At 64.6% G+C, this 57,671-nt stretch carries 45 protein-coding genes and 2 pseudogenes (1 of these 47 running past the window's edge); 24 read left to right on the top strand and 23 right to left on the bottom strand.

The features are described from left to right. Positions 1-694 precede the first annotated feature (694 nt). Entirely contained in the window at positions 695-1,237 is a 543-nt protein-coding gene (locus SB754_RS00005; RefSeq protein WP_410780301.1) for a GrpB family protein, read from the top strand. A 509-nt stretch (positions 1,238-1,746) separates the two neighbouring features. On the opposite strand, the gene SB754_RS00010 is transcribed toward SB754_RS00005, so the two are convergent. The 5 genes and pseudogenes from SB754_RS00010 to SB754_RS00030 all read right to left on the bottom strand — a co-directional run bounded on the left by SB754_RS00010 (position 1,747) and on the right by SB754_RS00030 (position 7,355). Next, the gene (locus SB754_RS00010; protein ID WP_410780302.1) at positions 1,747-1,944 is read right to left on the bottom strand and encodes a hypothetical protein; all 198 of its coding nucleotides are present in this window, start codon (positions 1,942-1,944) and stop codon (positions 1,747-1,749) included. Positions 1,945-2,000: 56 nt separating this feature from the next. After that, a pseudogene (locus SB754_RS00015) lies at positions 2,001-2,726 on the bottom strand (aldo/keto reductase). A gap of 27 nt (positions 2,727-2,753) precedes the next feature. Continuing rightward, positions 2,754-2,951 (bottom strand): hypothetical protein, encoded by a 198-nt coding sequence (locus SB754_RS00020; RefSeq protein WP_410780303.1) that lies wholly within the window; start codon positions 2,949-2,951, stop codon positions 2,754-2,756. A gap of 1 nt (position 2,952) precedes the next feature. After that, positions 2,953-6,000, bottom strand: a complete 3,048-nt coding sequence (locus SB754_RS00025) for a glycoside hydrolase family 2 TIM barrel-domain containing protein (RefSeq protein WP_410780304.1) — start codon at positions 5,998-6,000, stop codon at positions 2,953-2,955. A 707-nt stretch (positions 6,001-6,707) separates the two neighbouring features. Further along, complete coding sequence (locus SB754_RS00030; protein WP_410780305.1) at positions 6,708-7,355, bottom strand: TetR/AcrR family transcriptional regulator; 648 nt, start codon at positions 7,353-7,355, stop codon at positions 6,708-6,710. Between the two features lie 182 nt (positions 7,356-7,537). Here SB754_RS00030 and SB754_RS00035 point away from each other — a divergent pair, with 182 nt between their 5' ends. The 5 genes and pseudogenes from SB754_RS00035 (at position 7,538) to SB754_RS00055 (ending at position 11,351) form a co-directional block, all read left to right on the top strand. Then, positions 7,538-8,863 (top strand): ABC transporter substrate-binding protein, encoded by a 1,326-nt coding sequence (locus tag SB754_RS00035; RefSeq protein WP_410780306.1) that lies wholly within the window; start codon positions 7,538-7,540, stop codon positions 8,861-8,863. Continuing rightward, positions 8,860-9,801, top strand: coding sequence for a carbohydrate ABC transporter permease (locus tag SB754_RS00040; RefSeq protein WP_410780307.1), 942 nt, complete (start codon positions 8,860-8,862; stop codon positions 9,799-9,801). The genes SB754_RS00035 and SB754_RS00040 overlap by 4 nt, the downstream gene beginning before the upstream one ends. 18 nt (positions 9,802-9,819) lie before the next feature. Continuing rightward, entirely contained in the window at positions 9,820-10,716 is an 897-nt protein-coding gene (locus SB754_RS00045; RefSeq protein ID WP_410780308.1) for a carbohydrate ABC transporter permease, read from the top strand. An 85-nt stretch (positions 10,717-10,801) separates the two neighbouring features. Beyond that, positions 10,802-10,900 (top strand): annotated as a pseudogene (locus tag SB754_RS00050) (beta-galactosidase); the annotation flags it as partial. 43 nt (positions 10,901-10,943) lie between these two features. Next, positions 10,944-11,351: a beta-galactosidase trimerization domain-containing protein gene (locus SB754_RS00055; protein WP_410783232.1), complete on the top strand. Its 408-nt coding sequence runs from the start codon at positions 10,944-10,946 to the stop codon at positions 11,349-11,351. A gap of 245 nt (positions 11,352-11,596) precedes the next feature. On the opposite strand, the gene SB754_RS00060 is transcribed toward SB754_RS00055, so the two are convergent. Continuing rightward, positions 11,597-12,694 carry an ROK family protein gene (locus SB754_RS00060; RefSeq protein ID WP_410780309.1) on the bottom strand — a complete coding sequence of 366 codons (1,098 nt, stop codon included), beginning with the start codon at positions 12,692-12,694 and terminating at the stop codon, positions 11,597-11,599. Between the two features lie 277 nt (positions 12,695-12,971). On the opposite strand from SB754_RS00060, the gene SB754_RS00065 reads away from it, so the two are divergent. The 5 genes from SB754_RS00065 (at position 12,972) to SB754_RS00085 (ending at position 19,466) form a co-directional block, all read left to right on the top strand. Further along, positions 12,972-15,074: an alpha-galactosidase gene (locus SB754_RS00065; protein WP_410780310.1), complete on the top strand. Its 2,103-nt coding sequence runs from the start codon at positions 12,972-12,974 to the stop codon at positions 15,072-15,074. Positions 15,075-15,277: 203 nt separating this feature from the next. Then, positions 15,278-16,441, top strand: coding sequence for an ABC transporter substrate-binding protein (locus SB754_RS00070; protein ID WP_410780311.1), 1,164 nt, complete (start codon positions 15,278-15,280; stop codon positions 16,439-16,441). A gap of 189 nt (positions 16,442-16,630) precedes the next feature. Further along, positions 16,631-17,461 carry a carbohydrate ABC transporter permease gene (locus SB754_RS00075; RefSeq protein WP_410780312.1) on the top strand — a complete coding sequence of 277 codons (831 nt, stop codon included), beginning with the start codon at positions 16,631-16,633 and terminating at the stop codon, positions 17,459-17,461. Beyond that, positions 17,454-18,293, top strand: a complete 840-nt coding sequence (locus tag SB754_RS00080) for a carbohydrate ABC transporter permease (RefSeq protein WP_410780313.1) — start codon at positions 17,454-17,456, stop codon at positions 18,291-18,293. The genes SB754_RS00075 and SB754_RS00080 overlap by 8 nt, the downstream gene beginning before the upstream one ends. Beyond that, a complete protein-coding gene (locus SB754_RS00085) occupies positions 18,294-19,466 on the top strand; it encodes a serine hydrolase domain-containing protein (RefSeq protein WP_410780314.1) in 1,173 nt (390 codons plus the stop codon). It begins immediately after the preceding gene. Between the two features lie 215 nt (positions 19,467-19,681). On the opposite strand, the gene SB754_RS00090 is transcribed toward SB754_RS00085, so the two are convergent. Beyond that, positions 19,682-20,554, bottom strand: a complete 873-nt coding sequence (locus SB754_RS00090; RefSeq protein WP_410780315.1) for an ArdC-like ssDNA-binding domain-containing protein — start codon at positions 20,552-20,554, stop codon at positions 19,682-19,684. A 577-nt stretch (positions 20,555-21,131) separates the two neighbouring features. On the opposite strand from SB754_RS00090, the gene SB754_RS00095 reads away from it, so the two are divergent. Next, entirely contained in the window at positions 21,132-21,434 is a 303-nt protein-coding gene (locus SB754_RS00095) for a hypothetical protein (protein WP_410780316.1), read from the top strand. 164 nt (positions 21,435-21,598) lie between these two features. Here the strand turns inward: SB754_RS00095 and SB754_RS00100 are convergent, their stop codons facing one another. Beyond that, positions 21,599-22,252: a TetR/AcrR family transcriptional regulator gene (locus SB754_RS00100; RefSeq protein ID WP_410780317.1), complete on the bottom strand. Its 654-nt coding sequence runs from the start codon at positions 22,250-22,252 to the stop codon at positions 21,599-21,601. Between the two features lie 103 nt (positions 22,253-22,355). On the opposite strand from SB754_RS00100, the gene SB754_RS00105 reads away from it, so the two are divergent. The 3 genes from SB754_RS00105 (at position 22,356) to SB754_RS00115 (ending at position 27,255) form a co-directional block, all read left to right on the top strand. Next, positions 22,356-23,708: an MFS transporter gene (locus tag SB754_RS00105; protein ID WP_410780318.1), complete on the top strand. Its 1,353-nt coding sequence runs from the start codon at positions 22,356-22,358 to the stop codon at positions 23,706-23,708. Between the two features lie 201 nt (positions 23,709-23,909). Beyond that, on the top strand, positions 23,910-25,931 hold the full coding sequence (locus SB754_RS00110; RefSeq protein ID WP_410780319.1) for a glycoside hydrolase family 3 C-terminal domain-containing protein: 2,022 nt from the start codon (positions 23,910-23,912) through the stop codon (positions 25,929-25,931). Positions 25,932-26,025: 94 nt separating this feature from the next. After that, the gene (locus SB754_RS00115; protein WP_410780320.1) at positions 26,026-27,255 is read left to right on the top strand and encodes a glycoside hydrolase family 1 protein; all 1,230 of its coding nucleotides are present in this window, start codon (positions 26,026-26,028) and stop codon (positions 27,253-27,255) included. 240 nt (positions 27,256-27,495) lie between these two features. On the opposite strand, the gene SB754_RS00120 is transcribed toward SB754_RS00115, so the two are convergent. Together SB754_RS00120 and SB754_RS00125 are read right to left on the bottom strand one after the other, a co-directional pair. Further along, positions 27,496-28,428, bottom strand: coding sequence for an alpha/beta hydrolase (locus SB754_RS00120; protein ID WP_410780321.1), 933 nt, complete (start codon positions 28,426-28,428; stop codon positions 27,496-27,498). A gap of 99 nt (positions 28,429-28,527) precedes the next feature. Further along, positions 28,528-29,616: a helix-turn-helix domain-containing protein gene (locus SB754_RS00125; protein WP_410780322.1), complete on the bottom strand. Its 1,089-nt coding sequence runs from the start codon at positions 29,614-29,616 to the stop codon at positions 28,528-28,530. Positions 29,617-29,910: 294 nt separating this feature from the next. Between SB754_RS00125 and SB754_RS00130 the strand changes: the two genes are divergently transcribed. The 3 genes from SB754_RS00130 (at position 29,911) to SB754_RS00140 (ending at position 33,608) form a co-directional block, all read left to right on the top strand. Further along, the gene (locus SB754_RS00130) at positions 29,911-30,954 is read left to right on the top strand and encodes a substrate-binding domain-containing protein (protein ID WP_410780323.1); all 1,044 of its coding nucleotides are present in this window, start codon (positions 29,911-29,913) and stop codon (positions 30,952-30,954) included. Positions 30,955-31,015: 61 nt separating this feature from the next. Beyond that, complete coding sequence (locus tag SB754_RS00135) at positions 31,016-32,593, top strand: sugar ABC transporter ATP-binding protein (protein ID WP_410780324.1); 1,578 nt, start codon at positions 31,016-31,018, stop codon at positions 32,591-32,593. Continuing rightward, positions 32,586-33,608 carry an ABC transporter permease gene (locus tag SB754_RS00140; RefSeq protein WP_410780325.1) on the top strand — a complete coding sequence of 341 codons (1,023 nt, stop codon included), beginning with the start codon at positions 32,586-32,588 and terminating at the stop codon, positions 33,606-33,608. The genes SB754_RS00135 and SB754_RS00140 overlap by 8 nt, the downstream gene beginning before the upstream one ends. Before the next feature lie 139 nt (positions 33,609-33,747). Here the strand turns inward: SB754_RS00140 and SB754_RS00145 are convergent, their stop codons facing one another. The 6 genes from SB754_RS00145 to SB754_RS00170 are packed head-to-tail and all read right to left on the bottom strand — an operon-like array spanning position 33,748 to position 38,720. Further along, positions 33,748-34,422, bottom strand: a complete 675-nt coding sequence (locus SB754_RS00145) for an SDR family NAD(P)-dependent oxidoreductase (RefSeq protein ID WP_410780326.1) — start codon at positions 34,420-34,422, stop codon at positions 33,748-33,750. Further along, positions 34,419-35,168, bottom strand: coding sequence for an SDR family NAD(P)-dependent oxidoreductase (locus tag SB754_RS00150; protein ID WP_410780327.1), 750 nt, complete (start codon positions 35,166-35,168; stop codon positions 34,419-34,421). Before SB754_RS00150 ends, SB754_RS00145 begins: the two co-directional genes overlap by 4 nt. 2 nt (positions 35,169-35,170) lie before the next feature. Further along, a complete protein-coding gene (locus tag SB754_RS00155; RefSeq protein ID WP_410780328.1) occupies positions 35,171-36,187 on the bottom strand; it encodes a zinc-dependent alcohol dehydrogenase in 1,017 nt (338 codons plus the stop codon). Then, positions 36,184-37,044: a fumarylacetoacetate hydrolase family protein gene (locus SB754_RS00160; protein ID WP_410780329.1), complete on the bottom strand. Its 861-nt coding sequence runs from the start codon at positions 37,042-37,044 to the stop codon at positions 36,184-36,186. Before SB754_RS00160 ends, SB754_RS00155 begins: the two co-directional genes overlap by 4 nt. Positions 37,045-37,053: 9 nt before the next feature. Beyond that, positions 37,054-37,950: an SMP-30/gluconolactonase/LRE family protein gene (locus tag SB754_RS00165; protein ID WP_410780330.1), complete on the bottom strand. Its 897-nt coding sequence runs from the start codon at positions 37,948-37,950 to the stop codon at positions 37,054-37,056. After that, entirely contained in the window at positions 37,947-38,720 is a 774-nt protein-coding gene (locus SB754_RS00170) for an IclR family transcriptional regulator (RefSeq protein ID WP_410780331.1), read from the bottom strand. Before SB754_RS00170 ends, SB754_RS00165 begins: the two co-directional genes overlap by 4 nt. A gap of 104 nt (positions 38,721-38,824) precedes the next feature. Here SB754_RS00170 and SB754_RS00175 point away from each other — a divergent pair, with 104 nt between their 5' ends. From SB754_RS00175 to SB754_RS00190, 4 genes are all read left to right on the top strand, one after another. Further along, positions 38,825-40,540, top strand: coding sequence for an IlvD/Edd family dehydratase (locus SB754_RS00175; RefSeq protein ID WP_410780332.1), 1,716 nt, complete (start codon positions 38,825-38,827; stop codon positions 40,538-40,540). A gap of 1 nt (position 40,541) precedes the next feature. Further along, the gene (locus SB754_RS00180) at positions 40,542-43,367 is read left to right on the top strand and encodes an FAD-binding and (Fe-S)-binding domain-containing protein (protein WP_410783233.1); all 2,826 of its coding nucleotides are present in this window, start codon (positions 40,542-40,544) and stop codon (positions 43,365-43,367) included. A gap of 334 nt (positions 43,368-43,701) precedes the next feature. Continuing rightward, on the top strand, positions 43,702-45,315 hold the full coding sequence (locus tag SB754_RS00185) for a PKD domain-containing protein (protein ID WP_410780333.1): 1,614 nt from the start codon (positions 43,702-43,704) through the stop codon (positions 45,313-45,315). A 146-nt stretch (positions 45,316-45,461) separates the two neighbouring features. Then, positions 45,462-47,636, top strand: coding sequence for a family 78 glycoside hydrolase catalytic domain (locus tag SB754_RS00190; RefSeq protein ID WP_410780334.1), 2,175 nt, complete (start codon positions 45,462-45,464; stop codon positions 47,634-47,636). On the opposite strand, the gene SB754_RS00195 is transcribed toward SB754_RS00190, so the two are convergent. Further along, the gene (locus tag SB754_RS00195; protein ID WP_410783234.1) at positions 47,626-48,606 is read right to left on the bottom strand and encodes an aldo/keto reductase; all 981 of its coding nucleotides are present in this window, start codon (positions 48,604-48,606) and stop codon (positions 47,626-47,628) included. The two genes, SB754_RS00190 and SB754_RS00195, sit on opposite strands and share 11 nt — an antisense overlap. A gap of 237 nt (positions 48,607-48,843) precedes the next feature. On the opposite strand from SB754_RS00195, the gene SB754_RS00200 reads away from it, so the two are divergent. Both SB754_RS00200 and SB754_RS00205 read left to right on the top strand, forming a co-directional pair. Beyond that, positions 48,844-50,085: a multidrug effflux MFS transporter gene (locus tag SB754_RS00200; RefSeq protein ID WP_410783235.1), complete on the top strand. Its 1,242-nt coding sequence runs from the start codon at positions 48,844-48,846 to the stop codon at positions 50,083-50,085. Beyond that, positions 50,082-50,897 carry an SGNH/GDSL hydrolase family protein gene (locus tag SB754_RS00205; RefSeq protein WP_410780335.1) on the top strand — a complete coding sequence of 272 codons (816 nt, stop codon included), beginning with the start codon at positions 50,082-50,084 and terminating at the stop codon, positions 50,895-50,897. The genes SB754_RS00200 and SB754_RS00205 overlap by 4 nt, the downstream gene beginning before the upstream one ends. Here SB754_RS00205 and SB754_RS00210 read toward each other — a convergent pair. The 6 genes from SB754_RS00210 to SB754_RS00235 all read right to left on the bottom strand — a co-directional run. After that, positions 50,894-52,000, bottom strand: a complete 1,107-nt coding sequence (locus SB754_RS00210; RefSeq protein WP_410780336.1) for a Gfo/Idh/MocA family protein — start codon at positions 51,998-52,000, stop codon at positions 50,894-50,896. The two genes, SB754_RS00205 and SB754_RS00210, sit on opposite strands and share 4 nt — an antisense overlap. A gap of 5 nt (positions 52,001-52,005) precedes the next feature. After that, the gene (locus SB754_RS00215; protein WP_410780338.1) at positions 52,006-52,743 is read right to left on the bottom strand and encodes a sugar phosphate isomerase/epimerase family protein; all 738 of its coding nucleotides are present in this window, start codon (positions 52,741-52,743) and stop codon (positions 52,006-52,008) included. Further along, positions 52,740-54,380, bottom strand: a complete 1,641-nt coding sequence (locus SB754_RS00220; protein WP_410780339.1) for a DUF5597 domain-containing protein — start codon at positions 54,378-54,380, stop codon at positions 52,740-52,742. The genes SB754_RS00215 and SB754_RS00220 overlap by 4 nt, the downstream gene beginning before the upstream one ends. Positions 54,381-54,434: 54 nt before the next feature. Beyond that, a complete protein-coding gene (locus tag SB754_RS00225) occupies positions 54,435-55,625 on the bottom strand; it encodes a serine hydrolase domain-containing protein (RefSeq protein WP_410780340.1) in 1,191 nt (396 codons plus the stop codon). 51 nt (positions 55,626-55,676) lie between these two features. Beyond that, positions 55,677-57,200, bottom strand: coding sequence for a family 43 glycosylhydrolase (locus SB754_RS00230; RefSeq protein ID WP_410780341.1), 1,524 nt, complete (start codon positions 57,198-57,200; stop codon positions 55,677-55,679). Between the two features lie 106 nt (positions 57,201-57,306). Beyond that, positions 57,307-57,671, bottom strand: partial view of an ABC transporter substrate-binding protein gene (locus SB754_RS00235; RefSeq protein WP_410780342.1) — the end only. It continues 886 nt past the right edge of the window; 365 of the gene's 1,251 nt are visible here — the last part of the coding sequence; the start codon falls outside the window, past its right edge — the gene reads right to left on this strand; the stop codon is at positions 57,307-57,309.

Here is a 57,671-nt window from a genome sequence, read left to right on the forward strand (position 1 = left end):
AGTGTCACCACCAAAGACCGCTGAAGTGTTACCGATGTCCTGAGGCAGAATCGTCACCTATGTCCTGAGACATAACATTACTCCGCAAGAGTAGCGCGTACGTGCATTAGCCCCTTGATGTCGATTTGGCCTTTGGCCCTTCTACCGTTTCGCCTAATGGTGTTGGTTGATTTTCGCTCTCGTCTTCCCCCCCCTTGTTGGTCCTTACCGTTTTCTCGATGCCTTTTCCGCTTACCTCTCCGAGAGTTTCCTCCATCCGGCGGATCGCCCTCACGTTCGGTTTGGAAACATGGGCGGCGGGAGACCGGGTTGCAGGGCAAGCGGTCGGGCCGTTCTTCGACTGCTGACCCGTCCCGGATCAACCAGTGCATTGGATGTTTGTTTGCCGGGTCGTCGTCGGAATCATCGGGAGCCCGCTGGCGCGTCTTTCAGTTCCATCGAGCACACGATGCAATCGATGCTCTTTCTCGCCGCGTCTGCCTTGATTTCAGCAACCGTGGTTTGCGGGCGTTCCATGCCAGAGGAATGGTAGAGGCGCCGCTTGTTGATGCCGACGAACCAGCTGATCTTGTGAATTACCGTGGCCTCTTGACGCGGCGCACTAGAGCGGACGAGCAGAAGTAGGCGATCAGCGGTTGGGGCAGTGGGTAGCGAACCTCTTTGTTGCCGGATCAATGAGTGCGATGCTTGCCGGATGAGTGCCGAGGAGGACTGGGTCGAAATCACGCCTCATGACGACCGTTGGTTCGAGTTGTATCGGATCGAGGCGCTACGGATCGAATTAGTGCTCGGTGAATACGCACTTGGTATCGAGCACTTTGGAAGCACTGCCGTGCCGGGACTGCCTGCGAAGCCGATCGTCGACATTTTAGTCGGCGCCTGCGAAGGAAGCGGACCCGATGCAGCTATTAACGGCTTGGCACGTCTCGGATACGAGTATCTGGGTGAGGACGGTCGTCGCCCGGGACGATACTTCTGGCGCAAGCGAGGAGCAGACGCGTTCAATGTGAGCGTCGTTGAATATCGCGGACTGCTCTGGCAGACCAACATCGAGGTTCGCGATTTTCTGCGCATTCATCCGGAGTGGGCGACCCGCTATGGATTCGTCAAGCTCAGCGCCGTCGCCAAGTCGCGGGCGAGCATGCTTGGATATCAAGACCAGAAGCGTGAGTTCCTCGATTCCCTCCGGGCTGCCGCTGCTACTTGGGCCCGGGAGTACCGTCCCGACGCGCGATGACCGAAAGGCCCACCTCTTTTCGTTTCCGCTGACGTGGTACCAGGCCTTTCGTGCGATTGCTGAGGAGGAATGGGTTAGGTCCCGAACGCGGTAAGCCTCATGCGGTCCCTGACCCCATGCGGTCTAGCTGAAGTCCACGGATGTCGGGCGCGAGTTCAAACGGTCAAGCGAGGCGCAGCGCAGCTCAGCAATTTGCGTCACCGACCTCAGAGGCAGACTCGAGCGCGATACCGGCAATACGACTAGTTCGCCGAGCAGAGCTAAGCGCTTCTCAAGCGCAAGGCTGAAAAACTCCTTCTACATTTACGCGAAGCGCTAGGAACTGATTACGAAGGCCATGACGGTCGGATAACTCCTCGAGCCGCACCACTACCTCATGCATCTCCGTGTAGAAGCCCCAAGCACACGGTCGTTCCACGTGCAGTGGCAAAGGAAGTACGCCCTCGTCTGATTGAGTGGGACAAGGCCGCCCCGAAGAGTGGGGTGATCGAGGAAGCGCCGTAGTCGGATCAGCGTTGAAGAAAATGACCATCGCGCTTGCAAGCCGGGATAGCGGCTTCAGAGGCTGCGTATTCGCGCTTGCCAATCACTCGGCCGAACGCTTCGCGCTCAGCCTTGCTAGGCCTTACCATCTCCTCGATTGGTTTTCCAGCGGCCGAAATCTCGACATCACCTTCCTTCTTCTCGACGAGGTTGCAGGTGAGCACGTTGAGGGGGTGCGCGAAGCCGCAGGGGGCCTGCCCGGCGCTCGCGATTCATTTGCTCAATGGAGGATCCCGAGCTCGGTCGTGAGGTCGTCCAGTTCGGACCACACCTCTTCGGGTATCGGGATTGTCGCGTTGGTGATCAGTTGTCGTATCCTTCCAGAGCGCGATACACCCACCACGGTCGATGCGACGTGCGGATTCCGCGTTGAGAATTGAAGCGCTACTGCTGCAAGGTCCGTGTCGAAGCGGCGACATAGATTGCGTAGGCGCTCCGCGCTGGCTATAACCTCCGCGCCGGCACTGCGGTAACGGTATCGAGCTTGTCGCTAGCTAGACCCGGCAAGAATGCCGCTGGCGTACGGGGCGGCGTTGACGAATGCCATGCCCACATCCGCTGCCAGACCTATGAGGGGCTCGGCGGACCGATCGAGCAGGGTGTAGCGGTTGTGGTTCAGCACGACGTCGAAGGCGCCGGTGTCCAGGTAACGCCGCAGCTCAGCGACGTCTCCGCAGGCAACGCCAATGGAGTCGACCAGCCCTTCCGCCCGCAGCTGTTTCATACCGTTGAGGGCGCCATTCGGGGCCGTGATGTGGGCAAAATCGTACCGATCCGGATCGTGCAGGTAGAAAAGCTTCACCGATTCGACGCCGAGCAGCGCGGTGCTCCCGGCGAACGACTCCACAACGCGCGAAGCGTCGAACGGACCTCCTGGCAACGGGTCGGCCTTTGAGGCGAGCACCACTCCACGAGAGGCTGGGGCTCTGGCGAACGCTTTGCCGATACGCTCTTCGCTCGCCCCTTTCCCGTATTAATTGGCCGTATCGATGAAGTTCACAGGACTCGCCAGCGCAGCCTCGATCGTTGCGATCGCGACCTCCTCATCGACCTCGAATCCGTACGCACGGGCCATGCCGCCCAAGGCGCTGGTGCCGACGGCGACCGGGGTAGCCCGCAAGCCGGTGAGTCCCAGTGGTCGGAGGGGAAGTAGAGGCTCGATGGTCGTCAAGTCAGAACTCGTGGTGCTCGTCAAAACGAAGCCGCCAGGACCAGACGTAGCGGTCACCGGAAAGCCGGTACACGGGACGGGTGTCCGGTCCGATTCGACCGGTTCCGACGCCTCGTTGGGCGACATCGATGTGCACCACCGTTGCTGGCGACGGGGGAAGTTTCCACCAGTGGTCGACGGCTTCTAGTTGTTCGGGCGAATGGCGGCTGACGTTCATGTGAAGCGGAATTTCGCTCAGCATCGTCACGCGCCCGTGCTCGCCGAGGATCTCCAGCCGGGTGACCCCACTTCGGCTCCCGTTCTCCTGCGGCCGGACATACGGTACGGCGAGTTCGTCGATCTCGCTGGTCCAGCGACCTACGAGGGCGCTCGCCTGGCGGTCAGGATAGTTCTCCCACGGCCCGAGCCCGACCCATTCCGCAGTCTGGAACCCAGGCACCAGCTCGAATCTCATCCCGACACGAAGGCCGTCTCGGGTGCCGGCCGGAAGGGTGACCTCCTCGTCGAACAGGTAGTCCTCTTCGCCGAGTCGGGAGACGGTGCGGCGGTGGATCACAGGGTCGCCAAAGGCGGTTCGATACCGCGTGACGATTTCTGTCGTAGTGGCGTGTTGGCCGACGTGGGGCGGTCCGTCGAGGTCGAGGCGGAAGAACCCGGAGCGGACGAACCTCTGATCGAGCGCGAAAGACAGCTCGTTGTCGGTAAGCGCGCGCCAGAGCGCCAGCTGGGGTGCGCGGGCGAGGAGCGGATGCGCGATCCGGCCGTCCTCGTCGACCTCGGCGGCTCCTGAGTCTCCGCTGCGGATCGGTTCGGATGCGGAGCGGACGACCACCTGGTGGACGGCGACTTCCGAGCCGGCTTGGGCCCAGACGGCGGCCGTGCGGGTACGGACGGTGATGTTGAGGGCAAGAGCTGAGGCGTCCTGAAGTGCTCTGACGATCTCTTCGGGGATCGCGATTGTGGCCTCCGAGCCGGCCGCCACTTCGGGTGTGCCGACGGTGGTTGCTGCGCTGTTTCCGTAGCGGCTTGACACGTGCAACTCCAGGACGAACCTGTCCAGCGTCTCAAAGGACTGTCGGTTGCGAATCCTGAGCCGACCCGCGTGGGCGGCCTGCGCGTCTGAGACGACGCAGATGGGACTGAAGATTCCGCGCAATTCAAACATCGCGGGCCGCGGGGTCAGATCCGACGCGGCGATACCGTTGAGAACTGTCTGCCCGTTATTCGCGGGGTCCCCGAAGTCGCCTCCGTAAAGCATCCTGCCCGACCGATCAGGGTCGAGCGCGTGATCCAGGAACTCCCAGAGAAATCCGCCCTGCACCCCAGGGAGACTCTCGAAGAGGCGCCAGTACTCGTCGAGCCCACCGGTCGAATTGCCCTGCGAGTACGCGTACTCGCTGAAGATCAGCGGACGGTCGGCTTGGGGGTGGGAGGCGTATGCGGAGATACTTGAGAACGCCGGGTACATCGGACAAACGATGTCGGTCGCCGCATGTCCGCCGTGCCAGTTCGCCGAAACAGCGCCCTCGTACTGTACCGGTCGAGTCGGGTCGAAGCGTCGCGTCCAGGCGGCAGCCGCATCGTGAGCTGACCCGTAACCGGTCTCGTTGCCGAGCGACCAGACGATCACACTGGGGTGGTTTCGGTCACGAAGGACCATCCGGGACACGCGCTCGACAATTTCCGGTAGGTAGAGCGGATCATCGGCGATGGTGTCGGCGAAGGCGTGGCCTTCGATATCTGCCTCGTCGACGACGTAGAAACCGTATTCGTCGCAGAGGTCGAGGAAGACAGGGTCGTTGGGATAGTGCGACGTGCGGATGGCGTTGACGTTGAAGCGCTTGAGGAGCGCGAGCTCGCTCATGAAGCGCTCCCTTGTCATCACTCGACCGGTGACGGGGTCGACGTCGTGGCGGTTGACCCCTTGGATCAGAATCGGCTCGCCGTTGACTAGAAGGTTGCGGCCTTCGACGCGAACGCGACGGAAGCCGATTCGCAGAGCCGTCGAGTCGACGACGTCGCCGTCAGGGTTCAGAAGTTCGACGACCAGGTCCTCCAGCTCGGGCGACTCGGCCGACCATGGTTTGACGTGGAGCTGTGTCAGGTCGACGCGGGCGCACCCCGGGTCGGCCTGTGCCGTTTGTGGGGTTGTGTCACCAACGGCTGACGCCGGTGCGATGAACTCCGGGGGAGGTGGAGCGTCGGCAGCTGTCAGGCTGAGCATGTCCATGAAATCCTCGGGGAAGCGCTGCGGAGGCCGCTCCGAGCGGTCGCGCTCTGGCGGCGGCATCGTCTTGGTGGGCGTGCGTGCGGCGATACCGGTCGATCGAGTTTCGCCCAGCACCCGGATTCGGATGCTGTGCTCCACCGCCGGCTGGTGTTTCAGGCCGGAGGTGGCGGCTACCACGCTCAGGCTGCCGAGCCGTGACTCGGGATCGAAATCGGCAACGACCGAGACGTCCGCCAGACTGATGTCGGTTATGGAGTAGAGGTAGACCGGCCGGCTGATTCCGGATTGCCACCATTGATCCTGGTCTTCGAGATAACTCGCTGACGACCATTTGCTGACGGACAGTTCAAGGAGGTTGGTGCCCTCCACGAGGACGCCGTTGAGGTCGAACTCGGCGGCCAGATGCGAGTCGCCGCTTGTGCCAACGGGGATGCCGTTCACCGTGACTCTCAGGTAACCTTCTGCGGCGCCCACGTGCAGGATCGGTCGTCGTCCGCTGCCCGGGGTGAACTCGAACTCTCTGCGGTACACGCCGACAGGATTATGCGCCGGCACCGTCGGGTACACCTCCTCGAACGGCATCGGCACGTTGGTGTACTGCGGGCGATCCTCCTCGGACGACATGGTCCACAGGCTGGGGACGACCACATCCTGCCACGCTCCGGTGCTCGGGGCGGTGTCGGACGGGAGCAACTGAAATTGCCAGACGCCGTCGAGGGAGAGCTCGGCCGGTCGGCGGAGCGTGCTCGTCATGAGGCGGTTCACGGCGTGCAGGCCGGAACGATCGAATGGTCCTGACGGATTCTGCGGTGAGGTCACGAGACTCCTCTTCAGCGGGAGGTACATTTTGGCAATCGGATGCCAAATTACTGGCGAGCATAGTTCAGTTGGGTCCCGTGTGGCTAAATCTAAGTGAGTAGCATTGATGCCACCTCGCGAAGAGGCGGGGCACTCTTTCCCGAGAGAGCAGTCGATCTGCTGGCGTCGATGACGCTCGAGGAGAACGCTTGCCAGCCAACGTCGGTGCTTCCCAACCAGATCAAGGGCCTACAGGGGTACGGACGAACAGATGGCCCCGTTGCTCGCCAAGGTACCGGCCAGATCTCGGCGCGCGTCATTGGAGGCCCCCTGCCGGGACTGCTCGGCTGAACAACAGCGAGTCCAGGCGTACCTTCGCGATCACACCCCGCTTGGCCGTCCAGCTGCCAGCCCCCGAGGTGGCGCAGCTGTACCGCAGTCTCCCTACCGGCGGTGTTACCCGGCCCGCGTAACACTAGGTCGAGTTTGCGCGTGTTGAGCTGGAGACCGGTGAGACGTGACGCGTTGTCTTCGAGCTGCCGATGACGGCATGTGGTTACGCGGCGAGTGATGGTGCTTTGTCGTCGATACCGGTGACGTGGACGTGCGTGTCGGAGGCGTCTCGTCGACACTCGGGTCGCGGACCGGTTCGCCATCATTGACCACCGAAGGAATATTCCGAACCGCGTAGCTATTTCGCTCGTGCGTCGATCGGGGAGGCCCCGGTTCTAGGCTCTGCCGCTCTTCGACGCTGAAGTGCCGGCCTCGTCGTCGATCTCGCACATATTGACGCCAAGCACGCGCTCGATCAACTGGCGCAGCTCTGTCTCGATGTCGAAATCGGGTTCCGCAAGCCATTGGAGTTGCAGCCCCTCCCACGCGGTGTGGATCCACCGGGAGGCTTGGCGCGGATCGACGCTTTCATCGATCACCCCCACTGCCTGAAATCGGCGGATGCTCTCGGTCATTCGTCTGTCGCCCTCTCGCCACCGCTCCTTGAAGTACTTATGAGCCGGGTGGCTGGGATCACTCGACTCGCCGAACATCGCGGTGTGAAGGCGGACGATATTGATTCGCTTGAGGCTCTCGGCTGCGCGTTCGGGTGCCTTCCGGACGGATTCTCCGAGTGGCATGGTGGACCATTCGAATTCGTCGGACAGCCGAAGGGCCGCGAGAAGGAGGTCGTCCTTGGTGGGGAAGTGATAGAGAACTCCCGGCTCGCTCAACCCGGTCTTTCGCGCGACGTCCGCGGTGATCAGCGCCCGGTGTCCATGCTCCAGGATGAGGTCCAATGCCGCCTGGGCGATCGACTGGCGTCGCTCTTTGGTCTTGGCATAGCTGCCGCGCGGGCCGCGAATCCCAACGGTGCTGGTCATAAGCAAATATTACTCAAGAATGCGCCAAAACTCTTATCTCCTAAGAATTGACAGCATGGAGAGTCAAAGCTAGCCTTCTCCCGAACTCTATAACGCACTCGGAGTTCACTCACGGGCGGCGTTGGAACGCCCGTCTTGTCAACAGCGCCGGACGGGTCCGGCCGTCTTTCAAAGGTGAGGACATGCATTCACAGAAAGCGATTCGATCGACTCGACGCGCGGCCGTGACATCGGCCGTCGTCGTTGGCACCGCTGCTTTGCTGCTTGCCGGCTGCGCGAGTGGCGGATCAGCGACCACAGGCTCACCGACGAGTGACCGCGGAGCGCATATCACGTTTCTCAACCAGTCCCGAGGCCAGCAGGCCGCCCTGACTGCGTTGGCGGCACAATATGGCAAGAAGACCGGTGTGATCGTCACGGTCGACACCCCGGGCCCAGTGGACTTCCCGGCCAAGCTCCAGGCGGACGCCCAGTCGAAGCAGATGCCCGACATCTACTCCGCGCTCGATCACACGACCATGGCTCCCTTCTACAAGGCCGGTTGGGCGATGGACCTCAGCAAGGAGCTGAAGGGCGCGTGGGGGGACAGCTTCTCTTCGCAGGTGATCAAGCTCTCCTCCTTCGACAAGGGCAACAACCTCGGCGTTAAGCCCGGAACGTATTCCGTCCACTGGGAGACCCTGTCGTATGCGGTTCTTGCAGACGACAAGAACTCGGGACTGAACGCAAACAAGCTGCCCCAGACCACAGATGACCTCATCAAGCAGCTCGCCGCGAGCAATAGGTCTGGAACTGGAGGCTTCTCGGTTGCAGCATCGTTGACGCCGTACCTCCTTCAGAATGTGGCTTCCAACTGGCTGACCGACCAGCAAATCTCAGACACGTTCAACGGCAAGTACAAGTGGACGTCGGCCGGGTGGAAACATGCGTTCCAGTTCATCGCCGACCTGAAGAAGGCCGGGGCGATCTCAGGTGCCTCGTTACCGGGCGGCGCGAACGACAATCCAACGGTAGAGACCAACTTCTTCACCAAGCACACCGTAGGGGCCTATTTCGACGCGTCGCCCGGGGTGTCGGTCGGCCACGCGACATCCCCCGATTACACCGCGTACTTTTCCTTCACGCTGCCGAAGGCACCCGACGGCAAGTACGCCCCGCGAAGCGCTGCGGTTCCCGGCAAGGGCGCCTCGATAAACCCGCGGGGTAAAAACGTGCAGGCGTCCCTTGATTTCGTCAAGTGGCTGACCGAGCCGGCTCAGCAGAAATACTTCGCCGATCAGGCCTTCATTATCCCGACCAGCCCTGCCCTGATCAACGACACATCCAAGCTGCCCCCGGCTCTTACTGGGTTCGCGCAGGGGATCAAGCACCTCCAGCTCATCCCGAACACGTTCAGCCCCCAGGTGAAAGATGCGATCAGCCGTGACGTCCAGCGGCTGGTCCTCGGGCAGATGAGCGTTGATGAAGTTGCTTCCGACGTTCAGAGTGCGCAGGACAGCAGCCAGTGACCAGCTCCGTCCAAAGCGCCCCTGTGCGGCGTCCTTCCGGGGCGCCGCGCAGGCGGCGCCTCGTCACGCGGCGCAGGACCATCACCGGGTACCTATTCCTGTTGCCCGCGGTTGCCCTGATCGCGGTGTTCACGCTGGTGCCGTTCGTCGAGGCGATGCTGCTCAGCTTCCAAGGATGGGATGGCGTCAGCGCTGCTACGCCGTGGGTCGGCTTCCAGAACTATCAGGCCGCATTCAAAGACGTAGCCTTCTGGGCATCGATGAAGAACGTAGTCATCTTCGGTGCGGTCGGCTTCATTGTCGGTAATGGCATCGCTATCGTGATGGCCCTCGCGGTCAATGCGGTCCGCAAAGGACGCACGTTCTTCCGCACCGTCTACTACCTGCCGAGCGTGCTTTCGGTGGTCGTCGTCGGAATGGTCTTTTCGGCCATGCTGGACTCCCGTTCGGGAATCTTCAACAAGCTCCTCGGTTGGGCGGGGCTGCCTTGGCTCGAGCATGACTGGCTCAACGATCCGACGACAGCATTGTGGGCCGTCATCGGTGTCTTCCTGTGGTTGCACTGGGGTTTCGGGTTCATCCTCTTCCTCGCCGGTCTGCAAGATATCCCGAAGTACTTGTATGAAGCCGCTGAGCTGGACGGTGCGCGAGCCTGGGGCAGATTCCGCTACATCACCTGGCCGCAGCTTGCGCCTGTCACGGCCATCGTCAGCCTTCTTACGCTGCTTGCTGCCCTCCAGATCTTCGGAACCGTGCAGGTGCTGACCAACGGTGGCCCCGGGTATTCGACGATGGTCCCCACCTTGCAGATCTTCACGCAGGCTTTCACGTACAACAACTACGGCGAGGCCGCCGCAATGTCCGTCCTCTTCGGCGGCGCGCTCGTTCTCCTGTCCCTGCTCCAGTTGGGCTTCTCGCGTCGGCGAGCGAACGCCTGAACCGACGGAAAGTCTCAGATGACCACCACGACCAAAGCAACCAGCTACACGGAGATCCGGGATGCAGCGCCGAGCAGGCTCACAGAACGCCCACGAGCGATACGACCTGCGCGTGTCGCCCTGTATTCGCTCTTGGCCGTTGCCGCCTTGAGTGCACTCTTTCCTCTTCTATGGATGGTGTCAGGCTCCATGCAGACTCTGCCGGAGTTGCTCAAGGGCGATGCGATCCTGCCCGAGGTTCCCCAGTGGCAGAACTTCGCCACGGCCTGGGTCAAGGGCAATCTCGCTGTGTACTTGACGAACAGCGCCATGTACACGCTGTGCGCGGTGGCCGGCATTCTCCTAGTGTCGAGCCTCGCCGGATACGCGCTCGCACGTATCCCTTTCAAGGGCAAGAGCGTCTTCACCGCGCTCATCCTTGCCGTCATGATCATTCCCGCGCCGGCCATGTTCCTTGCTCAGTACAAGGTGCTCCTAGCTCTCGATCTTGCGAACACCCGCCAGGGGTACATCTTCATCCTGATCACCACCGGCATTCCAATATCGACCCTGATCATGCGCAGTTTCTTCACGTCTCAGCCGGAGGATCTCGAGGAGGCGGCGGCACTGGATGGGGCATCCGCTGTGCGAATCTTCTCGAGCATCATGCTTCCGCTCGCCAAACCAGGGATTGCCGCTGTGGCCGTGATCCAGGCCTTCGCGGTCTGGAATGAGTACCTGATGGCACTCGTCATCTTCAACGACAACTCGCTGATGCCTGTCCAGCGCGGGCTGACGAGTTTCGTCTCGGCCGAGACGCCACAGCCACAAATCCTCTTGGCGGCCACCCTGATCTCCATCGTGCCGGTATTGGTCTTCTACCTCTTCGCGCAGCGCCAGATCGTGGACGGTATCAGCGCAGGAGCCATCAAGTAGCCGACTCGTCGACCTGTCTTTCTCACTCTGACGCGCTCGTCGAGTACGCGCGAAAGGAACCCCTGACCCCATCGGATTACCGTTCATCGACTCACCCTGGTATGGCGGGGACTACAACCCGGAGCAATGGCCGGAAGACGTGTGGGACAAAGACGTTCAGCTCATGCAACTGGGCGGCGTCAACTGGCCGCTGTCGGAGCGGCCTGTGGATTGAGGAGTTCTGGCCGCTGGGGGCCGCACAGCGCCCGCGGGGCATCCCCGTCAAGTCGATCCACACGATACCGCCAGTCGTCAACGTCAGAGGCGATCTGTTCTTCAAGGGGTGTACGACTGCGGCCGAGTGGGCGGAGTCAGTTCACGTCACGGATGCGCAGCCCCGCGCCGGCTTCGAGCGGGCCAGTCGCCGGCCGGCCCGCGCTTACACGAAACGGTCATGTCGAGGGGGCGCGTGGTTCCTTGCGACCCGACTGGATCAGGACGGAATGTCCGCCGTCCTGCAGCAGCTCATCGACGAGAGCCGGATCTCCGGTTCGGGGTTCCCTTCGAAAAGGGAGCAGCAGCGGACGGATTCGTGGAGTCGGTCCGGGGGGGACCTGCGGTTCGTGATCACCACGACGACCGTCCCGTGTCGGTGACGCTTAACGGCACGGACTCCTCAGTGGGCGCGACGCTGAGGGAGTGTCTCTCGAGGTCGGCAACGAAGCCGCATTGATGTGGCTCTTGGAAGGCGCGGCCCGCGCTGAGATCGCCGTTGATCGGTCCAGTGGAGATCAGGAACACGTTTCGCGCCGCCAGCCGGTCGCCCGGAGTCCACTCCGCATGGATATGGTTTGCCACGCGGACGGTTCTGGGCCCGGGATTTGGTTGGGCGCATGCGGCTTCACCGTGCGATGTCGACGGCGGCCTGCAGCGCCAGGACTCCGGCTGCGCGCGCCCACTCTTCGAACTCGAACGGCACCGCCTCGACTTTCAGGAGCTCGGGTGCCCGTTCGGCCGACAGTTCGATCCCGTGCCGGATGGCGGCGGGGGAGATTTCCCAGAGAGCGAGACCGTCGCCGGTCACCACAATCTTCTGCGGGTCGAGGAGATTCGAGACCAACCCTACCGCCTGACCCAGAGCTGCGCCCGCGTCGTCGAACCCTCTCAACGCCGCAGGGTTCCGTGCTTGAGCCAGCTCGACCGCCTCCGCGTAGTTCACCGGACTCCCCAGCGCTTGGGAGATCGAGCGCGCGATCGCGTCGTTCGTGAGGTAGACGTTCGCGCAGCCGCGGTGGCCGCTTCTGCAGATCGGGCCAGAACGGTCGATCGGCAGGTGCGCGAGGCGACCCGGGGAGCCGGTCGCCCCGAGGACCAGTGCGCCGTTAGCGATGATGCCGCATCCGACTCCGGCGCCCACGGTTATCAGGACGAGGGAGTCGAGGTGGGCGCCCGGTCCGAACCAGTGTTCGGTGGCGGCGAGAGCCTGCACGTCGTTGCCCCACGTGACGGGGAGGCCGTCGATCGATGACAGGACTGACGACAGATCGAGGTCGCGCCACTGGAGGAACTCGGAGTCGATCACCATTTGCTCGGATCCGACGGTCACGACCGAGCCGGCCAGGGTCACGCCGACGCCGGCGATCGTCGGCGTCTCAACCTGGAGCGAGCGCGTCGTCCCCACGATCTGGGCGGCCACCTCGGCCGGGATCCGCGAGCCGAGCGCTTGCTCCGCGGCGGCGATGACGGTTCCGCCCAGGTCGACGACCGCGGCATAGAGCACGTCGGCGGTGAGCTTGATGCCGACGAAGTGGCGCGCGTCCGGTTTTACGCGCAGCAGCTCGGAGGGTCGGCCGGTGGGCGCCCGCAGCTCTGTGACACCTTCGACAACCAGGCCGTTATCGACGAGCTCCCGCGCGATACGGGTAAGGCTCGAGCGGGATACGCCATGTTCGGCGGCGAGTTCGGACCGTGACGAGGGTCCGCCGGTGACCAGGCTCATGAGTACCGCGCGTGCGGGGGCGGACATTCTCGGCCACCCCGTAACGACGAGAGGGGGCGACAACGACATGAATCCACATTACTCAATAGGGGCACCGGTAGCTACCTGGATAGAAATAACGTCCGCGAAAATCGCACCAAAAGTTTTCTCTTGACACCGAGTTGATTCATGTATGAAAGTAACTCTCGTGGATACGATGACGTTGTCGCAGCTCTCCCGGACCGAGACCGCCCCCCCTTCACCCCTGGTGCATTTCCGGGCCGCCGGAGTAAGCCTCATGGTGGACGCCGCTGGACCGAGCCTCCCCCGCGTCATCCATTGGGGCGCCGATCTCGGTTACCTGCAGGACTCCGAACTGTCGTCGACACTTCTGACAGCGGTCCCGCCCGCGGTGCACAACTCTATCGACGAACCGGAACCGCGCTCGATCCTCGCCGAGCAGTCGAGTGGGTGGTTCGGGCTGCCCGGGCTGGAAGGCCACCGCGACGGCGCCCTGTTCAGTACACGATTCGTGGTCGACAGCGTGATCCTCGATTACGAGCCGGACGGCCAGAATGGCGGATCGGTCCGTGTGCACGCCATCGACGCGGAGGTCGGTCTCCGGATCGCGATGACGATCGCCCTGACTCCGGAAGGTCTCGTGACGATGGAGGCCGAGCTCCAGAACATCGGGACGACGCCGTACGTGCTGAACGCACTGCGGCTCTCGCTCCCGCTGCGGACTGAGGCGACGGAGATCCTCGACTTCACCGGGCGGCACACCCGTGAACGGAGCCCGCAGCGTCACCCCCTGGTGCAGGGGAGCTACGTCCGCACCGGTCGCCGTGGCCGCACCGGGACCGACTCGTCGCTTCTCCTTCTCGCCGGTGAGGAGGGTTTCCGATTCCGCTCGGGCGCTGTCTGGGGGCTTCATACCGCCTGGAGCGGCAACCACGTGACGTTCGTCGAGCGTGACAGCCAGGGTGCGTCGATCATCGGCGGAGGCGAGGAGATCCTCCCCGGCGAGGTCGTCCTGGCTCCGGGCGAGCGCTACTCCACTCCTCTTCTCTACGGAGCGTACGGCGATGGCTTGGACGATCTATCATCACGGTTCCACCGCCACCTCCGGGGCCGTCCGCAGCACCCCATCGCCGAGCGCCCCATCACGCTGAACACCTGGGAGGCGGTGTACTTCAACCATGACCTCGGCACCCTGAAGCGCCTGGCCGATCTCGCCGCGTCGGTGGGTGTCGAGCGCTTCGTCCTCGACGACGGCTGGTTCCTCGGCCGGCGCAGCGACCACTCCGGACTCGGCGACTGGATCGTGGACCCGGCGGTCTGGCCCCGGGGCCTGGGCCCCCTGGTGCGGCACGTCCGGTCACTGGGGATGCAGTTCGGCCTCTGGTTCGAACCCGAGATGATCAGCCAGGACTCCGAGCTCGCGCGCCGCCACCCCGAATGGATCCTCGGCCCCCGGGGGCGATCGCCCCTGGAATCTCGCCACCAGCAGGTACTCGACCTGTCTGATCCTGAGGCCTACGCCTACATCAGGGACGCAATGGACTCGCTCATCGCTGAGTACGCGATCGACTACATCAAATGGGACCACAACCGCGACCTCCTGGAGGCCGGGCACAGCGGCAGCGCCCGCGCCGCGGTCCACGATCAGACGCTCGCCGCCTACCGGCTGATGGGTGAGCTGAAGTCGCAGCACCCCGGGCTCGAGATCGAATCGTGCTCCTCGGGCGGAGCACGCGCCGACCTCGGGGTGCTGCAGCAGTCCGACCGCATCTGGGCCAGCGACTGCATCGACCCGCTGGAGCGCCAGCAGATCCAGCGCTGGACCGGCCTGCTCATTCCGCCGGAGATGATGGGCTCGCACATCGGCGCACCCACGTCGCACACCACGGGTCGCACGCACAGCTTGCAGTTCCGCGCAGGGACCGCCTTCTTCGGGCACTTCGGAATCGAGTGGGACCTTAGTGCTGCCACCCCGGACGACCTCGCGGAGCTGACCGGATGGGTCGAACTCCACACCCGGTTCCGCCACCTCCTGCACACCGGTACGACCGTCCACGGAGACCATCCGGATCCGGCGCTCTGGCTTCACGGCGTCGTCGCGGACGACGGTTCGGAGGCGGTGTACTCGCTCTCTGCCGTTGCGACGGGCGTGTGGTCCCCTCCCGGCCTGATTCGCTTGCCCGGCCTCGATCCGCTCCGCCGCTACCGGGTGACCGTCCTGCAGGCCCCCGGAGGAGATCCCCGGACCCTGCCGGCGTGGTCATCCACGGGCCTGACCGTCAGCGGGCAATCGCTGGAGAGGTTCGGGCTGCAGAGCCCCGACCTCTTCCCCGAGACACTCGCTCTGCTTCACGTCCAGGACGTAAATATCACCGACTGAAAGGAGGAATGGACCACCGAATTTCTGCCGACACAGCCCTACCCCCTGCACCATGACAAGAAAGTAGAACAATGATGTTTTCCCAACACAGGAGCCGGCGCAGGCTCGTGCGCGGGCTCGCCGCAATCGTGACCGTCGCCGGGCTCGGGATCGGTCTCGCAGCCTGTTCGTCCACGTCGCCCGCATCCGGGGACGACGGCCCCGTGACCATCACTTACGGATTTTGGGCGGAGGAGTTCCGGCCGGCGTTCCAGCAGGCTGCCGACGAATTCCACAAAGAGAATCCCAACATCACCGTCAAACTCAAGCTCACACCGTTCGCCGATTACTTCACGAAACTGAACACGGAGATTTCGAGCAAGACTGCGCCGGACGCGTTCTGGCTGCAGAACATCCACATCGGCCTCTACGCGAAGAACGGCGCGCTCGCCGACCTGACCACGCTTCGCAAGGACTCGAAGGTCGACCTCTCCGGCATCCCGGACTCTGTCATGAAGCCGTACACGATCGGCGGAAAGCTGTACGCCATGCCCTGGCAGGCGCTGCCGTTTGGTCTGTACTACAACAAGACGCTCTTCAAGGCTGCCGGCGTCGCCGAGCCGACCAACGACTGGACATGGGATGACGTCGCCACCGCTGCCGCCAAGCTGACGAACAAGTCGGCTGGCATCTATGGCATCGCGGCGCCGGTATGGAATTACGGCACCTTCTACCAGTCCATGTACAGCTACGGTGCGGACATCATCACCGATAAAGGCAAAGGAACCGACATCGACTCGCCCGCTGCCCAAAAGGGCCTGAAGGTCTGGACGGACCTGGTGCAGAAGGGCTACTCACCCTCCGTCGCCCAGACGACAGACACCCCGGCGGACTCCTGGTTCAGCTCGGGCAAGACAGCGATGATCACGAGCGGACCCTGGACCGCCACCTCCTACAGCGCAGCCCTCGGGAAGGGCAACCTCGGACTGGTCGCCATGCCGAAGGGGTCGGTCGATCGTTCCGGGATGGCCACGACGACCACAGCCATCGCGGCGGCCGGCAAGCACATTGCCGACGCGTACCGGTTCGCGGAGTTCCTCAGCGGTGACACCGGCCAGAAGATCCTGTCCAAGTCCGGCGTTGCCGGCGGCCCGGTGAACAAGAACGCCAACCAGGCCTGGATCGACGCCATCCCGGGTGTCGGGATCGAGAACATCCTCCCGGAGATTGCCACGGCGAAGCTGCTGCCCTCATCGAATGCGACGTCGGTCTGGGAGGACCAGGAGGTGACCGTCTTCACACCGGCCTACAACGGCACGGCGAGCGTCGCCGATGTGACGAAGCAAATGGCCAAGGTCATCGAGGACTCGCTCGCCAAGGAGAAGTAGTCCCACAACAACTGTGGGCCTGCCGACCATGCGGTCGGCGGGCCCCACCGAAAGGGTTAACTCATGGTCGTGGATGTCCATCGCCCCCAGGCGGCGCCCCGCACCCAACCGCCACCGGCGGCGCATCGCGTACGACGTCGATCGAGCGAGGGCACACCCCTGCCATGGGTGCTGTTGTTCCTTGGGCCAATGGCGCTCGGGCTGCTCGTCTTCTACATCGGTCCCGTGCTCGTCACGTTCTACTACAGCTTCACCGAGTGGGGCGTCTTCGGCGGCGTCACCTGGGTTGGCCTCGCCAACTACGCGCAGGTGTTCACTTCGCCGGAGGTCGGACGCGCGCTCCTGAACACGGTGATTTACACCGCCATTGTGCTGCTGAGCATCCCGGTGGCTCTGCTGATCGCCACCCTGCTCTCGCGGCGGTCACTGCGGTTCGTGTCCGTCTACCGGCTGCTGTTCTTCCTGCCGGTGATCACCATGCCCGTTGCCATCGGCTGGTTGTGGAAGCTCATCCTGAACGGGGACTTCGGCATCCTCAACCAGGCGCTGGCCGCTGTGGGGATCCAGGGGCCGACCTGGCTGAGCGACCCCCGCACGGCGTTGATCTCGATCAGTATCGTCGGCGTCTGGGCGAGCTTGGGCTACCCGATCATCCTGTTCGTCGCCGCACTGCAGGGGGTGCCTCCGGAACTGCATGAGGCCGCCGCACTGGACGGCGCTGGCGCGGTGCGGCGCTTCTTCAGCGTGACCCTGCCGGCGGTGAGCCCGACGGTGTTCTTCGTGTCGGTGCTGACGACCATCGGGGCCCTTCAGATGTTCGACCTCATCTACGTGATGATTGGGAAATCCAGCCCGGTCATCCCGCAGACCGAGACGGTCATCTACCTCTTCTACAAGACGGCGTTCATCGACAACAACAAAGGACTGGCCTCGGCCATCGTGTTCGGTCTCATGGTGATCATCATGCTTCTCACCCTTCTCCAGTTCCGTCTGCAGCGACGGTGGGTGCACTATGCCTGAGACTCGCTCCAAGGCGCTCAATCCGGGTCTTGTCCTGACCCACGTGGTCCTCATCGTGGGAGCGATCGTGATGGCCCTGCCGTATGTGATTCAGGTGATCACATCGCTCAAGTCTTACCAGGAGACCATTCAGGTGCCGCCCGTGCTCTGGCCTGCTCACTTTCAGTGGGGGAACTATCTCGAGATCTTCTCGGCGTCGTTCCCCGTGGGAGTGCAACTGATGAACACGACACTGGCTGCCGCTGCCCGGGCGGCCGGGCAGCTGCTTCTGGGCTCCATGGCCGCGTACGCGTTCGCCCGTCTTAAGTTCCGTTTCCGCGGCGCGATCTTCGCCGTCTTCCTTAGCGTGCTGATGGTGCCCGGGCAGCTGTTCCTGATCCCGCAATACCAGGTGATCCAGACTCTCGGTTGGCTGGACAGCTTGCAGGCGCTGTTCCTCCCTGGCATCTTCAGCGCGTTCGGGGTGTTCCTGCTCCGTCAGTACTTCATGACTCTGCCGTTGGAACTGGATGAGGCCGCACGGCTGGACGGCTGCAACCCGTTCCAGATCTACTGGCATATCCTGCTTCCGCTGGTCCGGCCGGCGCTGGTGGCGCTGGCGCTGCTGACAGTGGTCAACAGTTGGAACGACTTGCTCTGGCCGCTCGTGGTCAACAGCTCGCCGGAGCACCTGCCGGTCTCGGCGGGCCTAGCAAACTTGCAGGGGCAGTTCGTCGACAAGTACCAGCTCATCATGGCGGGTGCTGTGCTGACGACCGCTCCGATCATCCTGCTCTTTGCCGTGCTGCAGCGCCAGTTCATCGCCGGCTTCGCGACGAGCGGGCTGAAGTAGGTGCGCCACGACGATTGGATCGTTGCGCCAGGCTGGGAGCCGGTCGCGACGGTCTTCGGAGCGCTCATCGAGGCGGACGACCTTGGTGGCGCCGCGGTAGCCGTTCACGCCGATGGGAAACTTGTCTTGGATGCCTGGGGCGGCCGGGCGGACGCCGTCAGGGACCGCGATTGGCACGGAGACACGCCAACGGTCGTCTTCTCCTGCACCAAGGGGATGCTGTCGATACTCGTCGCCAAGCTGGTCGAGAGCGGTGCCGTCCGGTACGAGCAACCCGTTTCCGAGCTATGGCCGGAGTTCGCTGCGGCCGGGAAAGGTGAGGTGCGGATCGCTGATGTGCTCTCGCACCGCGCGGGCCTGCCGGCGTTCGACGTGCCGATCGGTTTCGAGGAGCTGGTAGGCGGCGCGAGCCTCCCCGGACTGCTGGCGCGGCAGGCGCCGCGCTGGCGGCCGAGCGACGGCTACGCGTACCACCCGCTGACATTCGGCTGGCTGGTCGGCGAGATTGTCCGGCGTGCCACCGAGGAGACCATCGGCCGCTATTTCACTAAGACCCTGGCCGACCCACTCGGACTGGATGCCTGGATCGGAGCTCCTCCTCACGTGCTGGCTAGGGTCGCCCACGTCAAGACGGCGCCGAGCCAGGTGGCGGCTTCGGTCGGCCTTCTCGAGCGGGCCGAGTCGGGCGATGCCCTTCCGCTGTTCGCGATGACCCTCGGCGGTGCTCTTCCTCCGTCGCTTGTCGGGTCCGGGGCCGGTGCAGACGCGGGGCTGAACGATCCACGAGCGCAGGCAGCGGAGATCCCGGGCGCCGGCGGCATCGCGACCGCGCGCGCCCTGTCCGCGTTGTGGTCCAGCACCGTCGTCGGGACCCATGAAGTCAGCGCCCTTGGCGCGGGCGTCCTCGCCGAGGCGCTTGCGCCGGCCTCTGAGGGCCCGCAACTGGTGGCCGGTGGCGCGCCCTATCCCCGGTTCGGCATGGGGTTCCAGCTGACCTCGGATGCGCAGCCCTATCTGACTGCGCGCAGTTTCGGGCATGACGGCGCGGGAGGTCAGCTGGCGTTCGCGGACCCGGACCATGGTGTCGGCTTCGCTTATGTGACCAGCACGTTGGTGGGTTCTGGTGATGACCGCGGCCGCCGGCTGGTGGAAGCGGTTCGCTCGGTGCTCTGAAGGGCCCCAAATGCTCTCTCGAATCCAGCACCTGCGATGTCACGCAGGCCGATTCAAGCGAGGCGATTCAAGTGCTGCCTGATGCAGCAGAAGGGTCTCCTCAGGAGACCGCTTGACTCCCTGAATTTCGTTGACTTTTGCTGGAACTGCGGCGGAATACTCGGCGCCCTCGGCGTCGAACTAGAGTTGGAATCCCGAGAAAGCGTCGAGCCTGGTTAGGCTGCGGCTGCGCTTTGCGTGATGGTGGCTAGGCGGTGCGTTGCCGCGAGTACACGCGCGGCGGTGGCTTGGATTAGGTTGGTGTCGCCGTTGGCCCACCCGGTGATGTAGCCGATGCTGTACACGGCGGTGTCACATCCGAGGAGGCCGGCGACGATGTACGCCACGGATTCGGCTTCGACCTCCATCCGGCCGCGGTGGCTCACGTAGTCGAGCGGGTCGCTGGTGTGTCCCAGCAGGATGTGCGCGGTTTCGTGGATCAGTGTCTTCGCTGCGTGCTCGCGGCTGAGCCGGTCGTCAAGTACCACGGCCTGCGAATCCGGATCGGTGTAACCGTTTCGGCTGCCCGGCAGTGGACGGTAGTGGATGCTCCAGCCTTCGGCGAGCAGGTAGTTGGTGAGGGCGCCGATAACGCCGTGGTCATCAGCGCCGGTGAGTTGCTGCGTGATGCTGCTGGGGTCTTCCGCGCCGTCGATGGGGTCGGTTTGGCGGATGTCGAACACGGTCAGAATCGGGTATCGCACTATGCGTCGCTCGAACTCCTCGCCCTTGTCGTCTTCTTCAGTGATCTTCTTGGTGGAGTAGCCGAAGATGCGGATGCCGGTCTCACCTTTGCGAACCTGGCGGCCCAGCTTCTGCCATTTCCGGAACCCGGCCACCTGAGTTGCGTCCGGCCTCTGGGCGAGGATCAGCAGCAGATTGTTCAGCGAGTAGGCGTGGAACGCTGCGGCGAACTCCAAGAAGGCCCGCCACTTCTCCGAGTCATTCAGCTGTTCCACCTGTTCACTGATGGAGTTGTGGAGCGTCTCGGCGCGTGCTTTCTGTTCGTCGGCGCTCAAACCGGCTCGGTGTGCGGCTGTGGTGCTCATGATGTGTCCCCTTTGTGGACGACTTTTGTGTGTGCCTTTCCGGCAAGGGGAATCGATCGTGAGCGGTGGCGGCGGAGTGCTGGGACCGTGGAATACCGCAGCGCAGCGAGGATATGCCGCGAAAGCCCGGCACGCAGCCGCAGGAGCGAACTACGATGAACGGCCGGAAAGGTCACTCACCCGTGCGGATGGCGGCACCCGACTCGGCTCACCTGGTCACGTCGCCGACCACCTGATCGTCGAGAATGGTCCGGTTTCTCGGGGTGGGCAGTGCCAGCCGATCTCGCCCCAAATAAGCGCCGGGGGGCGTCGAGATCAGCTGCAACCACTCCAGGCGTCCGCCGGCCTAGAACCTGTTGAGCCGCCTTCGGCGGCGCTGGCCCTATGGGTTTGTGTGTCTTTCCGCGGGGCGATCGTAGCTCGTTCCCGCGGCTTACCGTGCCGGGCTTTCGCGGCATATCCTCCCTCGCTTCGCTCACTCCGGTATTCCACGTCCCGGCACTCCGCCGCTCCCGCTCGCTCTCGATCTCTCCGCCGGAAAGGCAAACAAAACGATCGAGCAGGGGAGTGAACGATCATGCGGGTATTCATCATCGACACCACACACATGGGCCCGGAACTGCAACGGGGACTGATAGGAGTGGTCGGCTCGACCAGCCCGAGCCCGGAGGAGAAGGAGGAATGCGTGGACACCGTTTCGAGGTATGCGGTGGATGGGTGGGCGATCGCCGCCGACCCGCACACCCCCATCGGGTACCTGGCCGCGCTGACCGCCGAGACCGCGTGCGTGCCGTTCCTAGCGTTGGAACGGGTTCGCCGGGCCGGCGGTGCGGTGATCGCAGCGCCGACAGCTGGCGCGCACCTGCAAGGGCTCGACTGACGCCGTGGGCGAGGCACGGTTGTGGGTGCCGCCCTCCATGGCGTGACCCACAACCCTGGTTTCAGCCCGCCGTCGACGACCTCTTGCTCGGGGTCCGCCTTGTCCGCTGGGTTGGTCAGCGTTCCTGGCTCCACCCGGGAACGAAGGCTAGGAAGCTAACGGGGTTACCGCTCCGCCTGAGCCCGGGTTGCCTCTGCCGTCTTGAGGGCCTCGTATCCGGGAATGAGCGAATAGAGGTATGCCCTGAGAAGCGCCTCCATATTGATGGCATCGCGGTCATACAGCCATTGAAGTTGGAGTCCCTCGATGAGAGCCAGGAAACTAGCGGCAAGCTCGTTCGGCTTCTGGATCGACCGGATCTCACCCCTGGCCTGCAACGCGTCGAACGCTACAGCGAAATATTGCCTGAGGGAGTCGTAACGATAGCGGTTGTCAGCGTGGGCAGGGTGGTCCTCTGTCGTGCCCTCGGCCGCGAGAATGCTGTAGAGCTCGACAAGCCCCGGTCGCTTGTTGTTGTCCGCGATGACCTCGAGCATGGATTCCAGCGCATCGACGGGGTGGCCGGAGGGCGAGGGCGCGAGGAGCGAAGCGCTCTCTTGCTCACGCACGGACAAGACCGCCGAGAGCAGGTCGAACTTACTGGCGAAATGGTGCGCGAGTCCGCGCTGGCTGATGCCCGCGCGGTCGGCTATGTCCTTCATCGTGCTCGCGCGGAATCCTGAGATCGCAAAGACGTCGATGGCCGCGTCGATGATTCGCTCACGCACGGCGGCCGTTTTCGCGTACGGCCCTCGCGCTTTCGATGTCTGCCCGGTCACGGGTTGAAACTACCACTCCAAGGCGACTTTCGTGATAGTGTCGGCGAAATTCGCGTTTCAATGGGGTTTTCAATACGTCAGCCCCTGACAAAGGAGTCAAACTATGGACGAGATTGAAGACGCCGCTTCAAATGCCGGCGTAGCGTCACCGCTAGCCGGCCCAGTGGCGGCAGAAGCCGTCGAGGTGCTCTCAACGGCCGCTGATAACAGCAGCTATGCTGAACTCCCGAAGGTCCGCGCTGGATTCATCTGGCTACTTTTCGGCGGCGTCTTCGGGGCATCACTGGCGTTCATAACACCCTTGGCGATTTCGCTGTCCATCCGAGTGAGCGCTCTCGCGCCATCCCACCCGGAATACTTGGGTTACATCCTGGGACTTGGCTCACTTGCGGCGTTGCTCGTGGGCCCCCTCGGCGGTCAATTGAGTGACCGGACACGGTCCCGTCTCGGTCGTCGTCGCCCCTGGCTAATCGGCGGTATGACCGGCGGCACGATCTCTTTGTTCGTCCTCGCCATCTCACCCAACCTGTACGTGCTCGGCCTAGGGTGGGTGCTCGCGCAAGTCACCTTTTCGCAGGTGATCAACAATTTTGTGACGATCCAGGCCGACCGTCTGCCTCTGTCCCAGCGAGGACGTGTCGCAGGAATCACGGGCCTGGCGTCAATGATCGCACCTACGTTCGGGGCGGCTCTCGCCGGTTCACTTGCCGCCTCGCCATTCGCGCTCTTCCTTGTCCCCGGCGCCGTCGCGATCGTCCTCGTTGGTGTATTCGTGTTCTTTTTCAAGGAAGGCGATAGCCGTGGGTTCGACTTCCACTCGCGTCTGACTTTTAGGTCCGTCATCTCGCGTTACGTCTTCAATCCCATGCAAAACAGGGATTTTGGCTGGAACTGGCTGGGTCGGTTCTTCTTTTTCTTCGGACTTACTCTCAGCACCACGTTCACCGCATTTTTCTTCGCCGCGAAGCTGGGTCTGGCCGTTGACAGAGTCGGGGGGATCATCGCGATCGCAGGCATTACCGGTGTCCTCGGCACAATTGTCGGCGCCGTCGGTGGAGGATTCCTCTCCGACCGTCTCAAGCGGCGAAAGCCATTTATTCTTACCGCGGCTACCGTCTTCCTGGCCGGGGCGATCATCCAAGCGATGGCATCTGGCCTTGCCCTCCTTGTCGTGGGCACGGTCCTAGCCAACCTGGCGATCGGAATCTTCTCCGCGGTAGACCAGGCTCTGATGATCGACGTGCTCCCGGAGAAGGAGACCGAGGCCGGCCGTTACATCAGCATCACCCAGTTCGCTGTCACCATCCCACAGGCCGTGGCTCCCGTCGCCGCATCCCTGATCCTCGCGATCGGTGTAAGCGCAGCCGACAAAAACTACCCACTGCTCTACGTTGTCGCTGGCGTCCTAACGCTGGTCGGCGGCCTTGCAATCCTTCGCATCAAAGCCGTGCGCTAAAAGCACACACCCACGTAATCCTCGGCGAAAGGCATCATCGTGACCGTTCACAGCTACGACCCCGCTACCGTTTTCGGACGGGCCGTCGATCGCGTCCGAGCGGGTTCGGACGCCATTGAAGAGGCGACGGCGATTCTGAGCGCGCTCACCCCAGAAGAGCGGCTTTGGCTGCTCGACGGTGACGGCGAGTTCTGGTCGGGGATGGCCGAGATGGGCCGGGCCTACAACTCTCAGCCGATCGTCATGGGCGAGATCACCCGGATCGGGTTGCCCGGCCTGCGGTTCAGCGACGGCCCCCGCGGCGTGGTGATGGGCCAGTCGACGGCGTTCCCCGTGTCGATGGCGCGCGGCGCGACCTGGAACGTCGAGCTCGAAGAACGCATCGGCGCGGCGATCGGCGCGGAGATGCGCGTTCAAGGCGGCAACCTCTTTGCCGGGGTGTGTATCAACTTGCCGCGCCACCCCGCCTGGGGGCGGATCCAGGAGACCTACTCCGAAGATCCCTTAATCCTGGGCGAGATGGGAGCGGCGCTCACCCGTGGTGTCCGCCGGCATGGCATGGCGCTGGCGAAGCACTTCGCTCTCAACTCGATGGAGAACGCCCGCTTCTCCGTCAACGTCACGGTGGACGACGACGCGCTGCACGAGGTCTATCTGCCGCATTTCCGTCGCGTGGTGGAGGAGGGCGCGGACGGGATCATGGCAGCATACAACTCGGTCAACGGCGAGTGGGCCGGCCAGAATCCGACCTTGCTCACCGACGTCCTGCGCGAAGAGTGGGGGTTCGAAGGCGTGACTATGTCGGACTTCATCTTTGGGCTGCGCGATGCTTCGGCCTCTCTCCGAGCGGGGCTGGATGTGGAGGCACCGCTTCGGCAGCAGCGTGCCAACTGGTTGCCGACTGATCTGAAAGAGGGCCGAGCGTCCTGGTCGGACGTCGATCGGTCGGGCCTGCGGATCATCGCGACTCAGCTGCGCCACTACGCCTCGACACTGGACCGGGAGCCGAACGAAGACGTCGTGTTCTCGGCACAGCACCGGGCGCTGGCGCACGAGGCCGCCCGTGAGGCGGTCGTGCTCCTCAAGAACGACGAGGTCGGGGGCGTCCCCCTGCTTCCGTTGGACGCGGCCGGCATCCGCCGCCTGGCCGTCATCGGTGCGCTCGCCGGAGTAGCGAACACCGGGGACAAAGGGTCATCGAACGTCCGCACTCCCCACGTGATCACTCCGCTCGACGGTCTGCGTGAGCTGCTGCTGGACATCGACATCGAGGCGGTGCTCAGTCACGACCTGCGTGCCGCGTCCGACGCGGCACGCCGCTCGGATGTCAGCGTCGTCGTCGTCGGCAACACCTTCGCCGATGAGGGTGAGTACCTCGGCGCGGACGGAATGAGCGCGCCCGGCGTTCGTGCAGTCTTCCCGCCCTTCCCACCCGGCGTCGACCTCGCGAAAATGGCGAACGAGGGCGAACACATCATGGGAGAGGCCGACGGAGGCGACCGCACCTCCTTGCGGCTCAAGGAGGAGGACGTCGCGCTGATCCGCGCCACCGTGACTGCTAATCCTCGAACCGTCGTGGTGATCGTCGGTGCCGGCGCTGTGATCACCGAGGAGTGGCGTGACGAGGTGCCGGCCGTCGTGTTCGGCTGGTACAGCGGGAGCGAAGGTGGTGCTGCCCTGGCTGAGGTGCTCCTCGGCGCGACGGATGTCACCGGGCGACTGCCCTACTCGATCCCCACCGCTGAAGCGCATCTGCCGTACTTCGACCGTACAGCGTCAGAGATCACCTACGACCGGTGGTTCGGGCAGCGACTTCTCGACCGAGATGGTCACGATGCGGCCTTCCCGCTGGGATACGGCCTCTCGTACACGACCTTCAGCATCGACGATCTCGTCATCGAGTCGGTGGAAGGCGAGAGCGTCGTCGCGGCGGCGACCGTGACGAACACTGGCAGTCGTCGGGGCCGTCACGTGGTGCAGCTGTATGCGCTTCTCAACGAGCCGGACTTTCCCCGGCGGGTACTGCTGGGGTTCACGCCGGTATGGCTCGAGCCGGGCGAATCTCGTCCCGTTGCAGTGAACGGCTCGCTTCGTCCTACGCAACGTTGGATGGCAAGCGGATTCCAGCCGCCGTCCCGGGGGGTGACGTTCGAGGTCTCCTCGTTTGCCGGCGATCCCGCAGCGATCCACGACCCGACTAGGACCGTACCTTTGCCGATCTGAGCATCGGACCACAGCCCCCATCGAGATGTGCTTGGACGGGAGCTCACCCCCGAGGCATCCCTCGCGAGGTGACCGGAGAAAGAAGGATATGCAAATGACCGCATTTCCCGCCGGATTCGTCTGGGGGGCGTCGACGGCCCCGCACCAGATCGAAGGCAACAACGTCAGCAGCGACTGGTGGGCGCGAGAGGGTGTCATACCCGGGATGGAGCCGAGCGGGGACGCCCTCGACAGCTACCACCGCTATCGGGAGGACATGGAGCTCCTGGCAGGGGCCGGTTGCACGGCCTACCGATTCGGAATCGAATGGGCCCGCATCGAACCGCGGCCCGGTCAGGTCTCGCGCGCCGAGCTCGCCCACTACCGCCGGATGATCGATACGGCGATCGAGCTCGGCCTCGAGCCGGTGATCACCCTTCAGCACTTCACGTCACCGCTCTGGTTCGCAGAAGAGGGAGGCTGGCTCGGAGAGAAGGCCGTCGACCGGTTCGCATCGTTCGCGACCACTGCCACGCAGATCCTCGACGGAGTGAACTGGGTGGCCACCATCAACGAGCCCAACATGCAGGCGATGATGGTGATGCTCCAAGAGGCGATGAAATCCGGGCAGCTCGGTGAATGGCAGAGCCCGACCATCGACGGAGAAGCGCAACGCGAACGGATCGCAGCCAGCCTGCCCGTACCCGAGCCGCGGTTCGGTCACCGGATGGTGGAACTTCACCACGCCGTGCGCGAGATCGTCCGGGAACGCACCGATGCGAAGGTCGGCTGGACGATCGCCAACGGCGCCCTCACCGCGGCGCCAGGCAATGACGAGAAGCTGGCCGAGGTGCGCTACGCGTACGAGGACCTGTACCTCGAAGGATCGCGCGGCGATGACTGGGTGGGCGTCCAGTCGTATTCCAGCCAGCAGGTCGACGCCAACGGAATCCTGCCGCACCCGGACCACCCGGACAACACGCAAACCGGTGCCGCATACCGTCCCGATGCTCTTGGCATGGCCGTCCGCCACACGTGGGAGCTCACCGGTCTTCCCATTCTCGTGACCGAGAACGGGATCGCGACAAGCGACGACGACCGCAGGATCGCCTACACGGCAGAAGCTCTACGCGGACTCGCCTCGGCGATCGAGGACGGCGCCGACGTTCGTGGATACCTGCACTGGAGCCTCCTGGACAACTACGAATGGGGCCATTGGGATCCCACGTTCGGGCTGGCCACCGTCGACAGGCAGACCTTCGAACGCCGCGCAAAGCCGAGCCTAGCGTGGCTAGGCTGCATCGCCCGGACGAACGGCGCAGTACTCACCGAGTCCGTTCGATGATCGTTCCGCCCACCCTTTCTGCGACATCAGAATCAACTGACCCAGATCCATAGCCCAGCGTGCGCAGTCATTCCAGGTGAGCCGCCATGTGATTGTCGGCCACAACGCACTGGCACTATCGAGGGTCAGGTACAACTGCGATCTACTTGCGGGGTAGATCACGGCCGGAGCGCTGGCCACCAATGATGAGCAGCATGAGGGGTGGGGGCCTCGCGGGTCGACGCCGCGTAGAGGCATCTTTCAGTGGCGGAGGAAGCGTCGGACATAGCTTGACTGGTCGTTCATCCAGCGACGAGAGATTGCCGCGTCTGGAACGTCGTGATCGAAGCCGTGATAAGCGCCAGCCACGTGATGCAGTTCGACTTTTACGCCGGCCGCGAGAAGGCGGGTGGCGTAATCGAGCGCCTCGTCGCGAAGCGGATCAAGCTCGACTGCGAGGATGTAAGCGCTCGGCAGGTCGGAGAGGTCTTCGGCGCGGCCTGGCGCGGCGTAGATGGAGGCGTCTTCGGGGAGCGCCAGGTAGTGCTTCCACATTTCAGCGTTGCTGACGTTGTTCCAGACCGGAGTGTCGTTGAAGGCGAGCATCGAGGGCGTACCCATCCGGTCATCCAACACCGGGTATAGCAGGATCTGCAGGGCGATCGGAGGACCGCCGCGGTCCCGAGCGAGGAGGGCGACGGCCGCGGCGAGGCATCCGCCGGCGCTTGCTCCCGCAACCGCGATGCGGGCTGGGTCGACGTTGATGTCGCGGGCGTTCTGGTAGGTCCAGACCAGGCCGCTGTAGCAGTCCTCAAGTCCGAGCGGAAATTTGTGCTCCGGTGCCAGCCTGTAGTCGACCGACACGACCACGCAGCCCGCGTCGGCGGCGTAGCGAAGGCATCTCGCGTGTTCGTAATCGAGGTCTCCAACGACGAAGGCTCCGCCGTGGAAGTAGACCACGCCCGCCTTGACACCGCGCGAGAAATTCGGAGTGTAGATACGGACCCCGATCTCGGTTCCGTCAACGGCCGTGATGATCGAGTCGGCAAAGGTCACCCTGCCCTCGGTCTCAACGATCGCCGAGGAACGGTGATCGCGGGTCAAGACCGCCACGAAGCGAGCGGCTTCAGGGTCGGAGATGTCCGGCGGAGCCATCAGCACGCTTGCCGCATCGAGTTCTGGGTCCATCGTCATTGATTCCCTCGTCAGTTGTGCAGTGTTCGAACCAATCTGCCAGGCGGTCCCCGCAGGGCGCCTCCGCGAAGCGAAGAAAGTTCTTCCGACGAATGGAGGTCAATCGGACCACTCGGCGACGCGGAGGAGCTTCAATGCCAGCGAGAGGGCGAACATCGATCCCTCGTCGGTGAGGTTTATGCCGAGCTTCTTTTCGATGCTCTTAAGCCGGTAGTTCACGGAGGTGTGGTGCAGGTTCAGCGCGATCGAAGCCTTGCGAAGGCTTCGATGCTCACAGAAGGAGTCCAGAGCCTGAACCTCTGCCAGGCCATTGGGAGTATGGATGAGGAACCGAAGCTGTTGGACGAGGCGTGAGGCGCCGGCGTCTTCTGGGTCCGTCCGGGCGATCATCTGTAGGGGGCCGAGGATTTCGAAGTCGGCCTGAGCCGGTCCCAAGGTCTCCGATGTCATCCGTAGTGCGAGCCGCGCGTTGTCGCCCGACTCGTATGCGTTCTGCAGGTTGGCCTTGGATCCGAGCCCAACCTGCAGCCCCCACTCCGGGAGTGTGATCTCGCGATGTCCGGGAATGTCGTGAATCAGGCACATCGCCACTCCCCGATCCATCGTGACCCGCGTCACCTCGATTGCGTTCTGGGCCCCCCACCTCTGCAGGCTGTCGCTGATCTCGCTCTCCGAGGCGGCCGGTTTGACCGCCACGGCTCTTACGGGCCACGTGGCATGGAATCCGATCGCGCGGGCAGCAGCAGCCCGGTCCGCGTTGCCGGTGTCGCGCGAGAGAAGCTGGACAACGGGGCTCCCGACAAAGGCGCCGATGGTCATTCCTTTGACGAAAACTGCTTCGGCCGCCATCGCCATCCGTTCGAGGATGAGCTCGATGAGGGATGTGACCTCATCGGATTCCAGCAACCACACGGTTGCCACGGGTTCGCCCGCCGCTTCGACGCTGCGTGAGAGTGCGCCCGGGGGCGGGACCGACTCGAGCTTCTGTCCGTGAGGTGTGCACGCGAACGAGGGAAACCCGGGCTTGCCTTTCACTCCCGCTTTCAGCCCGGTCAATTGGGCGGCCGCTCGAACGATCTCGTCAACACCGGCCTTCGCCGCAACTAGCCGTTCGAAAAAGGCGATCGCTCTGATCGCGCCCTCTGCCTCGGACTCGCTGGTCGAGAGTCGTTTAAGTACACCGTCCATGCCGATCCCTCCATTTGTAGGAGATTGTTGCATCGAAGTTCGGATGCGGGTGGATGTTCCAGATGAAATCGTGGACGCCAGCGGGGCCCGATCACGATCGAGTTCACCTCAACGGAGAGACGACGCAATGAACTACTTCACGCAGCAGCCCCGATCTTCGCGCTTGGTCATCCCTGATCGAGCGCATCCGGGAACCACGTCCGGTTAGAGCCGCTCCACGCCTCCGGGCGCCCACTGCGCTCTTCGGGCCCGGTTCGCACTGTCGCAACCGCATCCCACGAAAGGACCATCAACATGAAGTTCACCACCCCTTACCGTCCGAGCCGAGTGCTGGCGGGCGTCTCGATCGCCGCAGCCATATTGCTCGCCACTGTCGCGTGCTCATCCGGGCAGGAAACCAACGCGGCCGGGCAGACCTCCGGCGTGAAAAGCGGCCCAATCACGATTGCGCTTCTTCAGAAGCAAGGAGACCAGCAGTTCTTCGTCGATCAGGCCGCGGGTGCCAAGGCCGCCGCGGACAAGGCAGGGAAGGTGACTCTTAAGGTTATCGACCTCAAGTCCGACTCCAATCTGGCCATCAGCCAGCTCGATGCGATGATCGCCCAGAAAGTCGACGGCATTCTCATCACCGTCCCAGACCAGCAGATCGGCCCGCAGGTGATCTCGGCGGCTAAGGCTGCCAACATCCCGCTCATCGCACTGGACGACCCGATCAAGGACGCCAGCGGCAAAGAGGCAACCTTCGCCGGTTTCGACGACCACTCGATGGGGGCGATGGCTGGGGACCAGACTGGGCCGTTGTATCAGGCGGCTGGTTGGAATGCGTCGGACACGCGCATCCTCTCCGCCTACAAGCCGGACCTCTCCGTCTGTGTGGACCGGGCCAAAGGGTCCGAAGACGCGTTCAAGAAGGCCATTGGATCGGCTGAGGCGCCTAAGACGATCGTCATTGGCACGGATATGTCCAGCCCGGACGCTCAGAACAAGGCAGGTGCCGTGATAACCGCTAACCCGGACGTGAAGCACTGGATCGTCTGGGGCTGCAACGACGATAACTCCACCGGGGTGGTCACGGCTCTGCAAAATTCCGGCGTCTCCCCAGAGAACATCATCGGTGTGGGCCTCGGCGCGTACCTCGCCTGCAAGGACTGGAAGGCCGGCCTTACCACCGGCAACAAGGCCGATGTCTTCGTATCCGGCATTCAGGTCGGCAAGACCGCCGCCGACGCGATGATCGGCTTACTGCGTGAGGGCACCCCGCTGCCCCCGAAGTCCATCGCAAAGACCTTCGAAGTGAACGCAAAGAACTACAAGGACGTCGGGATGACCTGTAACTGACCCATCAGGCGGGAGCCCGCAATCCCCGGGGCTCCCGCCTCTTGCTAAGGGAGAAGTACGCATGAAAGACAACTCACCCGGCCAGCCCGAGGCTCATCCTGTCGTGTTCGAGGCCGTGAATGTAGCGAAACGATTCGGACCGGTGGCCGCCCTCTCGGGTGCATCCATCCAACTTCGGGCAGGCGAGGTCGTCGCCCTGATGGGAGAAAACGGTGCCGGCAAATCAACTCTGTTGAAGATCCTCACCGGCGACCACGCACCCAGCTCGGGCGCGCTTCTTCTAGGGGGACGTGAGGTCGCGTTTCGCGACCCGGCTCACGCCCGACGGATGGGGGTAAGGGTCGTTGCCCAGGAGCCCGAGATCGCCCCCGACGTGAGCGTCGCCGAGAACATTTACATTGGTGCTCTTCGGCAGCGTGGCTGGCGGTACAGCAGGTCTCTTCTCGAACGAGAGGCTGGGCAAGAACTCGCTGAGCATGGTTTTGGCAGCTCGATCGACCCGGGAATGCTTGGCAAGGATCTCACCGCCGCGCAGCGGCAGATCGTCGAGATCATGCGAGCTCTGCAAGGCTCGCCGAAGGTCATCTGCTTCGACGAACCAACTTCGTCGTTGGGGGAGCACGAAGTGGACATACTCTTCCGGCTCTTAGCGGAACTTCGCCGTCGGCGAGTGGCGATCGCCTACGTTTCTCACCGTCTGCCCGAAGTGTTCGAACTTGCGGACCGGGTAACGGTGCTTCGGGATGGGACACTGGTCGGCTCACGACAAACTTCTGAGACGAGCAGCGATGAGCTGGTCCGAATGATGGTCGGCCGCGACCTTTCGCAGCTGTTCGAGCGCACCCCGCACCAGCCGGGTGAGCCGATCCTGCAGCTCGACAGTGTCACCACCGACGACGTCCACGAGGTCGAATTAACGGTCCGCCGCGGAGAGGTCGTCGGCATTGCGGGTCTCGTGGGAGCGGGTCGTAGTGAACTCCTCCGCGCCATCGTGGGAGATATCCCCGTCCGCAGCGGATCGATCACATACAAGTCCCGACCGGTCACGTTCAAGAGCCCCGCTGACTCGATCGCAGTCGGCATCGGATTCGCGCCGGAGGAACGCAAAGCCGAAGCGCTGATCCTAGAACGCAGCATCAGCGACAATATTGTGCTCACGGTCCTCCCTAAAATCTCCCGCGCCGGATTTGTGCTTGCTCGGCGCGAGAGGACGATCGCCTCCGGTTTCATCAGTCGTATGCGCATCCGGACGCCCAGCCCGGGCCAACTGGTTAAGCGGTTGTCCGGTGGAAATCAGCAGAAAGTGGTGCTCGCGCGTTGGCTGGCGATCGCCCCCGAACTGTTGCTCCTGGACGAACCCACACGGGGTGTTGACGTCGGCGCGAAAGCGGAGATCTACCGAATCATCGATGGGCTCGCTGCTCAGGGGACCGCAGTGATTGTCGTTTCCAGCGAACTTCCTGAGTTGATGGGGCTATCCGACCGCATCTACGTGATGGCGCACGGGCGACTCTCCAGTTCGTTGAACCGTGCGGATGCAACCGAGGAACGAATCCTCTCCTTGGCGCTCACCGACGACGCTGCCCCGCGCGAGCAGGCCCCAACTTCCGACAGCAACGAAGGACTCCACAATGACTGACACCCTCATCGTGTTGAAGCAGGACACGGTCGCGCCCCGACGCTCGCTTGCCCGGCGCATCGTCCAGCGGATCGGTGTCCAAAACCTTTCTCTCGTCATCGCGATCGTCGTTCTCGTTGCGGTAATCGGAGTACAAAATCCGCTCTTCTTCGGGCTCGACAACATGCGTGTGATCGGCCAGGCTGTCGCCATCTCAGGCCTCCTCGCTGTTGTGCAGACCATCGTGATCATCCTTGGAGCGCTCGACATCTCTGTCGGTTCCCTTGCGGGCTTGTGTTCGGTGGTGTCGGCGATGGTCTTCACTGCAGCGGGACCTATGGTAGGCGTCGCAGCGGCGATGCTGGTCGGCGTGATCTGCGGCGTGATCAACGGGTGCATCATCGTTTTTGGGCGCGTGAACTCCGTGATCGCGACTCTGGCCACCCTGGCCGCCTACCGCGGCGTGGCAGATCTCATCTCGAATGGTTCGGCGCAGGGCTACACCGGCTCCGACCCATTCTTCATATTCATATCGCGCGGGTCTCTTGTTGGCATACCCACTCTGATCTGGATCCTGATTCTGATATCGGCCCTCGTGTATGTCTTCCTTAGATTCACCAGCTGGGGCCGCAATGTCTACGCGGTGGGTGGCAACGGAGTGGCGTCGAGGCTGGCCGGCATCAATATCAACCGCTACATCGTCGGGGTCTTCGTGGTCACGGGGCTCGTCGCGTCGATCGCCGGAGTCCTGATTACGGCCCGCACGGGGTCCGGCCAGCCGGTTTCGGGCTCCGCGGGGCTGGAGCTGCAGGCGGTCACTGCGGCGGCCCTGGGAGGCGCCGCTCTTAAAGGAGGCAAGGGGAGCGTGATCGGAACGCTCTTGGCGGTGGTGCTGCTGGGTGTCCTTTCCAACGGTCTTACGCTGCTGAATGTCAACAGCTTCTGGCAAGACGTTGCAACCGGGGGAGTGCTGGTTCTAGCTGTCGTCATTCAGCAGCTGCGTTCGGGGGAGCGTCGGATCGGGCTACCGAGCTGAATGATCGCGACCGTTCCGGGCGTCGACCTCCTGGTTGCCTGTGCGACAGGGGCTGTTTCCGGTTCACACCGGGATCGTGACGAGAACGCAACGGGGTCTCGGGAGCTTGGCCAGGTTCTGTGTGCGACCTGCGGGGCCGTCAGTAAGTCGCCCGACCTCCGCTGATGTCGTAGACCGCACCGGTCGAAAAGCTGACTTCGTCCGAGGAGAGCCAGGAGACGAGGGCGGCGACCTCCTCCGCGCGGCCGACGCGCTTCATCGGGATGAGGCTGGTGATGTGTGCGAGGACGTCAGGGGCGGTGTCGTCGTTCATTGGGGTGGCGATCACGGCTGGCGCGATGGCGTTGACGAGCACCCCGGTTGTGGCGAGTTCCTTACCCAACGACTTCGTGAGGGCGATCACCGCCGCCTTTGACGCGGAGTAGATCGACAGGTTCGGGTTGCCATCCTTGCCGGCCATGCTGGCGAAGTTGACGATGCGACCCCAGCCGCGTTCCGCCATGCTGGGTGCGAAAGCCCGGATGGTCGCCGTGGTACCCAGCACGTTGACACCGAGCACCGACGACCACTCGGCCGTGGTCGTCTCCAGTAGCGGCTTGTTGGGCCCGACGATGCCCGCCGAGTTGATGAGAATGTCCACCGCGCCGATGGAAGCAGCCGCCTTGGCCAGGGCATCCTCGTCCGTGATGTTGAGGCGCACGTCCACATCGCCGGCGAGGTCGATGGTCACCACCTCGACGCCGTCCGCCCGGAGGCGCTCGGCGCTGGCTGCGCCCAGTCCTCTGGCTCCACCGGTGACGACTGCTCTTCTCATGACGGGTTCCTTTCGGGGAGTTTGATCGATGAAAGGCCGCCGTCGACGGCGAGCACAAGACCGTTCGTCGATGCCGACCGGGGACTCGCGAGATAAGCAACAGCGTCAGCGACCTCGTCCGCCGTGACGAGCCGGCCATGCGGTTGCCGCGCCTTGAGCGCACGGCGGGTCGCCGCCGGATCGTCTGTTGCATTCATTAACCGTTCGACCCAGGGAGTGTCGACCGTTCCTGGCGAGACGGCGTTGACTCGGATGCCGTCTTTCAGCAGGTCGGCGGACATTGCGCGGGTGAGAGCGATCACCGCTCCCTTCGTCGCGCTGTAGAGCGCGCGCTCGGGCAGGCCGACGGTCGCAACCACCGAGCCGGTGTTGACAATCGCCGCCGCGTCCGACGCGCGCAGGTGTGGCAGCGCTGCCCTCGTGACGCGAGCGATGCCGACTACATTGACATCCCAGACATGATGCCACTCGGCGTCACCGTTCGTCTCGATGGTGCCTTGCGCCCCGATTCCGGCGTTGTTGATCACGATATCGATGCGTCCGTACCGCTCCGCCACGGCGCGGATCGCGGCGCGCACCGACGCGTCGTCGGTGATGTCGGCACGGAAATTCTCATCGCCTGCGCTCACGTCCCTGTCGAGCACGGCGACCTCGGCGCCACCACTCCTCAGCCGGCGCGTGATCGCGGCGCCGATTCCGGATGCTCCGCCGGTTACTACTGCCACTCGCCCCTCGAATTCGCTCACGATCAGACGTCCCCGATGGCGACGTGGATCTTGGGCCCGGGACCGGCGTCGGCCGGGGTTCCCCCAGCCAGGACGCCGGCGAGCTCATCGAGCCCGATGACCGCTGAGACCAGCGGTTCCGGATCGACAGAGCCGTCGGCGAAAGCGGTGATCGCGGCATCGAGTCCCTGGCTGGCGCCGAGGATGCCCACCGCTGTCACGTCCTTGAGCGCGAGCGTTCGGGTGTCGATCAGACTCGGGCTTCCGGCGAGCCCCACGTAGACGACGCGTTTGCCGGGCTCCACGAGTTCGAGGGCTTTTGCGGGAAGGTGTTCGGCGTTTGACGCATCGATGACAGCGTCCCATGGCAGCTCGGGGAGCGTTTGCTCGGTCCAGGCGGCGTCGAAACCGAGCGTCCTCGCAAAGGTGAGCGACCGGGGACTGCGTCCCATGAGATGCACTTCCGCTCCGGCGGCACGAGCGAAGAGGGCAACCAGAAGTCCGATCGTCGCCGCACCGAGTATCAGGACCCGGTCGCCCGGCGAAAGGTCGGCCCCCCACACCGAACGCAGCGCATTGCCGGCCGGTTCCACGAGGGCGCCGGCGGAATCGCTGACGGAGTCCGGAAGCGGGTGAAGGTAGGCGGCAGGGTAGGCGAGGTGCTCTGCCAGTGCGCCGGGCAGCCCTCCGCGGATGCCCAGTTCGAAGCGGTTCTTGCACACGTGGTGTCGGGCGTCGAGGCAGCGGTAGCACTTCCCGCAGCCGACCATCGTGTCCCCGGTCACCCGCCGTCCGATCCAGGACGGATCGACGCCCTCTCCGACCGCAGTGACGACGCCCATCCACTCGTGTCCTAGCCGTATGGGGAACTCTGCGTTGCCGTCGTGCAGGTATTGCATCTCGCCCGTGTAGAACTCGATGTCGGTACCACAGACACCGGCGCGCTTGACGTCGATCAGCACCTCGCCAGCAGCGGCGACGGCGTCGGCGACCTCTTCGACGCCGGCCTCGCCGGGGGCGCGCACGACGAAGGCTTTCATCGTGGCGCGATCACGTTCTGACGCTGCACGCCGAGGCCATCGATCCCGAGTTCCATCACGTCGCCGGCCTGCAGCCAGATCTCGGGCCGGAAGCCCATCCCCACTCCGGGAGGGGTTCCAGTGTTGATCAAGTCACCCGGTTCGAGCACCATGAACTGGCTGATGTAGTGAACGATGAAGTACGGGTCGAAGATCATGGTCGAGGTGGTGCCGGTCTGGCGGCGAACGCCGTTGACATCCAGCCACATGCCGAGCTCGTTGACGTCGGCGACTTCGTCCTGGGTGACCAGATAGGGGCCGGCGGGGTTGAAGGTCTCAGCGGATTTGCCCTTGAGCCACTGGCCGCCGCGCTCCATCTGGAAGGCGCGCTCGGAGACATCGTTCACAAGCGTCCAACCCGCGATGTGGTCACGGGACTGCTCGACCGTGTCGAGGTAGCTGGTGCGCCTGCCGATCACGATGCCGAGCTCGACCTCCCAGTCTGGCTTGGTCGAGCCGCGGGGAATGCGGACGTCGTCGTTCGGGCCGATGAGGGTGTTCGGTGACTTGGTGAAGAGGATCGGTTCGCTCGGCACGGCCTGGCCGGTCTCGGCGGCATGGTCGGAGTAGTTCAGGCCAACACAAATGATCTGGTGTGGGCGCGCTATGGGGGCGCCGATGCGCTGGTCGCCGAGTTCCTCGACCTCGCCGCGTTCGATCCGCTGCGTGACAACCGATCGAATCGTGCCGATGCCATCGTGGGCGAAAAAGGCTTCGTCGAAGTCGAGTACAACATCGGAGAGGTCCACGTAGCTGTGCTCGTCGGCCAGGACGGCGGGCTTCTCGGCGCCGGTCGCGCCGATGCGAAGGAGTTTCATCTGTTTCCTCTACTGGAACAAGGCGGGGTCGGACATCCCGGCCCACAGGGGTTGAGGGAGTCCGCGGACTCCGGGCTTGATGGTGAAGAGTCGGCCCGAGAGGGGGAACTCCTCGCGCTGAACCTCGTCGAGGTCTTGGGTGGCCGTGGTGATAACGAGAGTTGCGAGGTCGGGCCCGGCGAAGCAGACGCTGGAAGTGTGCGGTGCGGGAACGGTGACGACCTCGACCAGGCGGCCGTCTGGTGAGTAACAGCGGACTTCGCCGATTCCCCACATCGCGATCCAGAGGTGGTCTTCAGAATCGATTGTCATGCCGTCCGGATAGCCCTTGTCAAAGGTCAGGAACACATCCCGCGACCCGGTCTCGCCGGTTGCGACGTCGTAACCGCGTCGGAAGACGACGCGGCGCTCGGTGTCGACGCTGTAGAGAATGCTGCCGTCGCCGGTCCACGCCAGGCCGTTCGACAGGGTCAGGTCATCGTCGATGACGCGGACGCTGCCGTTGCTGTCGACCTGGAGCAGCTTCTCTGTCACCGATCCGCCCTCCAGCGACAAAGTGCCGACAACGTATCGCCCCGCTGGGTCCGGTTTCCCGTCGTTGAAGCGTCGCGGGCCGTCAACGAGCGGTGCGAGCGGAAGAACGCCTCCGTGCGGATCGACCACGATGAGTCGGTGGCCGCCGGCGATAAGCCATTCCCCGCGCTGGGCGACGGCCACCGCACCTGCTGTTTCGTTGACGCTGACGCGATCGACTATGTCGATGGTGCTGTCAGCCCGAAGCGTGCCAACGAGCACGGTGCCGCTGGGGATGTCGACCCAGAGCAGCCGGGACCGGATCGGATCCCAGAGCGGGCCCTCGGCCAGGAAGAACGCCTCGTCGGTCGCCAGGGTGAGGTCGTGGGTCACGCTGTTCGCTCCTGCCAGCCGGTCGTCTCCCGGATGATGTCGTGGATCTCGTCCTGCGCCGCCACCAGAGCGGAGAGCGGCGTCCGGTACGCGACCGCGCTCACGCTCACGGCCCCCGAAGGTTCGCTCGGCGAGGCGAGATAGACGGGAACGGCCAGACAATTGATGCCAGGCTCGTTCTCCTGGTCATCGATCGCATATCCGCGTTCCCTCGCCTCGACGAGCTGCGCGTGCAACTCGAGCGCGGTCCCCGGGCTGTTGGCGGTGCGCTTCTGAAGCTGTCGGTCGCCGATCCATCGCTCCACCTCGTCCAGCGTGCGGAGCCGGGAAGCCAGGAGAACTTTGCCGACGCCGGTGCAGTGTGCCGGGTTCCGGCCGCCGATGGTCGACGTGAGGCGTACCGCACCTGTGAGGGGATCAACCTTGTCCCGGTACACGACCTCCATGCCATCGAGCACGGCGAAGTGGATGGTCTCGTTGAAGCGCTCCGAGAGCCGGTCGAGGATCGGGCGCACACGGATGTGCTCGGGCCGGGCTTCGTGGTGGGCGAACGCGAGGCGCAGGAACTCGTCGCCGAGGACATAGTGGCCGCGGCCGTCCTGCATGGCGAGGCCCGCGCGCTTGAGGGACGCCAATGCGCGGTGAACGGTGGGCTTGGGGTGCCCGGTGCGCTTCACCATCTCTTCGAGCGAGGCTCCGGCGGGATGGGTCGCGAGTTCGGTGAGAACGGCCAGCACGCGATCGGTTCCGACCAGACGCTCTTCCCCCACGCTGGCTCTCGGATTCTGCGGCATCGGTGGTGTCCTCCTCGTCGGTCGCTTATGCTAGCAACAGTTTCATCATATAGACCACTATTCCGAGAGTTGGAACAACGGTGTCGAACCTTCGCAGTTCCGAGTGGTACTCCGGTGACGACCGCAACGCATACATCCACCGCGCGTGGATGCGGCGCGGGCTCCCGGGTAGCGCGTTCACCGGCCGTCCGCAGATCGCGATCGCGAACACGGCCTCCGATCTCACCCCGTGCAACTCGCATCTCACCGAAGTGGCTCAGTCGGTGAAGAACGGCATCTACGAGGCAGGCGGGATCCCGCTGGAACTCCCGGTGGTATCCCTGGGCGAGACGCAGGTGCGGCCGACGGCGATGCTGTGGCGGAACATGGCAGCGATGGCGACGGAGGAGATGCTCCGCGCGAACCCGGTCGACGGCGTCGTGCTCCTGGGTGGCTGCGACAAAACCATCCCATCACTGCTGATGGCCGCATCGTCGGTCGATCTTCCCGCGGTCGTTGTACCGGGTGGCCCGATGCTGACCGGCCACTTCCGCGGCGAGGCCCTCGGCTGCGGAACCGATGTGTGGAGGCTGAGCGAAGAGGTCCGGGCCGGATCACTCAGCCAAGAGCAGTTCATGAAGTCCGAATCGTCGATGATCCGCAGCAAGGGCCACTGCAACACGATGGGCACCGCCAGCACGATGGCGCTGGTGGCTGAGGCGCTCGGTACGGTGATCCCCGGACTCGCCGGCACACCCGCGCCGGACACTCGGCTTTTGGAGGCTGCCCACGAGACGGGCCGGCTCGCGGTTCAGCTGGTCGCCGAGGACCGCCGCCCGAGCACCTTCCTGAACAAGGGGAACTTCCACAACGCGATCGTCGCCCTGGCCGCGATCGGCGGCTCGACGAACGCGGTCGTGCACCTGCTGGCTGTGGCCGGCCGGCTCGGCATCGACGTGACCATCGACGACTTCGACCGCATCGGGGCGCAGGTGCCGCTGCTGGTCAACCTCCAACCGGCAGGCCAGTACCTGATGGACGACCTCCAGCGCGCCGGCGGGTTCCTCGCCGTCCTGCGGGAGGTGCGCGACCTGCTCGACCCGACAGCACTGACCATCACCGGCAAGCCGTTGGTCGACTACCTCGACGACGCCCGGATCTGGGACCCGGACGTCATCACCCCCCGCGAAACGCCCCTGCTGCCCGCGGCGGGCATCAGCGTCCTGCGCGGCACGCTCGCACCCGGCGGCGCGATCATCAAGCCCGCCGCCGCTTCGGCGCATCTGCTCAAGCACCGAGGCCGCGCCGTCGTGTTCGACAGCATCGAGGACTTCCACGCCCGCATCGATGATCCCGATCTTGAGATCGACGAGAACTCCGTCATGGTTTTGCGCGGCTGCGGCCCGAAGGGATATCCGGGCATGCCCGAAGTGTCCAACATGCCTCTGCCGAAGAAGCTGCTGGAAAAGGGCGTGCGCGACATGGTCCGCATCTGCGATGGCCGCATGTCTGGGACCGCGTACGGAACCGTCGTGCTCCACGTCACCCCCGAGGCCGCGGCCGACGGCCCCCTCGGCCTGGTGCGCACCGGCGACTGGATCACCCTCGACGTCCGCGGCCGCCGCCTCGACCTCGAGGTCCCTGCTGCCGAGCTCGCCGCCCGCGTGCCGAACACGGCGACACGAGAAGGATTCGCCAACCCGCGGCGCGGGTGGGAGCGACTCTACGTCGACCATGTCATGCAGGCCGACACTGGCGCCGACCTGGACTTCCTCGTCGGTTCCAGTGGTTCGAAGGTCAGTCGTGAGTCCCACTGAGATGCGTCTTCCGCCCGTCGACACGGACCTCGTCGCCGCGATTGAGGCGGTGTGCGAGTCCGTCCGCACCCGCGCGACCGACCGCCTGGCCGCAGCGCACGATGCCTCGCATTACCTGCTGACCCCGCAAGCCGTTGCCGCGCCCGCCTCGGCGGCGGAGGTGGCCGGCCTGTTCGCGACCAGCCATGCACGGGGCGTTCCACTGACGTTCCGGTCGGGGGGCACGAGCCTGAGCGGCCAGGCCGGAACCTCCGGTGTCCTGGTCGACACCCGCCGGAACTTCCGCTCGATTCTCGTGCTCGACAATGGTGCACGCGTGCGCACCGGCCCTGGCGCCACCGTGCGCGCGGTCAACACGCGACTCGCCCGGCACGGGCGCAAACTCGGCCCAGACCCGGCCAGCGAGATCGCCTGCACGATCGGTGGCGTGGTCTCCAACAACTCGAGCGGGATGTCCTGCGGCACCCACGCGAACACCTACCGCACGCTTGAGTCCGCGATCCTCGTCCTGCCCAGCGGCACGGTGCTCGACACCGGCCGACCGGACGCGGACGACCACTTGCGCACCATGGAGCCGGCTCTCTACGACGGTCTCCTCGTCCTCCGCGACCGTGTCCGTTCGAACCCACAGTCGGTGGCGACGATCCGGTCGCTCTACTCGATCAAGAACACGATGGGGTATGGCCTCAACAGCTTCGTCGACCATGACCGGCCCGTGGAGATCTTGGAGCACCTCGTCATCGGTAGCGAAGGAACGCTCGCCTTCGTAGCGGAGGCGACCTTCAACACCGTCCCGGTGCTACCGCACGTCGCAACCGGCCTGCTGCTGTTCCCCGAACTGTCAGCCGCGACCTCTGCATTGCCTGCGCTCGTCGCCGCGGGGTTCGCGACCATCGAACTGCTCGACGCGACCAGCCTGCGCGTCGCCCAGCGCGATCCCGACGCCACAGACCAACTGCGAGCACTGCGGGTGGTCGATCATGCTGCGCTGCTGGTCGAGTATCAGGAGGAGACACCTGATGCGCTCGCCGCCCGGCTCGCCGACGCGCCAGCCGTTTTCGGCGGCCTCACGCTCACCGAGCCCGCCCACCTGAGTTCCGACGCAAGTCGTCGCGCACAGCTCTGGCACCTCCGGAAGGGCCTCTACACCCTCGTCGCCGGCAACCGCCCCTCGGGCACCACCGCATTGCTGGAAGACATCGCCGTTCCGGTCGAGCGGCTCTACGAGACGTGCCGAGAACTCACCCTGCTGTTCGACAAGTACCGGTACGAGGACTCCGTCATCTTCGGGCACGCGAAGGACGGCAATATCCACTTCATGCTCAACGAACGCTTCGACGACCCCGAATCTATGGCGAGGTACGAGGCATTCACCGAGGCGATGGTCGAACTCGTTCTGGGACAGGGCGGCACACTCAAGGCCGAGCATGGCACCGGGCGCATCATGGCGCCGTTCGTCCGTCGTCAGTACGGCGACGAGCTCTACGCGGTGATGCACGAGATCAAGCGGCTGATCGATCCCTCAGGGTTGCTCAACCCCGGCGTTCTGCTGAACGAGGAACCGGACGGACACGTCACCAATCTCAAGACCGCTCCGACGGTCGAGGCAGAGGTGGATCGCTGTGTCGAATGCGGCTATTGCGAACCCGTGTGTCCCTCGAAGGACATCACGTTGACACCTCGGCAGCGCATCGTGCTGCGGCGGGAGCTGGCTGACGCCGAAGCATCCGGCGATGAGGACCTCGCGGCGCAGCTGCGGATGGAGTACTCGTACGACGGCGTGCAGACCTGCGCCGTGGACGGCATGTGCCAGACCGCCTGCCCGGTGCTGATCAACACGGGCGATCTCGTGCGCCGCTTGCGCGCCGAGAATCAGAACCCCGTGATGCAGGCCGGCTGGAAGACCGCATCCAAACACTGGAGAGGCGTCAGCAATGCCGGAGGCATGGCGATGACTGTCGCCGATGCCATGCCTCCTTTTCTCTCTCACGTAGCAACCGCTGTCGGCCGCGTGCTCCTGGGCCCCGATGTCGTGCCCCAGTACTCGGAGGACCTCCCGCCGGGGGGAACGCAGCGACGCCCGATCGCTGCGGAGAACGCCGTCGCCGTCTATTTCTCCAGCTGCACGAACACCATGTTCGGGCCGGTCGGCAATGACGGTGTCAGTGCGTCGTTCCTGGAGCTCTGCGAGCGTGCCGAGGTTGTCGTCGCCACGCCGGACGATATCCCTTCGCTGTGCTGCGGCACACCCTGGAAATCCAAGGGCCTCACTGAGGGGTACGACGTAATGAAGGGGCGGGTGACCGCTTCGCTTCTGCGCGCGACCCGCGACGGGCAACTGCCGGTCGTGTGCGACGCGTCCTCATGCACCGAGGGTCTGCGGATCCTGCTCGAATCAGCTCAGGAGTCCGGGGTTCGGGTCATCGATGCCGTGGAGTTCGTCGACGCCGAGGTTCTTCCGCGACTCCCGGTCGGGAAGAAGATCCCCTCGGTCACGCTGCATCCCACCTGCTCCTCCGTGCATTTGGGCCTGGAGGACGCGCTCAGGCGGGTAAGCGAGGCAGCCGCTGAGGAGGTGATCGTGCCGGATGATTGGGGTTGCTGCGCCTTCGCCGGTGACCGTGGCATGCTCCATCCCGAGCTGACCGCCTCCGCCACCGCGAGACAGGCGGCGCAGGCGGTCCATGCGGACACCGCGGCCTACGCATCCCTCAACCGAACCTGCGAACTCGGCATGACTCGCGCGACAGGACGCGAGTACGAGCACATCCTCCAGACGTTGGCCCGTTCGTTGTCGGCCGAATCTGGAAGAGTGTCGCTCTCTTAGTTGCGCAAAAGTCCCCGGGCCCCTAGGAGATAGGGCCACCCATCCGCATACTTGAAGCTCGGTTGGGCGGCCCACTCCCTGGCGGTCCGACCAACCGCGCAGCGCCCGCGCTGTCTCCGCGGGCGCTGCGCACCGCACTCCTACCATCGAAGAAGCTGGAGCACACATGAAGCGTACGCTGTTCGCCGCCGCCGCTATGGCCGCGGTTCTCGTGATGAGTCCCCTCGCGCCGGCCGCCACCGCCGACACCCCACCGCCCAACTGCGCGGCGAAAACCGCTGGTGCCCCCGTATCCGTGGACGCGACGTGTGTCGATCCGACCTACGCAACCCCGGTGATCGACAGTCAGTCCGACGTGACGCAGCCTGCAACCGCGCACCTGGTTCAGGGTCACTTCGACGGCACATCGGTCTCCTTCCGCATCTACCTGCCGCCGAAGAACGCGTGGCACAACAGGTTCTTCCAGTTCACCTACCCACTCGACGGTCAGGAGCCCGTCGACAGCGTGGCCTTTGCGACAACTCACGGTGGCTACAGCGTGCAGACGAGTGGGATCGCCGGCTACCGCCATGCTGCGGCAGCGGCCAAGTTCGCCCGTACGGTGGCCGCCAACTTCTATGGAGTGAACGGCGCCGGAATCTTCGGCTACCTGTACGGCTGGAGCGGCGGCGCTTTCCAGGTCGACGGCGCACTCGAGTACACCTCGGGGGTGTGGCAGGGCGCGGTTCCAATCGTGCAGGGGTCGCCGCTCTCGGTGATCCACAACTTCTCGGTCCGTGCGCTCGCCACCTTCGTGCTCAAGGACAAGAAGGATCAGCTGGAGGCGGCCGAGCGCCCGGGAGGAAGCGGAAACCCGTATGCCGGTCTCTCGCCCATGGAGAGCTCCGTTCTGAAGGAGGCCACTCGTATGGGCATTCCGCTGAAGGCGTGGGAGGACTTCGACTACCTGGCCACGACGGTCGCATTCGACGGTTTCGTCGCCCTCGTGCCTCAGATCGACCCGACCTATGTCGCGGACTTCTGGAGCAAGCCCGGCTACCTCGGCACCGAGCAATCGGCGCTCGGAGACTTCTTCCGGCAGGCCGTTGCGCAGGACCCCTCGCTGCGCGCGCGGCTGGCACTCATGGCCTACCACCGTTACACCATTCCCGCGTCAGGCTTCGATGCCGCCTACGGACAGTTCCGGAACGCGGATGGCACGCCGCTGTACCCCCAGCGTGCGACCAACGTCGCACGTATCATCTCGTCGAGCATCACCGGCGGGGCCACTTTCAGCGGCGCCATCGACGTCAAGGTCATCGCCGTCAACAGCACCGTCGATGCGGACGCGTATCCGTGGGAGGGCGCATGGTACGCCGATCAGATCCGGTCTGCCCTGGGGTCGCGCGCCGATGCCCAATTCCGGGTGTGGTACACGGAGAACGCCGATCACAACCCCGAGAACCGCACGGGTGCCGGGGCTGATCGTCTGGTTGGTTATGTCCCGATCGTCTACCGTGCGCTCGACGACTTGTCCTCGTGGGTCGAGCGTGGAACAGTACCGGCGAAATCGAGCTCGTATCGGATCGCGCAGGACAACCAGTTGGTGCTCTCGGACTCCATCAACCGCGGCGGGGTTCAGCCGCTGGTCGATCTGACCATTCAGGGAGCCGGTCATCGGTGCGATGCGCGGACCGGGGAGACCGTTGACTTCAACGCTCGGATCCAGGTGCCGCCGGGTACCGGTTCGATCGTCTCGGTCGAGTGGGACCCGAAGGGGGACGGGAACTTCCAGCCGGTGACGATCCCCTCCGGCCGCACCACGCTGGTCGTCCACACCTCGTACCGATTCACTGCGGCTGGCACGTACTACCCGACCATCCGGGTCGGGTCGCAGCGTGACGGGGACAGCACGCAGACGCTCACAACGGTTCAGAACCTGGATCGTACGAACGTCGTCGTGAAGTAGATCAGATCGGGGTGCCGCGTCCCATCGGATGCGGCACCCCCCGACCTTTCTCCACCAGTGCTGCACAGATTGGACCCATAGTGCTCTCCTGGGCGCCCCGCTTCATCGCTCCCGACGGCGATTCCGACCCTGCCCGCGTCGTACGGATGCGCGCGGCTCTCGCCCCAGCGATCAGCGGCGACACGATCGTCAGCGCGGTGCTTCGACTGACGGCGTTGGGGGTGGTCGAGGCGCGGCTTGACGGGGCCCGGATCGGTTCCTCGGTCCTTACACCGGGGTGGTCGAGTTACCAATGGCGGCTCCGATACGCCGAGCACGACCTCGACCCGCACCTGTTGGGCGCTGGCTCCGTCCTCGAGCTGGACCTCGGAGCAGGCTGGTACGCCGGACGGCTGGGCTTCTATGGAAGCCGTGGACTGTACGGCGAACGAGCAGCAGCGGCGGCGGAGTTGACCATCACCTACGCTGACGGATCAACTCGGGTGGTGGTGACCGACGAATCCTGGGAGTGGGCTCCGTCCCCCAGCATCCGCGCGGACCTCTACGACGGTCAGGACATCGACGCCCGGGCCGGCGATCCGGCGACCTGGCGGGCTGTGACGACGGTTCCGACCCCTGCCGCAAGCATTGAGCCCTACGTCGGACCGCCGATCGAACGCCAGGAGTACCTCGAACCGCTGCGCATCTGGTATTCCCCTTCAGGACGATTGCTCATCGACTTCGGGCAAAATCTCGTCGGCTGGCTTCGTCTCAGCGTCCACGGTTCCCGTGGTTCGACGATCGTCGCACGCCATGCTGAGGTGCTCGAGGGCGGTGAGCTCGCCGTCAGGCCTTTGCGTACCGCCCGCGCCACGGACACGTTCATCTTGTCCGGCGGTCCGGATGTCTTCGAGCCGACCTTCACCTTCCACGGCTTCCGTTATGCCGAGATCACCGGCTGGACCGGATCCACCGCAGAGCTCCACGATGCGCTGCGAGCCGTGGTCATCGGGTCTTCGATGCGGCGAATCGGCCGGTTCTCGTCCTCCCACCCCCAACTCAACCGGTTCCACGAGAACGTCGTGTGGGGCATGCGAGGCAACTTCGTCGACGTGCCGACGGACTGCCCGCAGCGAGACGAGCGGCTCGGCTGGACCGGTGATCTGGCCGTGTTCGCGCCGACCGCCGTTTTCCTTTTCGACGCCCAAGATTTCCTCACCGATTGGATGCTGGACCTCACCGCAGAGACGGAATACACCGGAGGTGTCGTACCCTTCGTGGTCCCGAACATGTTCGCGTTGGAGCGCGGGGCCGAGAGCGACCCGGTGCTCGGGTCCCCATTCCCCACCGCAGTCTGGGGAGACGCGGCAGTCTGGGTGCCGTGGGCGCTCTTCCAACACGACGGAGACAAAGCGAGGCTGGGTCGCCTGTACCGTGCGATGACCTTGCACGGCGAGGCGGTCGCCCGCGTGCTGTCGGCGGACGGGGTCTGGGACCGGGGGTTCCAGTTCGGTGACTGGCTCGACCCGCTCGCGCCACCGGACGACCCCGCGGCCTCCCGCACACCCCCCACCCTCGTCGCCACGGCAAGCGGGTATCGGACATTCGGCATACTCGCCAGTGCGGCGGACATCCTTGGCCACGAGGCTGACGCCGAGCGGTGGCGTAGCATCGCCACGCGGGTGCGCGCGGGGTTCCGATCCCATTACGTTCACAACGGAGCGCTGCAGATCGAGACGGAGACTGCGTACGCGCTCGCCATCGTGTTCGGTCTCCTCACCGATGGTGAACGTGACACCGCGGGAGCCCGGCTGGCTGCACTGGTTCGTGCCAATGGCCACCGGATCAGCACCGGGTTCGCCGGCACGGCGTATCTGACGGAAGCGCTCTCGGAGTCCGGCTACGTCGACGATGCGTACGCTCTCCTGTTGCAGACGGAGTGCCCTTCCTGGCTGTATCAGGTGGAGATGGGCGCGACGACCGTTTGGGAGCGTTGGGATTCGATGCTCCCGGACGGCTCGGTGAACCCGGGGGAGATGACTTCCTTCAATCACTACGCGCTGGGGTCGGTCGCGGACTGGATGCACCGCACGGTTGGTGGGATCGCGCCGCTTGAACCGGGCTATCGACGGGTTCTGATCGCACCGCGCCCGGGTCCCGGACTGGAATGGTGCGAGACCTCGATTGAGCTGCCATCAGGGCCTGTCCGCGTTCGCTGGAGGGTCGTGGGGGACCTGGTGGCGCTTACGGTCGACACGGCAGCTCCGGCAGTCGTCCGATGGCGGGACCTCGCCGACATCGAACTTCCTCCTGGACACCATGAGCTGACGCTCAGTCGTTGATCCAGGACTCTCGGGGAGGCAGAAGCTCCTCGAGCGCCTCCCACGTCTCGTCCGGAATCTCTACTTCGAGCAGGGCGAGGTTCGCATCGATCCTCCCCGGGCTGGACGCTCCAACCAGCGTCGAGTGGATGCGCGCGTCGCGCAGCGAGAACTGGAGGGCCGCCGCGGCAAGCGGGATGCCCGCCCGGGCGCACAGGCCGTGCATGGCGGTTGCGGCCACGACCTGCTCCACCGTTCCCGAGCCGTAGGCATAGCGATCGCCCGATTGTGGTGTCCGGGCGAGGACACCTCCGCCGAATGGAGCCGCGTTGAGCACGCCCATCCCGCGTGCTGTCGCCTCCTCGATCAAGCGATCCGCCGTTCGGTCGACGAGGGTGAAGCGATTGTGGGTCAAGAGCACATCGAAGCACTCCGAGGCGACATATCGGGACATCTCCGCGGTTCGTCCACCGGCGATCCCGATCCCCCGGACCCGGCCCGAATCCCGAAGCTCGATCAGGCCGGCCACAGCTCCGCCCGGACCGAGGGCCTGTGTTGCGCTGACGTACATCTCCGGGTCGTGAAGCTGCAGGAGATGGACCGAATCGACGCCCAGCCGCGACAGGCTCTCGTCGAAGGATCGGAGCACCCGATCGCGGTCGAACCGTCCTGTGCCCGGCTCGGCGTCGACTTTGGTGGCCAGCACGAACCCTGGGGGCACCCCGCCAGAGAGGGCGATGGCCTCGCCGATGCGTAGCTCGCTGCGTCCTTCACCATAGTTGTTGGACGTGTCCAGAAGGTTTACCGGACTGGAGAACACACGCTGGACGGTGCGAATCGCGGACTCCCTGGTGGTGTCGTGACCGTAGAGCGCCGCGGAGCCGCCCATCGGACTTCCGCCGATCCCCAACGCCGTCACAACAAGTCCACTCGCCCCGAGGGGTCGCCGCGCAAGACGAGCCGGTTCGTGGGGTCGTCGCAGAGTTGCCAAGTCGATCGTCCTCGTCCTCAGAACGGGAGTGGGTGGAAACGCAGTGCAATCCTCGTACGCCGGAGTCGAGATCAGGCGGTTTTGCGCAACGATGGCCGGGCAAAAGGCCGCACCTGGCACTCTGGTTTCGATCATCACCTCCCGGTTCCGCCCCGGAAATCGTTTCCCGTGACCGGAGCCCAAGTGACCTCAGCTGCCCAGTCCATCAGCTCTTCGCCTCGCGTGCCCACGCGGCTTGTGGTCGTCCTTGGACTTCTCGCCGTGCTGGGTCCGCTGACGATCGATCTCTACCTGCCTGCCTTCCCTCAGATGCAGAGCGACCTGGATACGACACCGACCCAGATCCAGATCACCTTGAGCGCGGCGACTCTCGGATTCGCCCTCGGCCAGCTTGTGGTCGGACCGTGGAGCGACAGCGTCGGACGACGAATACCGCTCTTGATCGCCACCGCGACTCATGTGGGCGCCAGTCTCGCGATCGCGTCGGCTCCCGAGATCACCTGGATCCTCGCGCTGAGGGTGGTTCAGGGCGCTGGCGCGGCCGGAGGCGGGGTCGTGGCTCTCGCAATGATCCGTGATGTGGCGGACGGACGTCAGCTCATCAGGGGACTGGCGCGGGTGGCGCTCTTCACGGGTATCGCCCCCGTCGTGGCACCGTTCCTTGGGGCGGAACTCATGCAGCTTTTGGATTGGCGGGGCATCTTTGTGATCGTCGCCGTCTATGGCGCAGTCATGCTTGCTACCTGCGTTCTCTGGCTTCCCGAGACGCTTGCCGAGCAACACCGTTCGGATCGCCGCGACAGAGGAGCCGTCTGGCACTCGTACCGCATGCTTCTCGGAAACCGGCGGTTCGTCGGTGTCGCACTTATCGGTGGACTGATGGTGTCTTCGGTCTTCGCCTACTTGTCGGCCTCCTCTTTCCTGTTCCAGCAGAAGGTCGGATTGTCGCCGCAAGGGTACGGGCTGATTTCCGCAGGCAACGCTGTCGCCTTCGTCACCGGCACCCAGGTCTCCGCCATGTGCGCTCAGCGCAGATCGCCGGTTGCGGTGCTCACAGTCGTGCTGCCGACGATGGCATTGACGAGTCTCGGGCTGAGCGTACTTCCGTCGCTTCTGCCAGGGTTGCCTCCCATCGTCGTGATCATGCTGCTGTTCTTCGCCCTCGCGGGGGCATGCGGGCCGTGCTTGGGCGCAATCGGTCTGGGCGATCAGGCGGCACGCGCGGGCACCGCAGCAGCCGTGATGGGCGCCGCGAACTTTGGGCTCGCCGGACTGGCCGCGCCCCTTGTCGGCGTCCTCGGGGTCACGACCTTTGGCCCTCTCGGGCTCGTCATGGGATTCGCCATGGCTGTCGCGACACTGCTGCTGTGGCTCATGGTGGACACGAGGACTGGCGTTGCCCCGAGAGCGACACGCGCACACTCGGCTGAACGCCGGCACCGGAACCCACGCGAACGACAGACGAGGACCGGAGGATGAACGTTGGCGGTGCCCACTCCTTCCCCACGATTGTGGCTCTGGGCAGTTCTTTCGCGGCGGGCCCCGGCATCGCTCCGGTGGTGAACCGTGCGGCCGGTCGATCCGGCGAAAATGCGGCGCACCTCGTCAGCCGCAAGCTCGGTGGACGACTCATCGACGCAACGGTCTCCGGCGCGACGACGGCCACCATTTTGCACGGCGGACAGCGCGTTGGCCGGCGACGGTTCCTTCCGCAGATCGGAAGCGTCCGTCCGGACACGGATCTCGTCCTGCTGACGGCCGGCGGCAACGACCTCCAATACGTGGGTAGCCTGGCCGCACGTGCCCGAGCGAACGGTCTGATCCGCCGACCGCTCACTCGATCGCTGGGACGCCGGGCGCTTCGCCGCTCGCCGCTCATCCAACCCAGCGACGAGCAGGTCCAGCTCGCTATTGCGGGGCTCGAGCGAATCGTGATGGAGTGCTCACGTCGAGCGCCACGTGCCCGCATCATCCTGGTGGACTATCTCCCCGTCTTCGACGACGACAGCACGTCCGGGCCGGTTCTCCCCCTGACCGAGAGCGAGATCCGGCACTTCCGAGCAGTCGCCGCACAATTGTCCAGCCTCTTCGTGGTGGCCGCGAAGAGTACGGGCGCGGATCTAGTTCCCGCTTCGGCCTATGAATCCGGGCACGGCGCCGGAAGCGCGCAGCCCTACGTCCTCGGGTCCGAGACTCGGAAGGGCGACGGTGCGCCCTTCCATCCCACACGAGCAGGGATGCGCGCTGCGGCAGATGAAGTGCTGGCGCTCCTCGGTCGGCGTTCGGTCTAGCCGACCGTCCGCCGGCGGGGGTCGAAGTCGTCAGGAAGCGGAGCGGGCCGTTCTACAGTGCTGGCCAGATCGATCCAGCAGCGTTCCTCGGCCGATTCCTGGATGGAGATCATCACGTCAAGCACGTGGTAAGCCAGTGCACCCGACGCTCGCTGCGGTACTCCGCGTCGGATCGCACGGGCCATCTCCACGACCCCTGTCCCGCGGCCGATGCCGGATCCGTCGGCGGCGATCTCTCGCGGTGAGTCGTCGCCGAAGCTCCACAGGTAGTGGGTTCCGTCGAAGGCGTTGGGGTCCGAGATCGTGATGGCACCGCTGCTTCCGGTCACCTCGAGCAGAGGCTCGTAGGCGAAAGGCGAGTCGAAGCTGAATTCGGCTTGAGCGGTGACGCCGTTCTCGAACCGCAACAGCGCTGAGTACTGCGTGTCGATCTCCACCCGAATCTCCTCGCCGCGTCGCTCGCCCGAGCCGATCACCCTGGTCGAGCGTGGCCTGGTGGAGGTGGCGCTGACGGCTGCGATGGGCCCGAGCAGCTGCACCAACGCGGTCAGGTAGTAGGGGGCCATGTCGAACAGCGGACCGCCGCCTGCGGCATAGTAGAAATCCGGGCGCGGGTGCCATGGCTCTGGCCCGGGGCTGCGGAAAAAGGCGCGCGCTGTGACCGGCGAACCGATGAGCCCGTCGTTGATCGCGCGTAGTGCGGACTGGATGCCCGGACCGAGGAACGTGTCGGGTGCGCTGGCCACGCGGAGTCCTCTGGCCGCGGCTTCGGCGATGAGTTCTTCTCCCGATCGGCGGTCGAGGGCCAACGGCTTCTCGGACCAGACCGACTTCCCGGCTTCGAGGGCTTGCTTGGCCACCGGGGCGTGCGCTGCGGGAACGGTCAGATTGACCACGATCTCGATCTCATCCGAGTTGAGCAGGTCATCGACGGTGCCCGCATGGGGCACCCCGAAGCGCGATGCTTGGGCGCGCGCCCGGCCTGTGTCGATATCCGCGACGAAGTGGACTTCCACGTCCGGGAATCGGGTGAGGTTTTCGAGGTAGGTGGTGCTGATCGCACCGGCACCGATGATGCCGATACCCACTGGCCTGTTTCGCATCTCGCTCATCTCCGTCCGTCCAGTGCGATGACGACGCCCAGGCCGATCTTGAGGGCGTGGAAGACATCGCCGACATAGTCGTCGAACTCCAGGACGCGCAGGGCGTGGGGGGCGGCGTCGAGCGCCTCTGAGATCGAAACTTCGCCTGAGCCGACGGGCACCTGACTCTGCGACGGGGGATTCGGCATAACGGCGCCGTCCTTCACATGCATCAGGGCTACGCGTGTGCCCAGCCGCTTGAGCAGCGCGGAGACATCAGCGCCGCCGACCGCTGCCCAATAGATGTCGACCTCGAGGACGACTGCCGGATCAAGCTGCCCGGCGAAACGTTCGAGGGCGGTTTCCTCCGAGGTCCCGAGTTCCCACCAGTGGTTGTGGTATCCGACCTGCAGACCGCGAGCAGCCGCTTCGTGTGCGTGAGCGTTCAGCTGCTGTGCATAGTCGCTGATGGCTGCGGGGTCGTCCCACCCGTCACGCCGGCCGGAATCGATAAGGGTGTGTGTTCCGAGTGTCGCTGCGGCGGCGATGACCTCACTGAGATCGGTCCGTTCGAGGAGCGGGACGTGGGCGGAGGGAACGCTCAAGCCGAGTTGGGAGAGAGTTGCGGCGTGGTTCTCGGCGAGGTCGAAGATGTCGAAGGGCTCGACGGCTGTGAAGCCGGCCGCGCGAAGTCGACGCAATGTCCCGGTCGGGTCCGTCGCGAAATCGGCTCGGACGGACCAGAGCTGCACTGAATAGGTCATCGGTTGGGGACAGTCCTTTCGGGCACGACCGCCGTGGGCGGTGTCGCGCTATATGTGGTGGCGCGGAGGACGCCGGACAGGTGCAGGTTCTGCCGGATGGGGAAGAGGTCGGATTGGGTCTGGTTCACGATCGGCAGGCGGACCCACTCCCCGCCGCCGATCTCGTCGCCGTTCAGTCGTCGTCGCACCGTGAATCCGTCGTCTGCCCGCTCGAGCTCTTCGACGGCCGCCCAGGCTCCGCGCTGGCCTAGGCCGTTCAGGGGGCGGACAGCGAAACCGCGCCCGATGACGACGTAGCTGTCCTTCGTGATGCGCGCAACACAGCCGACGCCGTTCTGGGGCGAGGGGAAGATCTCTGACATGTGCTTCGATGTGACCTCGAGCGAACCGTCGAAGAGTTCACGCGAGGGCTCCTGCGCGGTCAGCGTGAATCCGCGGAGTTCGGCATCGGGATGCTGCGCCAAAACGGTGCCGAGCGCGGCGAGGAGTGCGAAGGCGTCGCGAACCTCGTCATAGTGGGCGTCGTCCTCCCGCATGAGGTCGAAGGCAAAGGGCGCAACGCCGGCCGCGCCCAGCTGGCCGACGGCTCTGAACATCTGCTCCACACCGGTGCGGTTGCACTGCATCTCGGGGATGAACAGGACGCCGCCGATTGCGCGATACGCTTCGGCGATCGTGTCGAAGCTGCCGAAGTAGAGGTCCGGTGCGAGGAAGTCGAGCGACGGGGCGAGTGCACGCCAGATGCTCGCGGTGTGCCGCAGCGGTCCTCCACTGGGGTACTCTCCGGGGCGGACCCCGCCGGCCAGGGCGAAGTCGGTGTCCCCGCCGTCGCTTTCGGCGTTCGCGTCGACCCAGGCGTTCACGAACAGCGGGACGTCGAATTCTTCGCGGCCGGCGCGGGCGACGGTCTCAATGTAGCTCGCGTATGCGCTTGTCATGAACGCTTCTTCCGCCTCGTCCCCAAGCAGGCTCGACCAGTCTGCAGACTTGTGCCGGCTTCCGAGTTGGAGGGCGTCGAAAAGGCGTCCTGAACCGGACGCTGCGATGGCGTCTCGGACCTCGGTCGGTACAGGCTGGTTCCATCTGGACTCGGCGAGCGGGCTACGGTCCCGCGCGTCGCTCAGCACACCGACCTCGTTCTCGACTTGCACCATGAGGATGGTCTTGCCGTCGTCGACACTGGCAAGGTGCCGCATGAGCGCAGCGAACGCATGAGCGTCGGCGTCGCGAGCGAGGTCGGAGAACGGCGTCACTGCCTCGAGGATCAGTCCGTCGGAGTTGAGGATCCGCGGGAAGCGTTGGGGATCGCCCTTCACCCAGATCGGGGCGTAGGTCGACATTCCGTTCTTCCAGGTGCCGAACCACAACGGGATCAGGTGCAGGCCGCGAACCCGGGCGGCGTTGACCAGGGCGTCGACGAGGGAGAAGTCGAATCGTCCTTCCTCGGGTTCGATCGATTCCCAGGCGACGGGCGCGAGCACGGTCTCGACGCCGAGCCGGATTGCCGCGTCGAGCGCGGTTTCGATCGCGGCCGGCGTGCTCGATCCGGAGTTGTGGACTTCCCCGGCGACCAGGAGGAGCGGCCGGCCGTGCAACATGTATCGGCCGTTGATGAAGCAGCGATGCGGTGGGGGCATGAATCTCTCCAAGGGGATGCGTGAGGTGAAAAGCCGATCGGAGACCGAGCCGACTCAGATTCCGACCACGTGGCTGAGAGCCGACACGATCCGTTGACCGCGGGCCCAATCGCCCATGCGGTTGGTCAGATACGCCACGGCGATACGCGTTTCGGGATCGGCGAACGCGACTTGCCCGCCGGCGCCGTCATGGCCGAACGAACGAGGGGTGAGGTATCGCTCCCAGTCCGAGGGAATCATCACGCCGGCGCCCCACGACTGGTAGGGAGGGGGACTGACGGGGAACCTTCCGGGTCCCGAGCTCCTGGGGCTGCTCAAGGTCGCGATCATCTCGTCGCTGATGGATCGGTAGCCCAGGGTCGGTGTCACTGTCGATGACCAGATGCGGGCCAAACCTGAGGCGGTGGCCACTCCGCCCACTCCCGCGAGCACGTGGTGGAACACTTCCGGGCGGTTCAAGTCGGGGATACCGATCCCACCGCCGAGTGTCATCGCGCGGTCGTGCCAGTACGCTGCTTCCGGATCGGCGATGGGCTCTTGGTCCGCGAACTGGCTGACTTCTCCTTCCGCGTCGATCCAATGGCTGAGTCGCGGGGACTGTTCATCGCCGAGCCCGAAGAACACCTCGGCTTGCAATGGGACGGCGAGTTCGGTTTGGAGGAATTGGGAGATCGGCACGCCGGCGCTTCGGGCTACGAGTTGTTCGGTGAAGACGCCGTGTGACAGCGCGTGGTAGTGATGGTTGGTCCCTGGCTCCCACAGGGGCTCCTGCGCGGCGAGGGCATCGGCGAGGGTGGCGCCGTCGAGGACCTGCTCCTGGGTCAGGTCGACCCGGGGTGCGGAGACACCGCCTCGGTGGGCGAGTGCGTCACCGATGGTCAGCGAGTCCTTCCCGTTGGCCGCGAACTCCGGCCAGATCGCGGCCACTGGTGTTTCGAACGACTCGATCAGTCCTCGCTCGACGAGCCGTGCGACCAGCAGGCTGGCGACTCCTTTTGAGCACGAGAAGATCGGTTGCAGGGTGCGCTCGGTGAACGGCTCGCCGGTGCGGTGGTCCGCTATGCCCCCATGGACCTCGATGACCGGTCGGCCCTCGATCCAGACGGACAGGGCGCCGCCGGTCTGACCATCGTCCGGAATAGTCGAGGCGAAAGCGTGGACGACGGACCCGAAGCCTGGTTCGCTCCACCCTCGAACCGCGTTGGCGGCCGTGCCGCCGGAGGGGGTCTCAGTGTTGGCCGTCATGCACGGTCTCTTTCTCTCGTGGTGTTCGTCGACGTGAGCTGTAGTTCGATGTCAACCCGCTGCATAGGTGAAGGAGATCAGTCGCCCACGGGAGATTCCTGCGCCGACGGCCAGCATCCTTCCGGTGAATCCGGCGGCCACTTCTGTCGACAGGTAGCGTCCGTCTAGTCGTCCGAGCTCGTGATCCACACCGTCGTCGTCGACGACGGACAGCACGATGTCGTCGGGACCGGCCAAGCGCAGGGGCTTCGGACGGGGCCGTGGCGCAACGCTCCTGACGCGCAGGACGGTCCGCTCTCCGGCGAGGGGGAAAGATCCGAGCGAATGCTGGATGCCCCCAACCCGTGCGAGAGCTCGGACGACGCCGTCATCGACGGCCAGTCCGTACCAGTGGCTGTCATCGACGCGGAGCTGGAGTCGAGCGGACCCGGTGACGACGGCATCTGCAGTCCATTGCAGATCCCGTACCCGTGTGCACAGCAGGCCACGCGACTCGGGCGAATGCAGCAACTCGAGGCCACCGTCCGACGATGGGCGAACGACGCGTTCCGCTTCGCTTCCCGGCGTCACCCACCTATCAGCCAATCGTGCTGCGCGGAAGTCGTCGAAGAAGGAGTTATCCGATAGGGGGATATCGAACGCCGACTCATTGAATACCGGCCAGCCGTCGACCCAGTCGATACCAGAGAGGAATGTTTCCCGTCCGAGCACATGGAAGCCTGGTGTCGATCCGCGGTTCCGTACGCCGAGATACACCGCGGCCCAGCTCCCGTCGGTGTGTTGGACCAAATCGGCGTGACCGACGTTCTGGACCGGATGCGAGACCACGCTGCGCCGGGAGAAGATGGGGTTTCCGGGGTGGGCTTCGAACGGCCCGCTCGGATGTGGGGCGCGCGCGATGGTCACCGAGTGGCCGCGCTCCGTGCCGCCCTCTGCGAGCATCAGATACCAGGTTCCGTCCACGTGGTACAGGTGCGGTCCTTCGGCTGCGTCCAGCCCGCTTCCCTGCCAGATCGGGTAGGGCTCATCGAGCAGTGCGCCTGATTCGAGGTCGATGCGAGACTGCAGGATGCCCGTCTCGGACATGAAATCCATCGCTTTCCAGCTCAGGAAGCAATTTCCCTCGGTGTCCCAGCAGAGGTCGGGGTCGATGCCGATGGCGTCACCGACGAAGACGGGTTCCGACCAAGGCCCAGCGGGGTCGGTTGCGGAGACCACGACCTGGCCGGAGGCGAAGTCGCTGACGTTGGTCGTGATGTACCAGAAGCGGCCCTGGTGGTGGCGGAGGGTTCCGGCGTAGATCCCGGTCGATTCGGCACCGTCACCGCGGTGGAACTGAGTTCGCCGAGAAAGTATGTGGCCGATCTGCGACCAGTTGAGCAGGTCTCTGCTGTGAAAGAGCGGAACACCGGGGAAGTACTCGAAACTGGAGGTTGCGAGGTAATAGTCCTCACCGACCCGGCAGATGGTCGGGTCCGGGTAGAAGCCCGGGAGGATGGGTTCGGTGGCGCCGTTGCCAGGTCGACTGGTTGATCGCTGGGTGCCGGATTCCTCGCGTGTCGGACTGGATAACACAGGCGACCTCCTTGTGAATCGTGTGGAGCGGTCTTCGGGTGGTGCAAGACAACGTCCGCCGCCCCGTCCTCTGACGAGGCGGCGGACGCAGAGGACTGCAACCGATTTACTGGACGCCCTTGTCGTATGCCGCTTGGATCTTGGCGAGGGTGCCGTCGACAGTGTCGTTGCCCAGCAGCATCGACTGGATCGACTGGTTGATGGCCGGCTGGGTCGCCGCGTTCGGCCACACCGGCAGCTTGGTGAAGGTGCCCGCGTCGATGTACTTCGCGAACTCTTCGAGTGCCGCTGGGGCCTTGTAACCCTTTTGCGGAATCGCAGGGAGGGCGGCGAAGGCGGCGGCGTGCTTTGCGATCTGGTCCGGCTCGGAGAGGAACTCGAGGAATGCCTGGGCAGCGACGGGGTTCTTGGCTTTGGCGTTCACGGCGATGGTGTATCCCAGAAGCGCGGTCGCAAAGGTGTCCTTTGCGT

Source organism: Leifsonia sp. SIMBA_070 (assembly GCF_046534635.1).
Classification (GTDB): domain Bacteria; phylum Actinomycetota; class Actinomycetes; order Actinomycetales; family Microbacteriaceae; genus Leifsonia.

What these genes read in the sequence shown, in the direction of transcription:
- SB754_RS00190 (WP_410780334.1), top strand. Translation starts at nt 45,462, where the DNA reads ATGCGCGCGGCTCTCGCCCCAGCGATCAGCGGCGACACGATCGTCAGC.
- SB754_RS00210 (WP_410780336.1), bottom strand. Translation starts at nt 52,000, where the DNA reads ATGCGAAACAGGCCAGTGGGTATCGGCATCATCGGTGCCGGTGCGATC.
- SB754_RS00110 (WP_410780319.1), top strand. Translation starts at nt 23,910, where the DNA reads ATGGCCGAGATGGGCCGGGCCTACAACTCTCAGCCGATCGTCATGGGC.
- SB754_RS00035 (WP_410780306.1), top strand. Translation starts at nt 7,538, where the DNA reads ATGCATTCACAGAAAGCGATTCGATCGACTCGACGCGCGGCCGTGACA.
- SB754_RS00180 (WP_410783233.1), top strand. Translation starts at nt 40,542, where the DNA reads ATGCGTCTTCCGCCCGTCGACACGGACCTCGTCGCCGCGATTGAGGCG.
- SB754_RS00030 (WP_410780305.1), bottom strand. Translation starts at nt 7,355, where the DNA reads ATGACCAGCACCGTTGGGATTCGCGGCCCGCGCGGCAGCTATGCCAAG.
- SB754_RS00215 (WP_410780338.1), bottom strand. Translation starts at nt 52,743, where the DNA reads ATGACCTATTCAGTGCAGCTCTGGTCCGTCCGAGCCGATTTCGCGACG.
- SB754_RS00095 (WP_410780316.1), top strand. Translation starts at nt 21,132, where the DNA reads ATGCGGGTATTCATCATCGACACCACACACATGGGCCCGGAACTGCAA.
- SB754_RS00140 (WP_410780325.1), top strand. Translation starts at nt 32,586, where the DNA reads ATGACTGACACCCTCATCGTGTTGAAGCAGGACACGGTCGCGCCCCGA.
- SB754_RS00205 (WP_410780335.1), top strand. Translation starts at nt 50,082, where the DNA reads ATGAACGTTGGCGGTGCCCACTCCTTCCCCACGATTGTGGCTCTGGGC.
- SB754_RS00125 (WP_410780322.1), bottom strand. Translation starts at nt 29,616, where the DNA reads ATGGACGGTGTACTTAAACGACTCTCGACCAGCGAGTCCGAGGCAGAG.
- SB754_RS00005 (WP_410780301.1), top strand. Translation starts at nt 695, where the DNA reads ATGAGTGCCGAGGAGGACTGGGTCGAAATCACGCCTCATGACGACCGT.
- SB754_RS00130 (WP_410780323.1), top strand. Translation starts at nt 29,911, where the DNA reads ATGAAGTTCACCACCCCTTACCGTCCGAGCCGAGTGCTGGCGGGCGTC.
- SB754_RS00105 (WP_410780318.1), top strand. Translation starts at nt 22,356, where the DNA reads ATGGACGAGATTGAAGACGCCGCTTCAAATGCCGGCGTAGCGTCACCG.
- SB754_RS00115 (WP_410780320.1), top strand. Translation starts at nt 26,026, where the DNA reads ATGACCGCATTTCCCGCCGGATTCGTCTGGGGGGCGTCGACGGCCCCG.
- SB754_RS00060 (WP_410780309.1), bottom strand. Translation starts at nt 12,694, where the DNA reads ATGAGCCTGGTCACCGGCGGACCCTCGTCACGGTCCGAACTCGCCGCC.
- SB754_RS00220 (WP_410780339.1), bottom strand. Translation starts at nt 54,380, where the DNA reads ATGCCCCCACCGCATCGCTGCTTCATCAACGGCCGATACATGTTGCAC.
- SB754_RS00090 (WP_410780315.1), bottom strand. Translation starts at nt 20,554, where the DNA reads ATGAGCACCACAGCCGCACACCGAGCCGGTTTGAGCGCCGACGAACAG.
- SB754_RS00045 (WP_410780308.1), top strand. Translation starts at nt 9,820, where the DNA reads ATGACCACCACGACCAAAGCAACCAGCTACACGGAGATCCGGGATGCA.
- SB754_RS00135 (WP_410780324.1), top strand. Translation starts at nt 31,016, where the DNA reads ATGAAAGACAACTCACCCGGCCAGCCCGAGGCTCATCCTGTCGTGTTC.
- SB754_RS00160 (WP_410780329.1), bottom strand. Translation starts at nt 37,044, where the DNA reads ATGAAACTCCTTCGCATCGGCGCGACCGGCGCCGAGAAGCCCGCCGTC.
- SB754_RS00120 (WP_410780321.1), bottom strand. Translation starts at nt 28,428, where the DNA reads ATGACGATGGACCCAGAACTCGATGCGGCAAGCGTGCTGATGGCTCCG.
- SB754_RS00225 (WP_410780340.1), bottom strand. Translation starts at nt 55,625, where the DNA reads ATGACGGCCAACACTGAGACCCCCTCCGGCGGCACGGCCGCCAACGCG.
- SB754_RS00065 (WP_410780310.1), top strand. Translation starts at nt 12,972, where the DNA reads ATGGTGGACGCCGCTGGACCGAGCCTCCCCCGCGTCATCCATTGGGGC.
- SB754_RS00145 (WP_410780326.1), bottom strand. Translation starts at nt 34,422, where the DNA reads ATGAGAAGAGCAGTCGTCACCGGTGGAGCCAGAGGACTGGGCGCAGCC.
- SB754_RS00080 (WP_410780313.1), top strand. Translation starts at nt 17,454, where the DNA reads ATGCCTGAGACTCGCTCCAAGGCGCTCAATCCGGGTCTTGTCCTGACC.
- SB754_RS00155 (WP_410780328.1), bottom strand. Translation starts at nt 36,187, where the DNA reads ATGAAAGCCTTCGTCGTGCGCGCCCCCGGCGAGGCCGGCGTCGAAGAG.
- SB754_RS00075 (WP_410780312.1), top strand. Translation starts at nt 16,631, where the DNA reads ATGGCGCTCGGGCTGCTCGTCTTCTACATCGGTCCCGTGCTCGTCACG.